General features: G+C 66.5%; 54 protein-coding genes (1 of these 54 running past the window's edge). 24 read left to right on the forward strand and 30 right to left on the reverse strand.

The window, feature by feature from the left end:
- The 4 genes from VL15_RS27230 to VL15_RS27245 all read right to left on the reverse strand — a co-directional run.
- The coding region (locus VL15_RS27230) for an ABC transporter ATP-binding protein (RefSeq protein ID WP_048249764.1) at positions 1-556 on the reverse strand (556 nt) is incomplete at its 3' end.
- Positions 557-1082: 526 nt separating this feature from the next.
- Positions 1083-1550: a nucleoside deaminase gene (locus VL15_RS27235; protein WP_048249765.1), complete on the reverse strand. Its 468-nt coding sequence runs from the start codon at positions 1548-1550 to the stop codon at positions 1083-1085.
- Positions 1551-1660: 110 nt separating this feature from the next.
- Complete coding sequence (gene cynS / locus VL15_RS27240; protein ID WP_047901820.1) at positions 1661-2131, reverse strand: cyanase; 471 nt, start codon at positions 2129-2131, stop codon at positions 1661-1663.
- Between the two features lie 34 nt (positions 2132-2165).
- Positions 2166-2825, reverse strand: a complete 660-nt coding sequence (locus VL15_RS27245) for a carbonic anhydrase (RefSeq protein ID WP_048249766.1) — start codon at positions 2823-2825, stop codon at positions 2166-2168.
- Between the two features lie 113 nt (positions 2826-2938).
- Here VL15_RS27245 and cynR point away from each other — a divergent pair, with 113 nt between their 5' ends.
- The 6 genes from cynR (at position 2939) to VL15_RS27275 (ending at position 10630) form a co-directional block, all read left to right on the forward strand.
- The gene (cynR, locus tag VL15_RS27250) at positions 2939-3835 is read left to right on the forward strand and encodes a transcriptional regulator CynR (protein WP_048249768.1); all 897 of its coding nucleotides are present in this window, start codon (positions 2939-2941) and stop codon (positions 3833-3835) included.
- Positions 3836-4034: 199 nt separating this feature from the next.
- Complete coding sequence (locus tag VL15_RS27255) at positions 4035-6587, forward strand: type VI secretion system Vgr family protein (protein ID WP_048249769.1); 2553 nt, start codon at positions 4035-4037, stop codon at positions 6585-6587.
- Between the two features lie 14 nt (positions 6588-6601).
- On the forward strand, positions 6602-7633 hold the full coding sequence (locus VL15_RS27260) for a DUF4123 domain-containing protein (RefSeq protein WP_230684527.1): 1032 nt from the start codon (positions 6602-6604) through the stop codon (positions 7631-7633).
- Between the two features lie 10 nt (positions 7634-7643).
- Entirely contained in the window at positions 7644-8129 is a 486-nt protein-coding gene (locus VL15_RS27265; protein ID WP_196319628.1) for a DUF3304 domain-containing protein, read from the forward strand.
- A 17-nt stretch (positions 8130-8146) separates the two neighbouring features.
- Positions 8147-8602, forward strand: coding sequence for a DUF3304 domain-containing protein (locus VL15_RS27270; protein ID WP_048249771.1), 456 nt, complete (start codon positions 8147-8149; stop codon positions 8600-8602).
- 15 nt (positions 8603-8617) lie between these two features.
- Entirely contained in the window at positions 8618-10630 is a 2013-nt protein-coding gene (locus VL15_RS27275; protein WP_048249772.1) for a phospholipase effector Tle1 domain-containing protein, read from the forward strand.
- 76 nt (positions 10631-10706) lie between these two features.
- On the opposite strand, the gene VL15_RS27280 is transcribed toward VL15_RS27275, so the two are convergent.
- On the reverse strand, positions 10707-10910 hold the full coding sequence (locus VL15_RS27280) for a hypothetical protein (protein ID WP_048249773.1): 204 nt from the start codon (positions 10908-10910) through the stop codon (positions 10707-10709).
- Positions 10911-10944: 34 nt separating this feature from the next.
- On the reverse strand, positions 10945-12264 hold the full coding sequence (locus VL15_RS27285; RefSeq protein WP_048249775.1) for a DUF3422 family protein: 1320 nt from the start codon (positions 12262-12264) through the stop codon (positions 10945-10947).
- Positions 12265-12393: 129 nt separating this feature from the next.
- Here VL15_RS27285 and VL15_RS27290 point away from each other — a divergent pair, with 129 nt between their 5' ends.
- Positions 12394-13269, forward strand: a complete 876-nt coding sequence (locus VL15_RS27290) for a LysR family transcriptional regulator (RefSeq protein WP_048249776.1) — start codon at positions 12394-12396, stop codon at positions 13267-13269.
- On the opposite strand, the gene VL15_RS27295 is transcribed toward VL15_RS27290, so the two are convergent.
- The 3 genes from VL15_RS27295 to VL15_RS27305 all read right to left on the reverse strand — a co-directional run bounded on the left by VL15_RS27295 (position 13270) and on the right by VL15_RS27305 (position 15343).
- Complete coding sequence (locus VL15_RS27295; protein ID WP_048249777.1) at positions 13270-13830, reverse strand: hypothetical protein; 561 nt, start codon at positions 13828-13830, stop codon at positions 13270-13272. It lies immediately after the preceding gene.
- A 62-nt stretch (positions 13831-13892) separates the two neighbouring features.
- Positions 13893-14243 carry a hypothetical protein gene (locus tag VL15_RS27300; protein ID WP_048249778.1) on the reverse strand — a complete coding sequence of 117 codons (351 nt, stop codon included), beginning with the start codon at positions 14241-14243 and terminating at the stop codon, positions 13893-13895.
- 182 nt (positions 14244-14425) lie between these two features.
- Positions 14426-15343, reverse strand: a complete 918-nt coding sequence (locus VL15_RS27305) for a LysR family transcriptional regulator (protein WP_048249779.1) — start codon at positions 15341-15343, stop codon at positions 14426-14428.
- A 325-nt stretch (positions 15344-15668) separates the two neighbouring features.
- Between VL15_RS27305 and fae the strand changes: the two genes are divergently transcribed.
- The 4 genes from fae (at position 15669) to VL15_RS27325 (ending at position 20225) form a co-directional block, all read left to right on the forward strand.
- On the forward strand, positions 15669-16193 hold the full coding sequence (gene fae / locus VL15_RS27310; protein ID WP_011356415.1) for a formaldehyde-activating enzyme: 525 nt from the start codon (positions 15669-15671) through the stop codon (positions 16191-16193).
- 40 nt (positions 16194-16233) lie between these two features.
- A complete protein-coding gene (locus VL15_RS27315; RefSeq protein ID WP_048249780.1) occupies positions 16234-17256 on the forward strand; it encodes an aldo/keto reductase in 1023 nt (340 codons plus the stop codon).
- A gap of 22 nt (positions 17257-17278) precedes the next feature.
- The gene (locus VL15_RS27320; RefSeq protein WP_048249781.1) at positions 17279-18730 is read left to right on the forward strand and encodes an NAD-dependent succinate-semialdehyde dehydrogenase; all 1452 of its coding nucleotides are present in this window, start codon (positions 17279-17281) and stop codon (positions 18728-18730) included.
- A 121-nt stretch (positions 18731-18851) separates the two neighbouring features.
- Positions 18852-20225: an MFS transporter gene (locus VL15_RS27325; RefSeq protein ID WP_048249782.1), complete on the forward strand. Its 1374-nt coding sequence runs from the start codon at positions 18852-18854 to the stop codon at positions 20223-20225.
- 186 nt (positions 20226-20411) lie between these two features.
- Here VL15_RS27325 and VL15_RS27330 read toward each other — a convergent pair whose 3' ends face one another.
- Positions 20412-20711, reverse strand: coding sequence for a type II toxin-antitoxin system RelE/ParE family toxin (locus VL15_RS27330; protein WP_048249783.1), 300 nt, complete (start codon positions 20709-20711; stop codon positions 20412-20414).
- Positions 20708-20965, reverse strand: coding sequence for a type II toxin-antitoxin system ParD family antitoxin (locus VL15_RS27335; protein ID WP_048249785.1), 258 nt, complete (start codon positions 20963-20965; stop codon positions 20708-20710). The genes VL15_RS27330 and VL15_RS27335 overlap by 4 nt, the downstream gene beginning before the upstream one ends.
- A 394-nt stretch (positions 20966-21359) precedes the next feature.
- Here VL15_RS27335 and VL15_RS27340 point away from each other — a divergent pair, with 394 nt between their 5' ends.
- Complete coding sequence (locus VL15_RS27340; RefSeq protein ID WP_048249787.1) at positions 21360-22085, forward strand: hypothetical protein; 726 nt, start codon at positions 21360-21362, stop codon at positions 22083-22085.
- Positions 22082-22447, forward strand: coding sequence for a hypothetical protein (locus VL15_RS27345; RefSeq protein ID WP_048249788.1), 366 nt, complete (start codon positions 22082-22084; stop codon positions 22445-22447). Before VL15_RS27340 ends, VL15_RS27345 begins: the two co-directional genes overlap by 4 nt.
- Before the next feature lie 99 nt (positions 22448-22546).
- Here VL15_RS27345 and VL15_RS27350 read toward each other — a convergent pair whose 3' ends face one another.
- On the reverse strand, positions 22547-23422 hold the full coding sequence (locus VL15_RS27350; protein WP_048249790.1) for a LysR substrate-binding domain-containing protein: 876 nt from the start codon (positions 23420-23422) through the stop codon (positions 22547-22549).
- A gap of 198 nt (positions 23423-23620) precedes the next feature.
- Between VL15_RS27350 and VL15_RS27355 the strand changes: the two genes are divergently transcribed.
- From VL15_RS27355 to VL15_RS27380, 6 genes are all read left to right on the forward strand, one after another.
- Positions 23621-24559 (forward strand): LysR substrate-binding domain-containing protein, encoded by a 939-nt coding sequence (locus tag VL15_RS27355; protein WP_047901832.1) that lies wholly within the window; start codon positions 23621-23623, stop codon positions 24557-24559.
- A 304-nt stretch (positions 24560-24863) separates the two neighbouring features.
- Positions 24864-26288, forward strand: a complete 1425-nt coding sequence (gene aldA / locus VL15_RS27360) for an aldehyde dehydrogenase (protein ID WP_048249791.1) — start codon at positions 24864-24866, stop codon at positions 26286-26288.
- A gap of 129 nt (positions 26289-26417) precedes the next feature.
- The gene (locus VL15_RS27365) at positions 26418-27740 is read left to right on the forward strand and encodes an MFS transporter (RefSeq protein WP_230684528.1); all 1323 of its coding nucleotides are present in this window, start codon (positions 26418-26420) and stop codon (positions 27738-27740) included.
- Entirely contained in the window at positions 27737-28954 is a 1218-nt protein-coding gene (locus VL15_RS27370; RefSeq protein WP_048249792.1) for a mandelate racemase/muconate lactonizing enzyme family protein, read from the forward strand. Before VL15_RS27365 ends, VL15_RS27370 begins: the two co-directional genes overlap by 4 nt.
- Before the next feature lie 17 nt (positions 28955-28971).
- Positions 28972-30639, forward strand: coding sequence for a GMC family oxidoreductase (locus VL15_RS27375; protein WP_048249793.1), 1668 nt, complete (start codon positions 28972-28974; stop codon positions 30637-30639).
- 520 nt (positions 30640-31159) lie between these two features.
- On the forward strand, positions 31160-32527 hold the full coding sequence (locus VL15_RS27380) for an acetate kinase (RefSeq protein WP_048249794.1): 1368 nt from the start codon (positions 31160-31162) through the stop codon (positions 32525-32527).
- 74 nt (positions 32528-32601) lie between these two features.
- On the opposite strand, the gene VL15_RS27385 is transcribed toward VL15_RS27380, so the two are convergent.
- The 7 genes from VL15_RS27385 to VL15_RS27415 form a co-directional block, all read right to left on the reverse strand.
- The gene (locus tag VL15_RS27385) at positions 32602-33312 is read right to left on the reverse strand and encodes a hypothetical protein (RefSeq protein WP_053077707.1); all 711 of its coding nucleotides are present in this window, start codon (positions 33310-33312) and stop codon (positions 32602-32604) included.
- Between the two features lie 8 nt (positions 33313-33320).
- The gene (locus VL15_RS27390; RefSeq protein WP_048249795.1) at positions 33321-34013 is read right to left on the reverse strand and encodes a C39 family peptidase; all 693 of its coding nucleotides are present in this window, start codon (positions 34011-34013) and stop codon (positions 33321-33323) included.
- 3 nt (positions 34014-34016) lie between these two features.
- Positions 34017-34607: a hypothetical protein gene (locus VL15_RS43260; protein WP_230684529.1), complete on the reverse strand. Its 591-nt coding sequence runs from the start codon at positions 34605-34607 to the stop codon at positions 34017-34019.
- Positions 34608-34717: 110 nt separating this feature from the next.
- On the reverse strand, positions 34718-35962 hold the full coding sequence (locus VL15_RS27400) for a hypothetical protein (RefSeq protein WP_048249797.1): 1245 nt from the start codon (positions 35960-35962) through the stop codon (positions 34718-34720).
- A 688-nt stretch (positions 35963-36650) separates the two neighbouring features.
- Positions 36651-37472 carry a quaternary amine ABC transporter ATP-binding protein gene (locus tag VL15_RS27405; RefSeq protein WP_053077708.1) on the reverse strand — a complete coding sequence of 274 codons (822 nt, stop codon included), beginning with the start codon at positions 37470-37472 and terminating at the stop codon, positions 36651-36653.
- 14 nt (positions 37473-37486) lie between these two features.
- Positions 37487-38452: an ABC transporter permease gene (locus tag VL15_RS27410; protein WP_048249798.1), complete on the reverse strand. Its 966-nt coding sequence runs from the start codon at positions 38450-38452 to the stop codon at positions 37487-37489.
- Positions 38453-38522: 70 nt separating this feature from the next.
- The gene (locus tag VL15_RS27415; protein WP_048249799.1) at positions 38523-39560 is read right to left on the reverse strand and encodes an ABC transporter substrate-binding protein; all 1038 of its coding nucleotides are present in this window, start codon (positions 39558-39560) and stop codon (positions 38523-38525) included.
- Positions 39561-40131: 571 nt separating this feature from the next.
- Between VL15_RS27415 and VL15_RS27420 the strand changes: the two genes are divergently transcribed.
- The 3 genes from VL15_RS27420 (at position 40132) to VL15_RS27430 (ending at position 43464) form a co-directional block, all read left to right on the forward strand.
- Positions 40132-41283, forward strand: a complete 1152-nt coding sequence (locus VL15_RS27420; protein WP_048249800.1) for a porin — start codon at positions 40132-40134, stop codon at positions 41281-41283.
- 235 nt (positions 41284-41518) lie between these two features.
- Positions 41519-42328, forward strand: a complete 810-nt coding sequence (gene blaOXA / locus VL15_RS27425) for an OXA-1043 family class D beta-lactamase (RefSeq protein ID WP_048249801.1) — start codon at positions 41519-41521, stop codon at positions 42326-42328.
- Positions 42325-43464 (forward strand): acyltransferase family protein, encoded by a 1140-nt coding sequence (locus VL15_RS27430; protein ID WP_048249802.1) that lies wholly within the window; start codon positions 42325-42327, stop codon positions 43462-43464. Before blaOXA ends, VL15_RS27430 begins: the two co-directional genes overlap by 4 nt.
- Positions 43465-43614: 150 nt before the next feature.
- Here VL15_RS27430 and VL15_RS27435 read toward each other — a convergent pair whose 3' ends face one another.
- The 5 genes from VL15_RS27435 to VL15_RS27455 all read right to left on the reverse strand — a co-directional run bounded on the left by VL15_RS27435 (position 43615) and on the right by VL15_RS27455 (position 49192).
- Entirely contained in the window at positions 43615-44370 is a 756-nt protein-coding gene (locus tag VL15_RS27435; protein WP_048249803.1) for a hypothetical protein, read from the reverse strand.
- Between the two features lie 37 nt (positions 44371-44407).
- Positions 44408-45799, reverse strand: a complete 1392-nt coding sequence (locus VL15_RS27440) for an alkaline phosphatase (protein WP_048249804.1) — start codon at positions 45797-45799, stop codon at positions 44408-44410.
- A gap of 32 nt (positions 45800-45831) precedes the next feature.
- Positions 45832-47265 carry an alkaline phosphatase gene (locus VL15_RS27445; protein ID WP_048249805.1) on the reverse strand — a complete coding sequence of 478 codons (1434 nt, stop codon included), beginning with the start codon at positions 47263-47265 and terminating at the stop codon, positions 45832-45834.
- Between the two features lie 154 nt (positions 47266-47419).
- Positions 47420-48010: a class I SAM-dependent methyltransferase gene (locus VL15_RS27450; RefSeq protein WP_048249806.1), complete on the reverse strand. Its 591-nt coding sequence runs from the start codon at positions 48008-48010 to the stop codon at positions 47420-47422.
- Between the two features lie 198 nt (positions 48011-48208).
- Positions 48209-49192: an aldo/keto reductase gene (locus tag VL15_RS27455; protein WP_048249807.1), complete on the reverse strand. Its 984-nt coding sequence runs from the start codon at positions 49190-49192 to the stop codon at positions 48209-48211.
- 119 nt (positions 49193-49311) lie between these two features.
- On the opposite strand from VL15_RS27455, the gene VL15_RS27460 reads away from it, so the two are divergent.
- Positions 49312-50229, forward strand: coding sequence for a LysR family transcriptional regulator (locus tag VL15_RS27460; RefSeq protein ID WP_048249809.1), 918 nt, complete (start codon positions 49312-49314; stop codon positions 50227-50229).
- 67 nt (positions 50230-50296) lie between these two features.
- Here the strand turns inward: VL15_RS27460 and VL15_RS27465 are convergent, their stop codons facing one another.
- The 3 genes from VL15_RS27465 to VL15_RS27475 form a co-directional block, all read right to left on the reverse strand.
- On the reverse strand, positions 50297-50737 hold the full coding sequence (locus VL15_RS27465; protein ID WP_048249810.1) for a GNAT family N-acetyltransferase: 441 nt from the start codon (positions 50735-50737) through the stop codon (positions 50297-50299).
- A 66-nt stretch (positions 50738-50803) separates the two neighbouring features.
- Positions 50804-52525, reverse strand: a complete 1722-nt coding sequence (poxB, locus tag VL15_RS27470) for a ubiquinone-dependent pyruvate dehydrogenase (RefSeq protein WP_048249811.1) — start codon at positions 52523-52525, stop codon at positions 50804-50806.
- A 226-nt stretch (positions 52526-52751) separates the two neighbouring features.
- Positions 52752-53279: an Lrp/AsnC family transcriptional regulator gene (locus VL15_RS27475; RefSeq protein WP_047901851.1), complete on the reverse strand. Its 528-nt coding sequence runs from the start codon at positions 53277-53279 to the stop codon at positions 52752-52754.
- Positions 53280-53429: 150 nt separating this feature from the next.
- Between VL15_RS27475 and mdeB the strand changes: the two genes are divergently transcribed.
- On the forward strand, positions 53430-56150 hold the full coding sequence (mdeB, locus tag VL15_RS27480) for an alpha-ketoglutarate dehydrogenase (protein WP_048249813.1): 2721 nt from the start codon (positions 53430-53432) through the stop codon (positions 56148-56150).
- 60 nt (positions 56151-56210) lie between these two features.
- Here the strand turns inward: mdeB and VL15_RS27485 are convergent, their stop codons facing one another.
- The 3 genes from VL15_RS27485 to VL15_RS27495 all read right to left on the reverse strand — a co-directional run.
- Positions 56211-56684 carry an RES family NAD+ phosphorylase gene (locus VL15_RS27485; protein ID WP_048249815.1) on the reverse strand — a complete coding sequence of 158 codons (474 nt, stop codon included), beginning with the start codon at positions 56682-56684 and terminating at the stop codon, positions 56211-56213.
- Complete coding sequence (locus tag VL15_RS27490; protein WP_048249816.1) at positions 56681-57184, reverse strand: antitoxin Xre/MbcA/ParS toxin-binding domain-containing protein; 504 nt, start codon at positions 57182-57184, stop codon at positions 56681-56683. The genes VL15_RS27485 and VL15_RS27490 overlap by 4 nt, the downstream gene beginning before the upstream one ends.
- A 110-nt stretch (positions 57185-57294) precedes the next feature.
- Positions 57295-57671 carry the 3' portion of an Lrp/AsnC family transcriptional regulator gene (locus tag VL15_RS27495; protein ID WP_048249817.1) on the reverse strand. It continues 124 nt past the right edge of the window, so the window shows 377 of its 501 coding nt (coding positions 125-501); the start codon falls outside the window, past its right edge; its stop codon occupies positions 57295-57297.

The raw sequence follows: 57671 nt of genomic DNA on the forward strand, positions 1-57671 counted from the left end.
CGATGATGTTCACGAGTTCGAGCTGGGTCTTCTGGCGGATCTTCTTGTCGAGCGCGGACATCGGCTCGTCGAGCAGCAGCAGCTTCGGGCGCTTGACCAGCGAGCGGGCCAGCGCGACGCGCTGCTGCTGGCCGCCGGAGAGCTGATGCGGCTTGCGTTGCGCGTACTTGCTCATCTGCACGAGTGCGAGCGCGTCGGCCACGCGTTCCTTGATCTCGTTTTTCGGCGTGCCTTCCTGCTTCAGGCCGAACGCGACGTTCGATTCGACCGACATGTGCGGGAACAGCGCGTACGACTGGAACATCATGTTCACGGGGCGACGGTACGGCGGCAGCGATGCGAGGTCTTCGCCGTCGACGAAGATCTTGCCGGAGGTGGCCGTTTCCAGCCCGGCGAGCATGCGCAGCAGCGTGGACTTGCCGCAGCCCGAGCTGCCGAGCAGCGCGAACAGTTCGTTCTTCGCGATCGTCAGGTTTACGTTGTCGACGGCCGTGCTGTCGCCGAATTTCTTCACGACGTTTTCGATGCGCACGAAGGTGTCGTTCGGCTTGAGCATTTCCGTCGTCGTGCGACGCACCGCATCAGGTGTACTGAATGAATCCCGTTTCATGATGGTCCGTGTTAAGCAGGTAAGCGAATCTCAGGCGTCAGGCGCGACCGGTCGCAAGGTCGCGCGGCACAGGCGGAGAGGGATCGAGCGATTCCTCATCCGGAACGAATGGCGCAACGAGGCAGGTGTGAGGGCAACGCACGGCGATCGGCGGCAATCAGCCACGACCGGCATCGGTCGTCGCGCCGGCTGTCATGAACATTTCATTGGTTTTCATCGGGCTTTCCGCACGTTTCTGTCGTCTCCAGTGCGAATTTTTAAACCCGTCAAAAACTTTATGGATCGCGGATTTCCGTTCCGGACATTGAACGGGATCGATGTTTGGGGAGGCGGGAAAACGGGGGGCACGACACAAACCCGCGCGGCAGCACGGGCGCCCGGCGGTACGTCAGCCGTCGGGCGGAGCGGAGGGTGGGGAAAACGAGCAGCCGGGGCGGCTGCGCCGCGCGACAGGTGCGCCGCGCGGGTCACGTCACTTCGCGTTCAGTTCCTTCCAGCGCCGGTAGACGCCGATAGCGTCACCGTGTTTCTGCTGCACCATCGGCAGCCTTCGTTCACCGATCGGCTTCGCGAACTCGGCATAGAACGTGTCGAGCTCGAAGTACTTGCGGTCGTCGCGGTAGAACGGCGCGTAGTCCTCGCGCGTCGTGATGTAGATCACGCGCTTCGGGCTGCAGTAGTACAGCGAGCCGAGGCACATCGGGCACGGGCTCGCGAGGATGTAGATCTCGCAGTCGGTCAGGTGCTCGGTGCCGAGCTTGCGGCACGCGTCGCGCACCGCGAGGATCTCAGCGTGTGCCGTCGGGTCGCTGGTCTGCGCGACGAGGTTCGGGCTCTCCGCGACGATCTCGCCGTCGCGGACGATCACCGTCGCGAACGGGCGGCCGCCCTCTTCCACGTTCTTCATCGCAAGATCGATCGTGTGCTTCACAAAATCCATGGCTGCGTCCTCGTTGAAACGGGATGACGGAAACGCGCGCCGGCCCGTGGCCGACGCACGTCGAGCGAACCCGCGCGGCTCCGTCGTCGCGGCGCCGCGCAGCACCGGCGTCAGAACGGCTTGGTCGGCAGGTACTTGCCGTCGAGCGTGATCACCGCGCGCGAACCGCCTTCGGGATCGTCGACCTTCTTCACGTCGAGCCGGAAATTGATCGCGCTGATGATGCCGTCGCCGAACTTCTCGTGGACGAGCGCCTTCAGCGTCGTGCCGTACACCTGCAGCATTTCGTAGAAGCGGTAAATGGTCGGGTCGGTCGGCACGCGATCGTCGATGCTGCCGCGCAGCGGGATCGTCTGCAGCAGCAGCACCGCGTCGTCGTCGAGGCCGAGCTTGTCGGCGACGACACGCGCCGCGTCCGCCGGCAGCGCATGCTGGCCGAGCAGCGCGGCCGTGACGAACGCTTCGCTCAGGCCCGTGCCTTCGGTGAGCTGCGCGAACGACAGGTTCTTGCGTGCCTTCGCGAGGACGACGGTCTCCGCAAGCGCGTGGCGGGCGGTCTGGCTGTGTTGGGACTGGATCATGGCAATACCTCGTGGGTGGGTAGGTGGAAAGGCTTCAGGCCGCGACGGAAAGCGTCGCGGGCGTGGCGCGGACGCCTGGATGGTCCGCCAGGGAGACGAACCGGCCGGTCGCGCCGTCACAGGCGTCGATGCAGCCCGATTCGATGTCGTAGACCCAGCCGTGCAACGCGAGACGCCCTTCTTCAAGCGCGAGCCGCACGGCAGGGTGCGTCTTCAGGTTCGCGAGTTGCGCGACGACGTTCTCGCGCACCATCGAGTCGATCCGCTCGCGTTCGCTGCGATGCGTGCGCGCCTCGTTCACGACGCGCGCCGAATCGGCGTAGCGCAGCCAGTGGCCGACGGCCGGCATGTGGTCCATGCACTGGCAGGTCGCGATCGCCGTCATCGCGCCGCAATCGGAATGCCCGCAGATCACGACGTCGGTCACGCGCAGCGCGGCCACCGCGTATTCGACCGACGCCGACACGCCGCCCGGCTCCGGGCCGTACGACGGCACGATGTTGCCGGCATTGCGGATCACGAACAGATCGCCCGGTTCGCGCTGCGTGACGAGTTCCGGCACGAGCCGGCTGTCCGAGCACGAGATGAACAGCGCACGCGGGTTCTGGCTGCGCGCGAGATCGCGAAACAGCGCGGCGCGCGCCGGATAGGCGTCGCGCTGGAACTTCAGGAAGCCTTCAATGATGTCCTTCATCGCCTGTTCTCCGGTTCGGGTGAAATCGATGAAGGGCAGGTTACGCCGCGCTTCCAATAAGGTAAAAGACTGATTTATGATCAGGCCGATAAGCAAGACTTATAGGAATCGCCATGCTGCTGCGCCATATCCATTACTTCCTGGCCGTTGCCGAACACCGCAGCTTCACGCGTGCGGCCGCCGCGCTGCACGTGTCGCAGCCCGCGCTGTCGCAGCAGATCCGCCAGCTCGAGGAGACGCTCGGCGCGCAGTTGTTCGATCGCAGCGGGCGCGTCACGCGGCTGACGGATTCAGGCGAGGTGTATTTCCGCTATGCGCGACAGGCACTGCACGATCTCGCGGAAGGCCGGCGCGCGATTCACGACGTGCAGGATCTCAGCCGCGGCTCGCTGCGGCTCGCGGTCACGCCGACCTTCACGAGCTATCTCGTCGGGCCGCTCGTCGAGGCATTTCACGGTCGTTATCCGGACGTGTCGCTGTCGGTACGCGAGATGTCGCAGGAGCGCATCGAGGCGCTGCTCGTCGACGACGAGCTCGATGTCGGCATCGCGTTCGAGGACGTGCAGACGGCGGATATCGAAGTGGAAACGCTGCTGGTCGAGACGCTCGCGCTCGTCGTGAACCGTCGGCACGCGCTCGCCGGGAAACGCAAGGCCGGCCTGCGCGCGCTGCACGACGCACCGCTCGTGCTGCTGACCGCCGAATTCGCGACGCGCACGCAGATCGACCGTTATTTCCGCGAGCACGACGTGCAGCCGCGCGTGCAGATGGAGGCGAATTCGCTGGGTGCGGTGATCGAGATCGTGCGCCGCACGAATCTCGCGACGCTGCTGCCCGCGACGATCGCGACCGGGCACGACGATCTCGTTGCCGTCGCGCTCGACCCGGCCGTGCTGCGGCGCACCGCCGTGCTGCTGCAGCGCAAGGGCGCGTACCGGAGCGCGGCCGCGCGTGCGTTCGTCGAGCTGGCGCTCGCGCACGGGGCGGGACCGGCCACCCGCACGCGGTAGCACGGCCGCCATACGCGGTCGCCGGCGGCCGTCGGGCCGGTCGCGCATGACGCGCCGGGGCAGCGCTACCCGCCGGCGCCGCAACGCCGGAGTCCCGCGATTTATCCTGTAAAATCGCCGATCGAGAGAATTTGTACGATAAAACCGGCGGTCGAATCGCCTCCCTGCTCATCGTTCTCGATTCAAGAGGGCCACGACGATGAATTCCCAAGAACTGGTTCGCGCGATCGGCGGCGGCCTGTTTCAGCAAGCTCGCCTGCTCAAGCTCGATACGCCGCTGGGCCAGAATGTCCTGCTGCCCCAGACCGTTCACGGCGTATCGCGGCTGGGCCGCGATTTCACGTTGACCGTCGACGCCGTCTCGACCCGCGACAATATCGAGCTGAAGAAGCTGATCGCGCAGCCCGTCACGCTGTGGATCGAACAGCAAGGCAACACCTATCTGCCGTGGCACGGCTACGTGCAGACCGCGCGCCGGCTCGGCTTCGACGGCGGCATCACCGCGTACCAGCTCCGTTTCATGTCGTGGCTCGGCTTCCTCCGGTACCGCCGCGACCAGCGCATCTGGCAGGATCGCACTGCCGACGAAATCCTGACCGACGTCTTCAACCAGCATCCGCAAGCCGCCGGCATGTTCCGGTTCGCGCTCTCGGCACCGCTGCGGAACCGCTCGTTCTGCATGCAGTTCGAGCATGACTGGCATTTCGTCCATCGCCTGCTCGAGGACGAAGGCCTGTTCGGCTATTTCGAGCAGGCCGGGGACGGCTCGCACCACACGCTGGTGATTACCGATTCGCTCCATTCGCTGCCCGCCGCCGCGCCGGCCCGCGTGCCGTTCCAGCGCACGGCCTCGGGCGACGAAACCCAGGCGCTCGTCCAATGGTCGGGCACGCGCACCCTGCAGAGCAGTCATTACACGACGCGCACGTTCGACTACAAGTCGCCCGGCACCGCGCTCAACCCGAAGGGCACCGATGTCCCGACCCGGCCGGATCAGGGCGACCTGCCGAACCAGGCCGAGGTCTATACGTACACGGGCCCCTATACGTACGGCGCCCAGGGCGACGGCAATCGCCAGTCGACCATCCGGATGGAAGAATGGGAATCGCGCGCGAAGCGGTTCCACGGATTCGGCGGCATGCGCGGCATCGACGCGGGCCGGGTGTTCGAGCTGACCGACCATGCGGCCCATCCGCCGTCCGAACAGGACGGCAACCGGTTCGCCGTCGTCGAGACGGTCTGGTGGATCAAGAACAACATTCCGGCCGTGCCGTCGCATTTTCCGCACGGCCTGGCCGCGCAGTTCGACGCGATGCAGGCGCAGCTCGGCGACGCGGCCGGCGCGATGACCGTGCGCCACGCCGACGGCAGCGAGGGCTTTTATTTCGTCGAGATCGAAGCGCAGCGCCAGACGGTGCCGTTCCGCAGCCCGTTCGAGCATCCGAAGCCCGAGATGCACCTGCAGACCGCGACCGTCGCGGGGCCGAAAGGCGAGGAAGTGCATACCGACGAACTGAACCGGATCAAGGTCCGGTTCCACTGGGATCGCCTGAACGAAGGCGACGAGCGCGCGTCGTGCTGGCTGCGCGTCGCGTCGTCGGACACGGGCGGCGGATACGGCAGCGTGCACGTGCCGCGCATCGGCGAGGAAGTGGTCGTCGACTGGATGTCCGGCGACTGTGACCGGCCGATCGTCACGGCGCGGCTCTACAACGGCGCGACCCAACCGCAGTGGCACACGGACGGGCTGCTGTCCGGCTTCCGCTCGAAGGAATACGCGGGCAGCGGCTACAACCAGCTCGTGATGGACGACGCGACCGGGCAGAACCGCTCGCAGCTCTTTAGCAGCACCGCGAACAGCCTGCTGCATGTCGGTTATCTGATCGAGCAGTCCGGCAACACGCGCGGCGCGTACGTCGGCAGCGGCTTCGACCTTCGGACCGATGCATACGGCGCCGTGCGTGCGAACCAGGGCCTGTACGTCACGACGCATCCGAAGGCCGTGTCGAGCCAGCCGCTCGACGTGCGCGAGGCGCAGCAACAGCTCGTCGGTGCCGAAAGCCTGCTCGAATCGCTGTCCGACGTGAGCGAGACACACCAGGCAGACACGCTGAAACCCGGTCGCGACGCGCTGAAGACGTTCACCGACGCAACCCAGCAGAGCGTGCCCGGTACCGCATCGGGCGGCCGCACGGCGGGCGGCGGCACGGGCAACGCGAACGCGTTCACGCAGCCCGTGATGCTGTTCGGCAGCCCGGCCGGCATCGGGATGGCCAGCCAGCAATCGCTGCAGATCGTTGCCGACCGGCATGTCAACGTCGTCAGCGGCCAGAACACCCACATCGCGGCGGGTAAATCGCTGGTCGCGAGCGTGATCTCGTCGGTCAGCCTGTTCGCGCAGAACGCCGGGATGAAGCTGTTCGCCGGCAAAGGCAAGATCGAGATCCGCGCGCACGACGACGATGTCGAACTCACCGCGCAGAAGACCGTGAAGATCGTCGCCGCCACCGCGCAGATCGACCTCGCGTCGAAGCAGCCGATCCTGTTGACGTCCGGCGGCGCGTATATCCGCATCGGCAACGGCAACATCGAGATTCACGCGCCCGGCAAGGTGGATTTCAAGGGCGGCAACCACAGCTTCTCGGGCCCGGCCAGCACCGACTACCCGCTGCCGCGCCTGCCCGAAGGCGTGTGTTCGGAATGCCGGCGCAGCGCCGCGAAAATGAAGTCCGCATTGACGCCCCGCACATGAAATCCGCCGCCTCCATGAAACCGTTTCACGATCTGACGCGCGCGTTGCCGCTGCCGGCGCAATGGCCGCGCACGACCGCCGTGCAGCGGCACGACGGTTTGCGCGACTGGCATCGCACGCAGCAAGCCGCTCACACGCGCCCGCTGCGCCTGCTGGCGCTCGTCGACGGCGCGCTGGACGACACGATGCTCGGTGCAGCCCGCGCGCAAGGCATCGCGTGGCAATCGCTGTATCCCGCCGCGATGCTCGAGGCGTCGCGGCCTGAAATCGGCCCGTTCCTGCTCGACCTGAGCGCAGACGACGACGCATCGCGCGCGACGATGCTCGACCTGCTGAATGCCGGCGGCGAGTCGGATCTCGTCGTCTGGCTCGCGACCGGCCATGCGTTACCCGAGTTCGCCGCTTATCTGCACCCGCTTGCCGAGGCGACGTTGCCCGACACGCGCCAGGCGCTGCTGCGTTATTACGATCCGTCGATCCTCGAAATCCTCGTGCCGGTCCTGACGCCCGTGCAACGGCGCGAACTGCTGGCCGCATTCGTCGAGTTGCGTTACCGGTTCGACCCGTGGGAGGCCGTGGCGGGCGAGGAACATGGGCCGCTGCCCGCACCCGCCGCGACACCGATCGTGTTCACGGACGCGCAATACGACGCGCTTGCGCGCGAAGGGTTTGCGGAAACGCTCTATTTCCAGTTGCGCGACGAATTCCTGCCGCCCATGTCGGCTGTGCCGGACCGCTGGGGCATTCGCTATGTGAAGGATCTGGTCGCGCGGGCGCGGGAGCGGTACGGGTTCGCGAACGAGAACGATCTCGCGTATTTCGTGCTGGTCGGGATGAACGTGCATCCGGCGTTCGACCTGCATCCGGCGATCGCCGACAAGATTGCGGCGCGCGGGGACGATCCGCCGCCGTTGTCGGACACGCTCGCGGCGGTCGATGAAGCGGTATGGACGGAACTGCTGGATGGGCACCCGCTGGCGGGTTATGCCGCCGAGCGGCAGCAGGCGATCGCGGCGATGATCGATACGCAGCCCGAAGCCGGTTGAGTGGCGGGAGATGGGAATGTCGAGCGGAATGCGTCGGGTGGTGGGCCGGGTGGCTGCGGCAGGGATCGCGATCACTGGGGGCTTGTCGGGTATGCAGGCACACGCCGAGAGCGACGGGCCGTATCGCGTCATCGGATACAACTTCACGGATCGTAGTATCTACAGTTTCACTATCGACGGGTTTGGGGCGGGAGGCTCTGCCACCCATAAACGCGGCGGCGGCGGCAAGTCCGTATGCTGCATGGACGTACCCCGCGGCCAAAAGACCTGGCATATCAAGATCAAGTACGAGTTGACTCAGGACCAGTACAAGAAAAACTTACCGTTCGACGTTTATGAAACGGATATTCCGGTTCCGGCGTTGCCGGACAAATCCCAGGGATATATTGAATTCCATTTCCTTCCTGATCGAAAAATCGAAGCCAAATGGGTCGGATATCCGACAGTTCCGCACAACCCGAATACAACGAGCAACGCCTCGTCCACGACGAACTGAATGCCAGGAACACCGACATGCTGAATCTACTTCGCCGCCTCATTCGCAACCCGATCGTCGTCGCCGTACTACTGCTGAGCGGCGCGTGGTGGGTACATGCGCAGACTGCGAGCTACGGGCCCTATCGCGTCGTGGGTTTCAACTACACCGACCGCGGGGTATATAACTTCGTCGTCGAGGGCTTCGGCGCAGGCAGCGTGCACGCCCGTCAATTCGGCGGCGGCGGCGGCACCGTCTGTTGCATGGAGGTACCGCGCAGCAAAAAGACCTGGCATCTGAAAGTCACGTACGACCTGACGCCTGAAGAAGATGCCAAGAACCTGTCGCCGGAAATCTACGAGACGGACATCGCCGTCCCGAAGTTGCCCAACAAGCGCGACGGCTATATCGAATTCCATTTTCTGCCTGACCGCAAGATCGAAGCCGAATGGGTCGAATATCCGACGATGCCGCGCATGCGCGCCACCAACTAGTCGAGCGAGGAAAGCATGCCGAATGAAGCCGCCGCCGCACAAGGCGCCACGCAAAGCCAATCCGAATCGGGCGCCGCGGCATCGCGAGCTGCACGCGCCGCGAGTGTCAGCGCGCAACTTCCGGCCGAACCGCCGAGCCCGTGCTTCCGTTGCAATCAGGAGATCTATCAGAGCTTCTTCTTCGACGGCTTCGCGCAAGGAATGGCCGACACCGATCGCCTGTCGAATATCGCACGTCTCTTCAACGCGCACACGGACAGCAGCGACGAGTTCGGCATCTACAAGATGTATTACGAGGGCATGGGCCGGGACCTGTCGGTGCAAACCGTCGGCACGGCCAAGAAGATCGTGACCGACTCCAGCGCCGCGCTGCTCAAGGAAGCCGACGGCAAGCTGATCAAGGATCCCGGCAAGAAGATCGCTACCGACATCGGCAAGCGGTTTCTCGACACCCCTGCGGACAAAGGGCTGCTGACCCGAGGCAAATCGTCGATCCTCGACGGACTGGAGCACGCCGGGGAAACCGCGAGAGGTCAGATCAAGGAATCATTGACCGCCAAGAAGGTGACCGCCGACTTGCTGCCGGCCGCCGTGACGATAGTGGCGGATTCCGTTCCGGCTGTCCGCGACAGTGAATTCTCTGCCGGCTATATGGGTACGGGTTTCGATGCACGCGTCAACAAGGCGGTCGACGATTTCAAGAACAACGTCGCGCATGCAAAGGCAGCCGATCCGCGTGAAATCAAGCGCATCCGCGTCTCGCTTTTCGGATATGACCGTGGCGGCGTGATTGCGCGCAAGTTCGCGAACGAACTGATCGGAAAGACGTGCAAGCAGAAAGACGGAAAAATCACTTACGACGGCATCGAAGTCCAGTTCGATTTCATGGGACTCTTCGATTGCGTATCGACTTCCTACGCGGATTCGATTTTCACCAAGGTCGTCGCGCCGGCACTGGGTATCGTTCCCGGAGAGGGAAAGGTCGCCAGCCTGAGCATCAAGGCATTGAGCCTGTTCGTCGCGCTGTCCAAACAAACGCTCGGGCAATTCGATATCCAGAAGGAATTCAAGTCGATCGTCCACCACGTCGCCGCGACCGAACTGCGCTTTTACAAAAACCTGGATTCGCCGCGAAAGTCGTCGGATCACGCGAATCTTCAGGAAATCGTCTATCCGGGCAGCCAGTCGGACGTCGGCGGCGGATTCGTCGAAGGAGAAGATCAGAAATCGGCCGAGCTGGCTCGCATATCCGCACGCAACATGCTGGACCGTGCGTGGTCGGCCGGCGTACCGATGCTGCCGCTCGCAAAATTGCGGGCGATATCGCCGATGGCTGCACGCGAATTCGACTACCGGAAGACCGTCAACGTCAACGGCAAAGATCTCAACGTCAACGATCTGTTCGGCGCGTACAACGCCATGCTGCCGAAATCGAACGGCCCGCTCGAAAACCACTTCCTCGAACACCAGAAGCTGTTCGTGTCATGGGCGCGCTTCGTTCACGATCGCACGGCTCACTCGAGCACCGGCAGCAACCTGTTCATCAATACCGTCGACTCCGACGTCTACAAGTCGATCTTCACGAGTGGCGGGGGCTTGCCCGACTACGAAGGCCGGGACTGGTACTACAAGGGCCAGGATCCGAATTCCAAGGTCCCGCAGTTCACCTTCGGCGAACGCCGGACGGTCGACGACATCTCGGACAAGACCGTGCGCGCATTGGCCACCGCATGGGTGCACCCGCCGAAGCTGTCGCCGGAAGTGATCGCGTTCTTCGACAACTTCGTGCACAACACGATTACGCGGCTCAACAACGTGTCGCTCGGCGACGGCGTGTTCATGACGCTTCGCGAAATCGAAGAGAAAGGCTGGGTCGCACGCCAGACCGACGTTGCGAAGGACTACGTGAAGAAAGTCCTCGGCAACGTGTCGAAAAACCTCAAGGACGCGCAGGACGAGTACGTCCGGCAGGTCACGTCCGGCCAGATTCCGCACGGCGCGTCGATCGGCGATCTCTCCGGCGACTGAGCAGTACACCCCGCACCAATCAGCCAACCCGCCCGGCCGCACACGCGACCGGGCGCCAACCGCATCCGGTCCCGCGTCAGTTGTACCCGAGAATCGCCACCGCCGCGACATCCGGCCGATCGAGCGTATTCCCGACGAGCGACGTCATCGGCTCCTGCAGCACGGCCTGATACGACGTCACGCGCGTTTCTTCCGGCACGCCCACGTCATCCGCCAACGGTTCGTCGAACGCATCGAAACCGCTGAAGAGCGCCGCCGGTTGTTTCTGCGAAAAAGTCATCTCCACTCCTTAGCTTGATTATGTTGTCGATGTTTTAACCAGCCTGCTTCAACGTCGCCGCATGCACGGTCGTGCCGTCATGCGCGGCCTCCGATCGTGCAAGCTGCGCACGCGTGCGCCGCGTGATGTGAATCACCGCGAACACGACCGGCGCGATCAGCAGGCCTTCCGCCAGTTCGGGATCGACCGGCAGGTTCATCACGTGCAGCGCCTTGAACGCCGCCGTCGCGAGCGACAGCACGTAGTACGAAATGGCGGCCACCGACAGCCCTTCGACCGCGTGCTGCAGATGAAGCTGATTGCGCGCGGTACGCTCCATGCCCGCCAGCAGGCGCGTCACGTCCTTTTCCTGCGCAAGATTGACGCGCGTGCGCAGCAGGTCGACCGCGCGCGCGATCCGCGCGGCGATCTGCTCATGGCGCGCCCACACGCTGCGGCACGTTTCCATCGCCGGTGCGAAGCGCCGCTCCATGAACTCGGCGATCGTCGGCATCCCTTCGATGCGCTCCTCGCGCAATTCCTGGATGCGCGCCAGCACGAGCTTCTCGTACGCCCGCGACGCGCTGAAGCGCGCGCCCGATCCCGCCAACGATTCGACCCGCACCGCGAGATGCGTGAGCTTGACGAGCAGCGCCGCGTCGTCGCCGTCGGCGCCGCTCGCGTCCATCCGCTGCATCAGCGCATGCAGCGCCGCGTGGACCTCGTCGAGCTCGCGGCTCATCCGGCGCGCGACGGGCAGCGCGAGCAGCGCCATCATCCGGTACGTTTCGATTTCGTAGAGACGCTGCAGCAGGCGGCCGCCCTGCTCCTCGCGGAAATCCTCGTCGACGACGAGAAAGCGCATGAAGCCGTCGTCGCGCACATGCCAGTCGCAGAACACCTTGCCGCCGCCGAGGACGTTGCTGCCGACGAGCGCGGGCCCGTCGATCCAGCGGCGCAGGTCGCCGCAGACGAGCCGCGCGGCGTCGCCCGACAGCAGTTCCATCCGCACCGCGACGAAGCGGATGCCGGCGAGCCGCGCGAACCACGCGGAAGGAATGCCTTCGATCGCCAGATCGTCGAAATAGCCGGTGTCGCGGCGCGGCGCGACGAACGTGAAGGTCGAGAATTCGGTGTGGCGTTCCCACTTCAGGTGCCAGCCGCATGGCGACTGCACCGCGTAATGCGTCGCGCCTTCGTGCGGCGCGGTTATGCCCGTGTCGCGGCACAGCGCGTGCAGCAGCGTTTCGTGGATGTCGGGCTGGCCGTCCGCATAGATCGCGTAATGCGTGAGCGACACGGCTTCGGCGAGCCGCAGGAACGGCCGGGCATGCAATTCCGCGGCCAGTGCGGCGCGCAACGGATGGTCGATCATCGAGACACCACTTTTCCCTGTTCAAGCCTGCGTGCCGGGCGGAGCGCCAGCGTGATCGCACTATGGCAGACACACAGCAACAATAAAAACGCATAATGCTGATCGTTACATTCAGTTTTCCTGATACCGATGAAGATGCTTGATCACGACGTGCTCGCCACCGTCGTCGCCGTCGCGGAGACGGGCAACATGACCCGCGCCGCCGAGGCCGTGAACCGCTCGCAGTCGGCCGTGAGCATGCAGATCAAGAGCCTCGAGGACGCGATCGGGCGGCCGCTGTTCGTGCGCAAGCCGCGCAGCATCGTGCTGACGCGCGAGGGCGAAGTGCTGCTGGGATTCGCCAGACGAATGCTGGCGCTGCGCGACGAGGCGTGGGCGGCCGTGGTACGACCGGAAGTGACCGGCAAGGTCGTGATCGGCGTGCCGGACGACTATGCGTCGTCGTTGCTGCCGTCGGTCCTGAAGAAATTCTCCGGCACCTACCCGAAGGTCGAGATCCAGGTGATGGGGCTACCGAGCAGCGCGCTCGCGCCGCTGATCAAGGACGGCACCGTCGATCTCGTGTGCGGCACGCGCATCAAGGGGTTGTCCGGCGACTTCATCCGCCACGAGCCGATGGCGTGGGCCGCGATGACGAACGGGCCGCGCGTGTGGGAAGAGCGGCCGCTGCCGATCGCGGTGTTCATGCCGGGCAGCGTCGCGCGCGAGAACGCGATCCGCAGCCTCGAACGCGCGAAGGTGCCGTACCGCACATCGTATGAAAGCCCGAGCCTGCTCGGGCTGCTCAGCATGGTCGAGGCCGGCCTCGCGGTCGCGCCGCTCGCGCGCTGCGCGATTCCCGCGCAACTGTCGATGCTCGGCCGCTCGCACGGGCTGCCCGACCTGCCGCCGCTCGAACTGATCCTGGCGCGCAGCACGAAATCGAAGCGGCCGCCGTGCGACTTTCTCGCGGAACAGCTGATGGAAGACCTGCAGCGGCAGACCGGGCAAACCGGCGACGCGTGATCAGCGCGTCGCGCCGAAACCCGCCGCGTCCAGCGCCGCATTGACGTTCGCGGCAACCGCATCGACGAGTGCCTCGAGCGTATCGCCGCGCACGTGCAGGTGTTCCGGTGCGACGTGCTCCACACGTTGCCAGCCCCACTGCGCGCCGGACGCGACCGACAGCGTCGCGCCGAACCGGTTGCCGTGGCGGCGGCCGAAGATGCTCACGCGCCGTTCGGCCAGATACTCCTGCTCAGGCAGACAGAGACGGATCTCGACTGCGACCTGGCCGGGATCGTTGACGCGTGCGGCCGGGCTGACCGCCGGCGCGAACACCTTGCCGATCCGCAACGTCACGCAGGTCTCCCAGGCCGCGAGCGGCCCGCCGTCCGCGTCGACCCGCTCGGTGTCGACCGACCACTGATGCCCGTCGGGCACGACGATCGCCTGATGCAGCAGCACTTCGGCGACGCGAACCGTCGTCACGAGCTGACGCGCGAGCTGCTGGCTCGACGGCAGCGACGCCGTCCGCACGCGGCGGCTTGCCGGCCGCGCGGTACGCACTTCTTCCGTGAGGTACATAGGCACTCCGTATTCAGGAACCGCGCCGCGCACGACGCGGCGCGCAACCGGCATGTCCCGGCTCACCGGGCCTTCGACCCGATCCGCAACCGGCGCGCGACCGGCCCGATCACCGCGTCGGCCTGCTGTGCGATCAGCATGTGCAGCGTGAAATCGAGGTCTTCCGGCGCGATGTCGAAGTGCACGTGAATCACGTCGCGCACGGCGCGTGCGCTGACGACGTACACGCCGAGCGGGGAATTCAGCAGCGCGGCGAGCCGGGTGCGCGCACGCTCGCCGGAGTCGGCCGTCAGCGTGACGGGCAACTGCAGGCGCGGGCGCGGCGGCGGGAAGGGAATGACGTTGTTGTGTGCACCGGCGCGCAACTGGCGGCCGGCAGCATCGAAGGCGGGAACGGGATGGATGAAGGTCATGGAGCGGACGGAAGCCGTCTCGGCTGTTCGACACATCCCCAGCTTAGAAGAGACCGCATAAACGTCGTGCAAAAAAACGGGGCGGCAGTGCAAAAAACGGCATGCGGGACGCGGCGCGCCGAATCGATCCGGCCCCGTGCCGCGTGGCCCGCCCCGCCCGCTCCCGCTACGCGGTTGCCCGGCTACGCGAACGCCTCGAGCGATGCGCGCCGCCGCTCGTCGACCATCGATTCGATCAGCGACACCAGATCGTCGGTCAGCGGGTCGCAGATGCCGGGCGAGCGATGCAGTTCGAGATCGGCCGCCGGCAGCGGCGGCAGCCCGTCCGTTTCGTCGAGCACGCGCCAGTTCTCGGGCAGCGTGCAGCGATCGATCATCGTCACGGCCGCGCCGTGGTTCACCGCGATCTTGATGCCAGTCGGGCTCTGGCTCGTATAGACGACGTGATACGGCCGCTCGGCCGTCGCGAGCGCCTGCAGCCCGCGCTGCCGGTAGCAGCACGTCTCGGGAAACAGCGCGAGCGGCACCGACGCCTGCGCGCCGAGCGCGAAATCCCGGTGCGCGGCCCACACGACGTCGTGACGGCCGAGCAGCCGCCCGCCCGCGTTCGGCCCGTGCCGCACGACGAGCGCGACGTCGAGTTCGCCGGCCTGCAGCCGTTCGAGCAGTTCGAGCGACGTCCGGCAATGCACGTGCAGGCGCGCACCAGGCCGCATCGCATAAAACGACTTCAGCAGGTCGGGCAGCCACAGCTCCGCATAGTCCTCGGGCAGCCCGAAGCGCACGATGCCGCGGTCGCTGCTCGTCTGCTTCAACGCGATGATCGCGTCGTTCTGTACCTGGATGATCCGCCGCGCGTGGATCAGGAAATTCTCGCCGTCGCGCGACAGTTCGAGCCGCCGGCTGTTGCGCATGAACAGGTGCGTATCGAGCCGCTCCTCGAGCGTGCGGATGCGCAGGCTGATCGTCGACTGCGTGCGATGCAGTTGCCGGGCCGCCGCGGTGAAGCCGCCGCTTTCGACGACGGCGACGAATGCCCGGATCAGCTCCGGGTCGAGCGAACTCAGCTTCGACCAATCGGGCTTCTGAATGGCAGCCATCGGAATTACTCGCTTTCGAAAAGAAAAGGGAAGACGAAAGATAGGGCTCGGAGTACGCCGATTGTTGTCCAGATGCGCTCGGCCCTCCAACCCCTGCCCGGGTATGACAAACCCGGAGCCGGGACGCGAACGTCCACCCGCCGATGCCGTTCCGCCGGCCGTCACGACGGCGGCCGCGGCCCGCCCGGCGGGCGTTTGCGCGCTGGGCCAAGGGCTTTCACGGAGACGACGAAAACTCATACCTCGATCAGAAAACATCGATTCACCGGCCGCGCCGCGGCCCACCACAATCGCCTCACACCAACCTTATCGACGAGACACCGCAATGACCGCATCCCAACCCAGGCAGCTCTACATCGGCGAAGGCTTCGAAGGCCCCGGCGTCAACCTCGCGCACATCAACGTGCTGGTCGGCCCGCGCAACGGCCCGGCCGGGCAGGCATTCGCGACCGCGCTCGCAACGCCGTCGGCCGGCCATGCGCCGTTCGTCGTGATCGCGCAGCCGGGCGTGCCGACCAAGCCGCTCACGCTGTACGTGAACAAGGCGCAGATCGCCAGCGACTTCCACGGCAACGCCACGTGGGGCGCGTCGCAGGCCGGCATCGCGAAGGCCGTGGCCGAAGCGCTCGAGAACGGCACGCTGCCGCCCGAAGCGGAGAACGACTGGGTCGTCGTGTCGGCGAACTGGGTGAACCCGCAGACCGACGATCTCGACGCCGTGTTCGAGAACAACTACCGCGCGTGCCGCAACGCGATCGTCGCCGCGATGGAAGGGCTGCCGCATCGCGACGCCGTGTTCGCCGCCGCGCGCGACGTGTCGAACCCGTTCTACACGCCGAAAAAGAACTGACAGACAACGCGCGGCCGGCCAGGCCGCACCAGGAGGAAGCATGGAATACGTCCGCCTTGGCCAGTCCGGCCTGAAGGTGTCCCGCCTGTGTCTCGGCACGATGAACATGGGCACGCCCGAGTGGAAGCCGTGGATCTTCGACGAAGCGCAGAGCGAGCCGATCGTGCGCCGCGCGCTCGATGCCGGCGTCAACTTCATCGATCTCGCGGATTTCTATTCGACCGGCGTCGGCGAGGAAGTGGTCGGCCGCATCCTGAAGCGCAACGCGCGCCGCGAGGAGCTCGTCGTGACGACCAAGGTCGGCTACGACATGGGCAGCTACCCGAATGCGGGCGGCCATTCGCGCAAGCACGTGCTCGACGGCATCGACGGGTCGCTGAAGCGCCTCGGGATGGATTACGTCGACATCTTCATGCTGCACTTCTTCGACGTGAACACGCCCGTCGAGGAAACCATGAGCGCGCTGCACGACATCGTGCGCGCGGGCAAGGCGCGCTACATCGGCGTATCGACGATGTACACGTGGCAGTTCGCGAAGATCATGCAGGCGTGCGAGCGCAACGGCTGGGACAAGCCGATCAACATGCAGCTGCAGCTCAACCTCGCGTATCGCGAGGAAGAACGCGAGATGGTGCCGTACTGCATCGACCAGGGCGTCGGCGTGTCGGTGTTCAGCCCGCTCGCGCGCGGCCTGCTGACCTGCGAGCCGCAATCGACGCGCAACCAGACCGACTTCTTCACCGCGCAGATGTACGGCGACGCGTCGTCGCTCGCGATCGCCGAATCGGTCGCGAAGGTCGCGAAGCGGCGCGGCGTGCCGCCCGCGCAGATCGCGCAGGCGTGGGTGCTGAGCCGGCCCGGCATCGCGAGCATGCTGGTCGGCGCGGATTCCGTCGAGCAGTTCGACAGCGCACTCGGCGCGCTCGAAACGCGGCTGACCGATGAAGAGCTGCACGAACTGGAACGCAACTACACGCCGTGCGACCTGATCAACGACTACACGGCCGGCAAGCGCATCGCGCGCGAGTCGCGTCCGGCGCAGGGCAGTTTCGCGGCAGACTGAAGCACTGAAGGAACGACACACGATGAGCGAATTTCTGAGAACCGGCCATTACATCGGCGGTGAATGGCACGAATCGCATGGCGCGAGCGACGCGACCTATCCGGTGCTGAATCCCGCGACCGGCGAGACGATCGCGAAGGTCGCGAAAGGCGGCGCCGACGACACGCAGCGCGCAATCGATGCGGCCGCCCACGCGTTTCCCGCGTGGCGCGCGCTGACTGCGAAGGAGCGCGGCGCACGCGTGAAACGCTGGGGCGAGCTGATGCTCGAACACCGCGACGCGCTCGCCGAGCTGCTGACGCGCGAACAGGGCAAGCCGCTTGCGGAAGCGCGCGGCGAAGTCGCCTACGCGGCGAGCTTTCTCGAATGGTTCGCGGAAGAAGCGAAGCGCATGTACGGCGACGTGATCCCGAGCCCGAAGCCGAACGCGCAGATCGTCGTCACGCGCGAGCCGGTCGGCGTCGTCGCGGCGATCACGCCGTGGAACTTCCCGCTCGCGATGATCACGCGCAAGGCCGGCCCCGCGCTCGCGGCCGGCTGCACGATGGTGCTGAAGCCGTCCGAGGAAACGCCGCTGTCGGCGTTCGCGCTCGCGGTGCTCGCCGAACGTGCGGGCGTGCCGGCCGGCGTGTTCAACGTGGTGTCGGGCGACGCGGTCGCGATCGGCGAGACGCTGACGAGCTCGACCGTCGTGCGCAAGCTGTCGTTCACGGGCTCGACGCGGGTCGGCAAGCTGCTCGCGAAGCAGTCGGCCGACACGCTGAAGAAGCTCTCGCTCGAACTCGGCGGCAACGCGCCGTTCATCGTGTTCGACGATGCCGATCTCGATGCGGCGGTCGAAGGTGCGATCGCGTCGAAGTTCCGCAACACGGGCCAGACCTGCGTGTGCGTGAACCGCTTCCTCGTGCAGGACGGCGTGTACGACGCCTTCACGCGCAAGCTCGCGGACGCCGTGCGCAAGCTGCGCGTCGGCAACGCGCTCGCGGGCGACGTCGACCAGGGGCCGCTGATCAACGAAGCGGCACTCGGCAAGGTCGAGCGACACGTCGCCGATGCCACCGCGAAGGGCGCGAACGTGCTCACCGGCGGCAAGCGCCACGCGCTCGGCGGCACGTTCTACGAGCCGACCGTGCTGACCGGCATGACGCCCGGCATGCTGATCGCCGAAGAGGAAACCTTCGGCCCGGTCGCCGGCTGCTTCCGCTTCACGACCGAGGACGAGGCCGTCGCCGCGGCCAACGACACGCCGTTCGGGCTGTCCGCGTATTTCTACACGCGCGACCTCGGCCGCGCGTGGCGCGTGTCGGGTGCGCTGGAAAGCGGGATGGTCGGCGTCAACGACGGGATCATCTCGACCGAAGTCGCGCCGTTCGGCGGCGTCAAGCAATCGGGGCTCGGCCGCGAAGGCTCGAAGTACGGCCTCGACGAATACGTGGAACTCAAGTACACGCTGATGGCCGGCCTCGGCCGCTGACCCCCGACCGCTCTCCGCGGTCGATCCGCGCCGCGCGCCGCCCGGCCGCGCGGCGCCTCGCACGGTTTCGCGGCGTCGTCCGACGCCCGCGCGCCGCATGCATGACAAATCCGGAGGCAGCTTGACCCAAGCCAACGTTCAATCCGGCACCGCCCGCGCGCTGCCGCTGTCGCGCGGCGTCGATGCGCCGCACCGCCCCATCGCGCTCGACGACGTGCCGCTCAACCGTTTTCACGTGAAGATCGCCGGCCTGACGTTCGGCGCGCACTTCACCGAGGGCTACACGCTCGGCACGATCGGCTACGCGCTCGCCGCGCTCGGCAAGCAGATGCCGATCGACGCGTTCTGGATGGGGATGATCGGCAGCTCGGCGCTGATCGGCATCTTCTTCGGCAGCCTCGTGTTCGGCTGGCTGTCCGACCGGATGGGCCGGCAGAAGATCTTCCTGACGAGCTTCGTGATCATCACGGCGGCCGCGTTCGCGCAGTTCTTCGTGAGCTCGCCGCTCGAACTGTGCTTGCTGCGCGTGCTAATCGGCTTCGGGATGGGCGGCGACTTCACGGTCGGCCACGCGATCCTCGCCGAGTTCTCGCCGCGCAAGCATCGCGGCGCGCTGCTCGGTTCGTTCAGCGTGATCTGGACGATCGGTTATGTCGCCGCGAACGTGCTCGGCCTCGCGTACAGCGACGCCGCGCCCGACGCATGGCGCTGGCTGCTCGCGTCGGCCGCGTTGCCCGCGCTGATCGTGCTGGTGCTGCGGATCGGCACGCCCGAATCGCCGCGCTGGCTGCTCGGCAAGGGCCGCGTGAAGGAGGCGCGTGCGATCGTCGCGAAACATTTCGGGCCGCACGTGATGCTCGACGGCTCGGCCGAGCCGCACGCGAATGCGGGCTTTGGCCGGCTGTTCCAGCGCGACCTGATCCGCCGGACGATCTTCAACTGCGCGTTCTTCGTGTGCCTCGTGATTCCGTATTTCGCGATCTACACGTTCCTGCCGACGATCCTGAAGACCATCGGCCTCGCCGAAGGCTTCGGCGCGGACCTGCTGCTGAACGGCTTCCTCGTGCTGGGCGCGCTGATCGGCATCTGGCTGACGATCCGGCTGTCGCGGCGCGGCTTTTTGATCGGTTCGTTCGCGGTGACGTGTGCGTCGCTCGTCGCGCTGGCGGTGCTGCCGTCGTCGGCGGCCATCGCGATGATCGTCGCGTTCGCGATCTTCACGTTGACGATGTCGGCGTTCAGCAACCTCGTCGGCGTGTTTCCGCCCGAATGCTTCCCGACCGAAGTGCGCGCATGCGGCGTCGGCCTGGCGATCGCGTGCAGCCGGCTCGGTTCGGCGATCGGCACGTTTCTGCTGCCGGTCGGCATCGCGACGCTCGGCTTTCACACGACGATGTTCGCGCTGGCGGGCGTACTGCTGGTCGGGATGATCGTGTCGATCGCGTGGGCGCCGGAGACGAAGCATCTGACGCTCGAGGAGGCGTCGGCGCATTGACGATGGAGGCAGGCTTCGTGCCTGCCTGCGGCGGTGCGCTCGCCGCTTTCGCATCGGCACGCTGCTAATGCGCGGCGGCAATGCAGAGTGCAGATTGTGATTCGAACGAACCCGGCCGAGGCCGGGTTCGTGCATTCCAGCCGGCGGTTTTCTACCTTCCCGACAATACGCGATTCGTAAAATCGCTCAGAAGAGAAGCGACGCGTAGTCCCGCGCGCCATGCAGGATGTGAAGAATATCGATCCGCGTCGGCGGATCGCCGACGACCCGATAGAAGATCTGATAGTTGCCGTACACGCGGTGTCGGACGCCGTGGCGCTCGAAGCGCGGCACCAGCGGAAACGCCAGCGGCATCCCGGCAAGACCCAGACACTTGTCGCGAATCTCCCGCACGAAGGTCACGGCTCGTTGCGGATTGTCACGTGCGATGTAATCGGCAATCGCTTCGAGTTCGGCGATCGCGAAGTCCGACAGGCGGACGGTCATGCCTGACGATTCGCCTGTGCCCGATACTTCGCTTCGAGGCGATCGAATACTTCCTGAGCATCGGCGCCGCGTCCTGCTTCCGCATCGGCCAGGCTGCGCGCGATCACCGCGTCCAGCGCATTCAGTTGCGCCTCGCGATCCTGAATCAGGCGCACGCCTTCGCGAAGCACTTCGCTCTTGGATCCGTAGCGCCCCGATTCGACCAGCTTCGCGACATAAGCCTCCAGTTGCTGGCCCAGTTCCGCACTGATCATGTCGACCTCCCGACCGCATTGAATTCGATGCATGAAGGGTAACTCCCTTATCAACTATTATCAAGAAGATGATCTCCAGATGGATCGGCGCGCATGCCGGCGCTGCCGATCGGGCGGGTGGACGAAGCGGGACGCGCTTCGGCGTGGCGGCGGCGGTGCCCCGGGCGTTCATCCGGTTATCTCCTTCGCTCGTGTAGCCTTGCCGGACCCTCACCGTGCGAACACCGATCATGATTGAAGGCATCGTCACGCCACAACCCGGCCTGAAGGTCTACCCACCCGATGCCGAACTCGCGCATCACCTGCATCCGCGCGGTCGAACTGGCCGTTCGGCGGACTCGGCCGGCCGGATTCGCGGCGATATGCTGGGGTTTTCCGCTGTTCGCCCGCCACCATGTCCGCTCGCTTTGTCGATCTCAGTCATGTCCTGCCGTACGAGACGACGTACTTCGACGATCGGCTGACGATCGATCGAAGCGACCTGGATATCTCCGCACTGCTGGGCGTTGACCGTCACGTTTCCGACGAATTGCTGGTCTCGTTATGCGGCGCGCCGGCCGGATCGGACGTTCAGACCTATCTCGACAGTGCCGGCAAATTGACATTCGCCGTCACCCACTCCACGTTGATCCGATCGGAAAACCGGATATCAGTATTCCGAACTGCTGATACGCAGGTGCTCGAACTCCGTGCAATCGATCTGGCCGACGGCGCGGTCGCCGGACTCGGCGCGGCAATGCTCTGGAGAATCGTTCGGGCGTGTGATACGTTGGGCATCACCCGGATCAGCGCTTTGGCGATGGGTGGCCGAAAAGCACCGCCGGAACCCGGCGGGCCCCGGCTCCATGGATATTACGCGTGGCCGAGGTTCGGTTTCGATGCGCCCATTCCCGGCGCGCATGCAGACGAAGCAGCCCTGTTCCAGTATTTCCAGGGATATCCGGTCGGGTTGGCCGATGGCTCGCTTCGATCCCTGCGCACACTCTATGCGACCCGGGTCGGGCGAGACTTCTGGCGAGTCGCCGGGTCACATCGGTGGGTGACATTCAACGTTGCGCCGCATGGTGCATCCGTGCTGACACTGCGGGATTACTTGATCGAGAAGGGGATTTACGAATGACAGAAAAGCACCGCCCAATCGCCGGATTCCGGATCGTGCGACCGTCGGTGGCGCGCAGCCGTATGAGCGGAAATCGTCTCGTCTGGCCCGCGGAAATGCGGCGACTCCTCGAAGCATTCCTCACGAACGAACTCCGTCGCAGTCTCGCGCGCACGTCCGCCGCCGAGCCGGCCGCACAATCGACCCGCGAGCCGACGCCCCCGCTGCCGAGAAAAGTCTTCAACGTGGGACGCATCGATCCGTCGAAGTGCACGTTGCCCATCATCTCGGAAGCCGAAGCCAAAGCCATCGGGGGCCGGGAAACGTTCATGCATTTCGGCCTGGATCCCGATCTGTACTCCGCAACTTGTGACACTCTCTGACAGATCGAGATGGGAGGATCGCCGTGCGAACGATCGACGAACATCGTCGTCGTGATCGATACCGCATTGCGATCCGGAGGCCCTCTCCTCGCCTCTCCCCTACCCCCGCCTCACCGCCTGCTCCCGCAACCACGCGGCAAACGCGATCACATGCTCGACCGCGACGCTCTCCGGCTCGACATCGAGCCAATAGCCGAACGGCCCGATCGGCTGCACCGGCGACAGCCGCACGAGGCTGCCTTCGCCGATCTCCTCCTCGATCATGTTCAGGTCGACGACCGCGAGCCCCGCCCCCTTGCGCGCCGCGCGGATCGCCTGTTCGAGCGTCGAGAACTCGATGCCGTCACCGATCCGCGCGACCGGCACGCCCGCCTGCTCGCACCAGTCGGCCCACAGCATCAGGCGCTTGCCTTCGTGCAACACATGCAGCGACGGCAGCCGGCCGAGCAGCACGTCGAGCGCGTCGCCGCGATAGCGCGGCGCACCGACGAGCGCATGCCGCTCCATCATCAGCAGTTCCGATTGCATCCCGGGCCGCGCCGCGCGCCCGAAGCGGATGTGGCAATGACAATCGTCGGCCGGCTCCGTGCGGATCGACAGCTCGACGTCGGGCAGCGCCTCCGCGAGCGTGCCGAGCCGCGGCGAAAACCACTGCGTGGCAAACGTCGGCGGCAGCGACACCGTCAGGCGCCGCTTCGCGCCCGGCCGCGCGGCGGCGACTTCGCCGACGCCGCGCTCGATCGTGTCGAACGCCTGCCCGATGAACGGCAGCAACCGCTGGCCGGCATCGGTCAGGCGCACGCCCTTGTGATCGCGCTCGAACAGGCGCGCGCCGAGCGCTTCCTCGAGCAGCCGGATCTGCCGGCTCACCGCGCCCTGCGTCACGCACAGCGAGACCGCCGCGCGATTGAAGCTCAGGTGACGCGCGGTCTCCTCGAAAAATCGCAGCGCGATCAACGATGGCAGGCGTCGCATGATGTGTATTCCTCTCGTTCGTTCTGTTGCCGGCCGGCACCGCCGGCCATCGTGCGGGCAGCTTTATCGCAGAAAAGCGCGCCGGCCGTCACACCGTGAAAACCCCAAGGCCCGGCCCGCCACTGCATCACGCGTCGCCCCGTCCCGCCTACAATAACCATCCCGCACCCGACACGACACCGCCCCGTGAGACGCAAGATGCCGGCGCTGAATGCGCTGAAAGCCTTCGAGATGGCCGGCCGCACCGGCAGCTTCACGCGCGCGGCCGAACTGCTCAACGTCACGCAGAGCGCGGTGAGCCGCCAGGTCCGCCAACTCGAAGGCCAGCTCGGCGAAACCCTGCTCGAGCGCCGCCATCACCAGCTCGAACTCACGGCGGCCGGTCGCGTGCTGCTGCGCGCACTGCAGCAGTCGTTCGACAAGATCGAGCTGACCGTGCGCAGCCTGCAGGAAAAAACCCACCTGAACCGCCTGCGCGCGAACGTGCCGCCGACCTTCGCCGCGCGCTGGCTGATGCCGCGTCTCGGCCGGCTGCGCGATGCGCATCCCGAATTCGAACTGAGCCTCACGACCCGCATCCACGACAGCCTCGGCGAATCGCGCGTGCTCGACTGCGCGATCCGGTTCGGCGACGGCGAATGGGACGGCTTCGACAACGCGCTGCTGATGCAGGAGCAGCATATCGCCGTCTGCGCGCCCGCGCTGTATGCGCGGCTGCGCCAGGAGGGCGCGCCGATCGACCTGAACCGCTTCACGCTGCTGCACGTGCTCGCGACCGACGACCAGCGCTACCTGACCTGGCAACACTGGCTGAAGGCAGCCGGCATCGCCGACGTCGACACGCGCGGCGGCTACGAATTCGACCTGCTCGACCATGCGATCCGCGCGGCGATCGACGGCCTCGGGATCACGATCGCCGACCGCCACATGGTCGCGCGCGAACTCGCGACCGGGCAACTGATGCAGGTGCTCAACGTCCACGTCGACGGCCACCAGTCGTACTGGTTCGTCACGCGACCCGAGCAGACGAACCTGCCCCACATCGTGCAGTTTCGCGACTGGCTGCAGCAGGAAGTGTGGCTCGCGAAGCGCCACCTCGAACCGTCGTCGCCGCTTCCGCAGGTGCCTCTGGCGTAGCGCGCGCTCCGCCCCGGCCGGCACCCGCGGGCGACACCTTGGCGCCTTCCGCGCCCGCCCGCATTCGGACCAGTCGGAAAACGCGGCCTGACCACCGCCCGCGCCGCGTCCCGCCACCGCCGCACCCGCCTTGCCGGACGGGCGATTCCGGTCGATTCGCCGAGTAACGTGCGTTTTTCTCATGCTCGGCGCGAAAATAAGTCGTTTGTCGTGCGCTAAACGCATGAAGAGAATGGCCTCTATCCCGTTACGCGCGTGTCGCCACTCGAAGCGATCCGCCCGCATCCATCGGAGGAGTCACTTCATGCGCACCGAACGCAACTATGTGAACGGCCGTTTCGCCGTCCCGGAAAACGACGCGTTCATCGTCGTCCACAATCCCGCCACCGAAGCGCCGTTCGCGCGCGTACCGGCCGCGACGCCGGCCGACGCGCTCGCCGCCGTCGATGCCGCGGCGGCCGCGCAGAAGGCGTGGCGCAAGCTGCCGAGCGCCGAGCGCGCCACCTACCTGCACCGCTTCGCCGACGCGCTGACCGCGCGCGCGCCGGAGATCGGCGCGGCGCTCGCGCAGGAATCCGGCAAGAGCGTCGAGGATGCGTCGAACGAAGCCGTCTACGCCGGCCAGATCACGCGCTACCACGCCGAGTGGGCACGCCGGATCGAGGGCGAGATCATCCCGAGCGACACGCCCGACGAGAACCTGTTCCTGCAGCGCGAGCCGATCGGCGTCGTCGCGTGCCTGATCCCGTTCAACTATCCCGTCTACACGCTGCTGCGCAAGGTCGCGCCCGCGCTGATCGCCGGCAACACCGTGGTCGTGCGCCCGAGCAACCACACGCCGGTGTCCGCGTTCGAGATCGCGAAGGCCGCCGACGATGCGGGTTTCCCGCCCGGCGTCGTCAATATCCTGACGATGGACCACGCGACGGCCGAGGCGCTGTGCACGCATCCGGCGGTCGGGATGATCACGCTGACGGGCAGCGTGAACGCCGGCCGCAAGGTGCTCGACTACTGCAAGGCGAACATCGCGAAACCGTCGCTCGAACTCGGCGGCAAGACGCCCGCGATCATCGAGCCCGACGCCGACCTCGAACGCGCGGCCGCCGCGCTCGTCGCATCGAAGACGACCCATTGCGGCCAGCTGTGCACGGCCATCGAACGCGTGTACGTGCACGACAGCGTGCACGACCGCTTCGTCGCGCTGCTCAAGGAAAAGATGGGCGCCGTCCGCAGCGGCAACCGCGCGGCCGATCCGTCGAACATGGGCCCGCTCGTCAGCGCGTCGGCCCGCGCGCACATCCACGGGATGGTCGAACGCGCGATCGCGGCAGGCGCGACGCTCGAAACCGGCGGCGCGATCCCCGACGGCCCCGGCTTCTTCTACCCGGCCACGCTGCTGACGAACTGCCGGCAGGACATGGAGATCGTGCAGGAGGAAACCTTCGGCCCGATCATGCCCGTGCTGCGCTACTCGACGATCGACGAGGCCATCGGCTTCGCGAACGACCATCAGTTCGGGCTGTCGTCGGTGCTCTACACCGAGCACTACCGCACCGCGATGACCGTCGCGAACGCGATCGAGGCGGGCGAGCTGTACGTGAACCGCACGCCGGCCGATCCGTACCAGGGCTTCCACGCCGGCTGGAAGCGCTCGGGCCTCGGCGGCGACGACGGCAAGCACGGAATGCTCGAATTCACGCAGACGCGCCTCGTCGTCATGAAGTACTGACGCCGCGCCGACGCTCCGTTTCCGGCGCGCGCATCCCGACACCACGCCGCGCGCGCCGCCCCTGATCCGATCGAACACAAAACAAATCTGCAGACTCCGCCTGAAGGAAGTCTGATGGAGGAAGACATCATGCCGACCCAACCGTCGACGCCCGCCGCGTCGCTCGCGTTGCACGACAAAACGCACGCGTCGTCCGACTCGCGCGCGCAACGCTACCTGCAACTGCTGCTGCTCGTGATCGCCGCGGGCGCGATCTACCCGATGCTGTACCTGCGGCAGGTGTACCAGCCGACGATGCTGCAGTTCTTCCGTATCGACGACGTGCAGCTCGGCTACCTGTATTCGTCGCTCGGCACGATCTTTCTCATCAGTTACCTGCCGAGCGGCTGGCTCGCCGACCGCCTGTCGCCGCGCTGGCTGATCTGCTTCTCGCTGCTGGCGACGGGCGCGCTCGGGCTCGTCTATGCGACCGGGCCGTCGTTCAACCTGCTCGTGCTGATCTTCGGCGGCTGGGGGCTGACCACCGGCCTCACGTTCTGGGCGGCCGTGATCAAGCGCGTGAACATGATCGCGGGCCCCGACGAACAGGGCCGCTTCTTCGGGCTGCTCGACGGCGGCCGCGGGCTCGTCGAGGCGCTGCTCGCGACGATCGCGATCACGCTGTTCGCGTACGTGACGCAAGCGCGCGGCGGCACCGATGCGGCCGGCTTCAAGCTCGTCGTGCACCTGTATGCGTTCTTCTGCATCGCGCTCGGCGTGCTGCTTGCGCTGGTGAAGGATCCGTCCCGCGCGAACGATCGCGCGGCGGCCACGCAGCGCCGCAAAGGCAGCGTGCTGACCGACCTGAAGACGCTCGCGTCGATTCCCGAGCTGTGGCTCGTCGCGGCGATCGTGTTCTGCGGCTACCAGGTGTTCTGGGCGACCTACAGCTTCTCCGCATACCTGCACGAAGGCAATTTCGGGCTCAGCGCGACGGCGGCCGGCTTCATCACGACGCTCAAGCTGTGGATGCGTCCCGTCGGCGGCATCGGCGGCGGCTTCCTCGGCGACCGCGTGTCGAAGGTATCCGTGCTGTTCTGGGCACTCGTGCTCGCCGCGCTGTCGCTCGTCGGGCTGATCGCCGCGCCGCCGCACAGCCCGCAGGCGATGCTCGTCGTGCTCGTGCTGTTCATCGGCATCCTCACCTATGCGATCCGCGGCCTGTACTGGTCGCTGCTCGACGACTGCAAGGTGCCCACGCATTGCGCGGGCCTCGCGATCGGCCTGATCTCGGTGCTCGGTTATTCGCCCGACGTGTTCGTGCCGCTGATCAACGGCTACGTGACGCAGACCTACCCGGGCGCGCACGGCTACCAGCTCTATTTCGGCTATATCGCGGCCATCGCGCTCTGCGGCGCGGGCGCCGCCGCGTTCCTCAAAGTCCGCCTCAACCGCCTCAAGGAGTCCGCATGAAGATCGTTTCGCTCGAAACCCACATCGTCGCCGTGCCGCCGCCGCATATCGGCGGGATGTACTGGATCTTCGTGAAGCTGAAGACCGACGACGGCATCGAAGGCGTCGGCGAGATCTACTCGGCGACGTTCCATCCGAAGGCGATGGGCCCGATCATCGACGACGTGTTCGACCGCTACCTGTTGAACCACGACCCGCACCACGTCGAGCGGCTGTTCCGCCAGACCTATTCGAGCGGCTTCACGCAGCGGCCCGACCTCACGATGATGGGCGTCGTCAGCGGCCTCGAAATGGCGTGCTGGGACATCATCGGCAAGGCCGCCGGCAAGCCCGTGTACGAACTGCTCGGCGGCAGGATCCACGAGCGGCTGCGCTCGTACACGTATCTGTACCCGAAGAACGCGAAGGGCGAATACGACTACGACGATCCCGACCTCGCGGCCGAATGCGCGGCGGAGAACGTGAAGCTCGGCTTCACGGCCGTCAAGTTCGATCCGGCCGGCCCGTACACGGCGTACTCGGGCCACCAGCTGTCGCTCGAAGTGCTCGACCGTTGCGAGCTGTTCTGCCGCCGCGTGCGCGAGGCCGTCGGCAGCAAGGCCGACCTGCTGTTCGGCACGCACGGGCAGATGGTGCCGTCGTCGGCGATCCGGCTCGCGAAGCGGCTCGAAAAATACGATCCGCTGTGGTTCGAGGAACCCGTGCCGCCGGGCCAGGAAGAAGCGATCGCCGCAGTCGCGAAGCACACGTCGATTCCGATCGCGACCGGCGAGCGCCTGACGACCAAGTATGAATTCCACAAGCTGTTGCAGGCAGGCGGCGCGTCGATCCTGCAGTTGAACGTCGCGCGCGTGGGCGGCCTGCTCGAAGCGAAGAAGATCGCGACGCTCGCGGAAGTGCACTACGCGCAGATCGCGCCGCACCTGTACAACGGGCCGGTGGGCGCGGCCGCGAGCATCCAGCTCGCGACCTGCACGCCGAACTTCCTGATCCAGGAAAGCATCATGACGTGGGGCGGGTTCCATTCGGAGGTCGTGAAGACGCCGATTCGCTGGGAAGACGGCTACATCATCCCGTCGAACGAGCCGGGCCTCGGCATCGAGCTCGACATGGACGTCGTGAAGCGGCACACGCCCTATACCGGCGAACGGCTGCACCTGCAGATGGGCGAGAAGCCCGTCGACGTGAAGGATCTCGCCCCCGCGAAGGGCTGACCAGGAACAACGCGACCATGACTTACGACTACATCATCGTCGGCGCGGGCTCGGCCGGCTGCATCCTCGCGAACCGCCTCAGCGAATCGGGCCGGCATTCGGTGCTGCTGCTCGAAGCGGGCGAGCGCGACGCGTCGTTCTGGTTCAAGGTGCCGGTCGGTTTCACGAAGACCTACTACAACCGCCGCTACAACTGGATGTATTACAGCGAGCCCGAAGCACAGCTCGCCGATCGCAAGCTGTACTGCCCGCGCGGCAAGGTGGTCGGCGGGTCGGGCTCGATCAACGCGATGGTCTACGTACGCGGCCAGCGCAGCGACTACGACGACTGGGCCCATGCCGGCAATCCGGGCTGGGCGTACGACGACGTGCTGCCGTACTTCCGCAAGCTCGAAACCCACGCGGCCGGCGCGACCGATCCGCAGCATCACGGCGCGACGGGGCCGATCCACATCACGTCGATGAAGGCCGACGTGCATCCGATCGTCCACGAATTCCTGAAAGGCTGCGCGCAGCTGAACCTACCGCGCACCGACGATTTCAACGGCGCGCAGTTCGAAGGCGCGGGCATCTACGACCTGAACACGAAGAACGGCGAACGCTGTTCGAGCAGCTTCGCGTACCTGCGGCCCGCACTGGGCCGTGCGAACCTCACGCTGCGCTCGGGCGTGCTCGTGCGGCGCGTGACGTTCGACGGCACGCGCGCGACCGGCGTGGTCGTTGCGGGCGAGCACGGCGACGAAACGCTCGTCGCCGCGCGCGAGGTGATCCTCGCGGCCGGCGCGGTCGATACGCCGAAGCTGCTGCAATTGTCGGGCGTCGGCGATCCGGCACTGCTCGCGCGCGAGCGCGTGCCGCTCGTGCATGCGTTGCCGGCGGTCGGCCGCAACCTGCAGGACCACCTGTGCGTGAGCTTCTACTTCAAGGCGAACCGGCCGACGCTGAACGACGAGATGGGCACGCTGCTCGGCAAGATGAAGATCGGGCTGCGCTACCTGCTGACGAAGCGCGGCCCGCTCGCGATGAGCGTGAACCAGGCCGGCGGCTTCTTCCGCGGCGCGGCCGACACGCAGGAGCCGAACCTCCAGCTCTACTTCAACCCGCTGTCGTACCGGATTCCGAAGAGCGACCGCGCGAGCATCAAGCCCGAGCCGTATTCGGGTTTCCTGATCGCGTTCAACCCGTGCCGGCCGACGAGTCGCGGCACGATCGAGATCGCGTCGAACCGCGCGGAAGACGCCGCGAAGATCCGCATCAACGCGCTCACCACGCAGAAGGATCTCGACGAAGCCGTGCAGGGCAGCAAGGTGATCCGTGCGCTGATGCGCGCGCCGGCGCTGAAGTCGATGACCGTCGAGGAAATCTCGCCGGGGCCGCAGGTCGACTCGGACGAAGCGATGCTGCAGTATTTCCGCGAACAATCGGGTTCGATCTACCACCTGTGCGGATCGTGCGCGATGGGGCCCGATGCGGCGACGTCGGTCGTCGATGCATCGCTGCGCGTGCACGGGCTGCAGGCGCTGCGGATCGTCGATGCGTCGGTGTTCCCGAACATCACGTCGGGCAACATCAACGCGCCGACGATGATGGTCGCGGAGAAAGGCGCGGATCTGATCCTGGCGGATGCACAACGCGCAGAAACCGCCGGCGCGCGAATGCCCACCCGCGAATCCGTCCCGCACTGACGCGACGGCCCGACGCTCGCGCGAACCGCTTCCCGCGGAATCGACGCGCGTCGCGGCGGGAAGGGAACGCAAGATTTCCACGCGATCGCGTCTCCGGCGACGGCGGCCGGCCCCGTGCATCGTCTGGTCGGAACCATGCCCGCCGGTACACGGGAAAACACCCCCATGAACATGCCGCTCGGCCCGTGCGCACAGGCTCGAAACGTGCATTCGGTTTGACGGAAGTCCCCGCGAAACAGGTGTCGCCGTGTCGTTCGGCCGGCGGGACGCGACGTCGCGGGGACGTTGTGCACACGACAAACCAGTGTCGGCGCGCGGCCTCGCTGCCGAAGTTTCATTGCGTTCGATCACGCACATCGATGCCGCCAGAGAGACATCCTCTGGCTTGCGGGCGATGTGACGCGCGTTCAGCGCACGCGTGACGTGACGCGAAGCGAAGCGATCCGGGGCAACGCGCGCGCCGGCCGGCCGTCGGCGTGCATCGGGGAGAGAACCGCGGGCCCGATCGTGGAGGCGCACCGTGAAGCGCATGCCATTTCGCTGCATCCATGCCATCAGCTATGCAAGCGTGCTGCTCTTTCAGGCCGAAACGCAGGCCCAGTCGCTGGACGCCCAGTCGACGCAGGAGAACATTTCCGCACTGCGCCAGGAAGTCGATCACCATCAGCAGGAGCTGAACGTGCTCAAGCGCAGGCTGGCCGACGAAGAAGCCAGTCTCTCGCGCCTGAGCCGGGCGCTGGACAACCGGGAGCTCGCGGCCCGGCGCGGCGCGGGCCCCGGCGATGCCAGCGGCCCCGGCGACGCAGCGCCGCAGGCCGATACCGGCGCCCCGGGCGGCACGGCAGGCAATGCCCCCGGCAACGTGCAGTCCGCGGCCGGGCCCGCGGCGCCGCCGAGCCAGCCGGTCGGCCAGGCGCCGGTGCCGGACACCGCGCCGCCGCCCGTCGCGCCGATCTTCGATCAGCCCGGCGTGCTGACGCCGAAGCACAAGTTCGTCGTCGAGCCGTCGCTCCAGTTCAGCTATTCGTCGTCGGACCGCGTCGCACTCGTCGGCTACACGATCATCCCGGCGCTGCTGATCGGCCTGGTCGACGTGCGGGAAGTCAAGACCACCACGCTGACGGGCGCGGTCGCGGTGCGCTACGGGATCACCAACCGGATGGAAGTCGAAGTCCGTGTCCCCTATGTGTACTCGACGAACGACACGATCAGCCGCGAGATCTTCACCGGTACCGCCCAGGACAACGCGTTCAACAGCCACGGCAAGGGCCTCGGCGACGTCGAAATGACGCTGCGCTACCAGTTCAATACCGGCGGCCCCGACAAGTTCTATTACATCGGCTGGCTGCGCTTCAAGACCGCCACCGGCAAGAGCCCGTTCGACGTCGTCACCGACTGCGTCACGCGCTGCGTCGGCAATGCCACCGGCACCGGCCTGCCGCTCGAGCAGCCGACGGGCTCCGGCTTCTACGCGATCCAGCCGGGCCTCACGTGGCTCTTTCCGTCCGACCCGGTGGTGTTCTTCGGCAACTTCAGCTATCTGCACAGCTTCAGCCGCGACAATCTCAGCCTCACGATTCTCGATGGGCAAAAGGACTTCGTCGGCAAAGTGCAGCCCGGCGACATCTGGGGGTTCAATATCGGCATGGGCCTCGCGCTGAACGAGAAAGCGTCGGTGAGCCTCGGCTACGACCAGAGCATCGTGCTGCCCACGAAACAGAACGGCCAGACGGTGCCCAGCTCGGTGCGCGTGATCCTCGGCACGCTGCTCGTCGGTTACTCGTACCGGCTGTCGCCGAAGACCACGCTGAATCTTTCGATCGGCGCCGGCCTCACGCGCGACACGCCGGACGTGACCATGACCCTGCGCGTGCCGTTTGCGTTCTGATCGCCGGACGGCACCGACGGCGGGCCGCGCGACGCACACCGGCCCCGGCGTGCCGCTGCCCGCTCATCAGCCATTCATCGTCCCGGCAACACGCCGAGCAACGCATTGTTCAGCGTCGACATCACGTTCAGGTTCTTGAACATCGACAGTGTGTTGACTGTCGTGTTGATCGTCGTCATCGCCTGGATTTGCTGGTTGTTCAACGTGTTCTGGATCACCGCGCCGGTCAGCGCCGGCAGCGCGGCGGGCTGCGCGGTGTTGCCGGCGCCGACCTGGATCAGTCCGCCCGCATTTGCGGCCGCCAGCGCCTGCGCCTGTTGCGCCGTGATATGACTGATGTCCGGGATGTTGAAGCTGGTCGACGCGACCAGATTGCCGTTCACGAACGCGACACGCGACACGCCGAACGAAACCTTCAGGCCGCTCGGCATATCGAAGCCGCCGCGCATCGCATCGAGGCGCGCGTCGCTGAGCGCGATCGCACCGGTTGCCGGCCAGTTCCGTTCTTGCACGCCGCCCGGTTCCGAGGCCGGCGGCCCGGCCGCGCACGCCGTCATCGCGAGCGGCGCGGCACACAGGCCCGGCGCCCCCCCGGCCCGCGACTCCGCGGGCGCCGTATCGGCGCCCGCGTTCGTGCCGGATGCCGGCACGACACCGCTCGTCTGCGCGACAGGCTCGACGGTCGCGGACGGCACGCCGTCCTGCATCGCTGCCGCACTCACGGACGTCACCCCGCCGCACACCATCGCGGCGATGCCGGCGATCTTCCTGGTCTCGGATCTCATGACGGTCCTCAAAAGTCGCTCGGGCCATGCTTCGGCATCACGACGTTGTACAGGCCGTCGCGGGCGATGCCGGTGTAGAGCGGCGCGCTTGGCGCGACGCGCCAGTCACGCGGGTCGTTGAACACCGCCAGCTCGGGCCGGTTGTGAATCACGAAAATCACATGGTCTTCCCACTTCTGCTCGAAACTCGCCAGCGACATCGGCCGCGTGCCGGTGGCCGGATCGCCGACGAGCACACGCCCGTCACGCAGCCCCTTCACGACCACGAAATGGTGATAACCGTGCTCGGTGATCAACACGATCGCCGGCGTGTGCGTCTTGGCGAGCGTCTGCAACGGCAGTTCGTAGCCATCCGCGACGAAGCCGTGCGCGTCGAGAAAACGCCGGATGTCGAGCAGCGAGAAGCCCTGCCGGCGGATCTTCTCCTGATTGCCGTTCTCCCACATCTGGGCGAAGGCGGTCTGCTCGGTCACCGGGTAGTCGTACTGATAAGTCAGCAGCGTCGCGACGGCAGCCGACCCGCAGCTGAAATCGAACTGCTGCTTGACGGTGCGCTTGAAGCGCGCTTCCTTGAGACTCGTGACGTGCATCGCATAGCCGGCGCCCGCCGGATCGACGACCGTCATCTCGTCCGCCCGTGCAACCGGGCCGGATAGCATGTACGCGAGCGCCGCGATGCACGCTGCGGCAACCTGTCTCATCGCTCAGTTCCCGAAGCGCACGTTGAGCACCGTCGCGTTCTGAATCAGCACGTTGGCGCCGGTATTCTGGATGACCGTCGGCAGACCGCTCGAGTTGGCGAACGAGCCGTCGGCGATCGAATTCGAGCCGGTCGACACCCGGTTCGCCACGTTGTCGGTCACCGCGCCAGTCAGATAGTTCTGGCCGATCAGCGCATCGCCTCCCCGATGCTCGTCGAGCTGGTCGGGCGTCATCGCGACGCCGAAGCTGCCCGCTTGCGCGGTCGCGGCGCCGGTCGCAGGGGGTGCGACGGCCTCGGCCGGAGCGGCCTGATCCGCGCGCGCGGTGGGTGGGGAAGGTGCGGCTGCCGGCGCCACGCCGGCGGCTGCCTCCACCGCGACGGTTCGTGCCCCGTCATCCGCGGCATGGGCCGTCAGGCCCGGCAGCAGCGCCGCAGGCAATATCACCAGCGAAAGTGCCGTTCGGATTCGCATGGCTGTCTCCTTGGTCCCTGCACGAGTCGGCTCGAACCCGGCGCACAGGGAGCGGAATCCGCGTGACCGTCGATCGACGGAAATCAGCCCGGCCTGCGCCAACGGGAGCGAGACGGCCATTCAGCCATCCCGCCCTCGCCGGCAGTCCTTCCGTCCGGCGATGGAACGCAAGCCGCGGGATCGCATGCGCCCGCGTCCATGCATTCGACTCGCCAGGACCAACCGGCCTTCTAACGTCCTACGGTCAGGTTCGCCTGCACGGTCACGGCCTGCTGAATGAGCGACGCCATGCCGCTGTTCTGGTTGGCGACCATGATGCCCGCCGCGGTCTGGCCGACGCTCGTCATCGCGTTGGACATGTTGAACGTCCCCGCGTCGACCGTATTGACTCCGCCTGCGCCACCCGCGCCGCCGACCGCACCGTTACCGGTGCCGCCTGCGCCGATGCCGCCTGCGCCGCCCGCGCCGCCCATCGCGCCCACCGCGCCGCTACCCGCGGTTGCGCTGCCGTTGCTGGCCGTCGTCGTCGCGCCGCCGTTCGTCGCGCTGCCGCCCGTGCCTGCGCCGCCTGCAGCGCCGTTGCCCGCAACGGCCGCGCCCGAGCCGCCTGCTCCGCCCGAAGACGTGCCTGCGCCACCCATGCCCGAGCCCGATCCGCCCGAAGCGGTCGACGTACCCGCCGACCCTGCGCCGCCTGAGCCGCTACCCGTACCACTGCCGGTCCCCGTGCCGGTGCCGGTGCCGCTGCCGGCCGATGCCGACGCGCTTCCGCTGCCATGATTCCTGGCCCACGCGGAACCAGGATTGGCGGTGCCGGTACCGCCGCCCCAGCCTGTGCCGCTGCCCGTGCCGTCGCCGCCTACGCCGACCGAAGCCGCGACTGCGCCGCCGCCCTTGCCGGACCCGTAGCCGCCGCTCGCCGTGGCGGAGCCGCCTGTCCCGCCATTGGCCACGGATGAACCGCCGTTGCCGCCCTTGCCGGCATTTCCGGTGCCGGCCGTTGCGCTGCCATTGCTGGCGTTGCCCGCCGTGGCGCTGCCGTTATGCGCGCTGCCGCCCTTGCCACCGTCGCCGCCCGCGCCGCCGCCGCCGCCGTTACCGCCCGTGCCACCATAGCCATACCCGTTGCCGCCCTTGCCGCCGCCTCCGCCGGCCGCGCTGCCCGAGTTCGACGCATGGTTGCCGATGCCCCAGACCTGGACGTTGCTGACGTAGCCGTCGAGCTTGCTGAGCGCGACGACCTTGGTGCTGTTGTACGAGTCCTGATAGACACTCGCACCGGGCGAAACTTCATTCGCATTGGACCCGGTGGTGCTGGTCTGGCTTGAGTTGACGGTGTTGGTGAGAGTGTTCGATCCGTCATCGGCTTTCTGGCTGCATGTCGAACTGGTATCGCTGCTGCATGGATTCGCTATCGCGTAGCCGCTGCATCCCAAGGCGAGAAACGCAGCGGACGCCAATAAAGTTTTACGCATGAAATCCTCCTGAAGTAACGAGGAACGGTTGGCCGACCGCACCAATCCGGACGACACCACGCATCGGCGATGCCAATCCTGCATGCGGCATGAACACAAAGCGACCGTTGGATTCTTCACGCGACGTGGCCTGACTGCCCGATCCCGGCACGCGGTTTATGTTTCAAGCCTGAAACGCGTGGATCGGCATGGCGCCGGGACATCCGCGATATGCGGATGGATTTCCCCTTTGCATTCATACACTTGCCTGACATTCCGAACGCAGGCCCTGCAAGTGCGGAATGTTTCACTTTTGAGCCTGTCGCGTCTGGCGCATCCGGGTATGCCCATAGCGCCGAGTATTCGATCCCGATCGCAAACGCAAGCCCGGCAAGGACGCTCGCCGAATTCGTTCCGCCAAGGCGTCAAAAGTCCGCATGGAACGCCATTCAGAAATGTTTCGACTGTGATAGGTCGCTTTTTCTTCGAATTCTGTCCGCGCCGAGCGTCGGCGCGCGCGGGCCGGGTTATCGGCCGGAACGAGGATTCCAGCCGGCAGGCGCGCTGGAATGGCGACGCAAATCCCGCTGCGGTGCACCGCACGGAACCCGCGGGCTGCCCGAGGCTCAATCATGTGCGGGTGCCCGCCGGCTGCCGCTCAAAACGCAGGCGGGACACCCCGTGCTTCGCTGGCCGTTCTCGCGCCGGCTCAGTTCACGCTCGACCGCTTCTCCACGAACCTGCGCACGTAATCGTCGGCGGGACGCGACAGGATGTCGTCCGGCGTCCCGACCTGCACGAGCGTGCCGTCGCGCAGGATCGCGATCCGGTCGCCGATGCGCAATGCCTCGTCGAGATCGTGCGTGATGAACACGATCGTCTTGGAAAGCGTCGCCTGCAGTTCGAGCAGCTGATCCTGCATCTCGGTGCGGATCAGCGGATCGAGCGCCGAAAACGCCTCGTCCATCAGCAGTACGTCGGTATCCGCGGCCAGCGCCCGCGCGAGGCCGACGCGCTGCCGCATCCCGCCCGACAGCTCGTCCGGGTAATGATCGCCGTAGCCGTCGAGCCCGACCTTCGTCAGCCAGTTGCGCGCCGCTTCGGCCGCGTCGTGCCGCTTCTCGCCGCGCGTGCGCAGCGCATACGCCGCGTTGTCGAGCACGGTCTGGTGCGGCAGCAGCCCGAAGTTCTGGAACACCATGCTGACCTTGAAGCGGCGCAGCTCGCGCAGCCCGTGCGCATCGAGCTTGATCACGTCGCTGCCGTCGATCACGATCTCGCCGGCCGTCGGCTCGATCAGCCGGTTGAAGTGCCGCACGAGCGTCGATTTCCCGGAACCTGACAGCCCCATGATCACGAAGATCTCGCCCGACTCGATGCCGAGGCTCACGTCGTTGAGCCCGACGTTGCAGCCCGTTTCGGCCAGCACGTCGGCCTTGCGCTTGCCGGAGCGCAGCAGGTCGAGCACGCGCGCATGCGCGGCCTGCGGCCCGAACAGCTTGTACACGTGTTTGACGTCGATGGTCGCCATGTCTGTCTCCGTTCCTATGCGCGCGACGATTGCGTCGCCTGATTCGAATCGACGCCCGCCGACTGCGCCTTGCGCGGCAGCCGGTACGGCACGCGCGACGCGCCCTTCTGCCGGCGCTGCTGCGCAAGCCGCCGCCGTGCGCGCCGTTCCTGGCCGAAGCCCTGGCTGATCCGGTCGATCACGATCGCGAGGATCACGATCGCGAGGCCGGCCTGCGTGCCCTTGCCGACGTCGAGCGTCTGGATGCCCGCGAGCACGTCCTCGCCGAGCCCGCGCGAGCCGATCATCGACGCGATCACGACCATCGACAGCGCCATCATCGTCGTCTGGTTGATGCCGGCCATGATGCTCGGCCGCGCGAGCGGCAACTGCACGTTGACGAGCAATTGCCAGCGCGTCGTGCCGAACGCGCGCGCGGCTTCCGTCACGTCCGGATCGACCTGGCGGATGCCGAGATCGGTCAGGCGGATCAGCGGCGGCAGCGCATAGATGATCGTCGCGAGGATCGCGGGCACCTTGCCGAGGCCGAACAGCATCAGCACCGGGATCAGGTACACGAAACTCGGCAGCGTCTGCATCACGTCGAGCACGGGCAGCAGCATCCGCCGCAGCCACGCGCTACGCGAGGCAAGGATGCCGACCGGCACGCCGATCGCGACCGACAGCACCGTCGAGACGAGCATCAGCGCGAGCGTCTGCATCAGCTTGTCCCACAGGCCGAAGCAGCCGATCGCGTAAAGCAGCAGCATGAAGAGCGCGCCGAGGCCGATGCGGCGCGTCGCATTCCACGCGATCGCGCCGACGACCAGCAGCACGAGCCACGGCGGCGCGACACGCAGCGCGCCTTCGAGCGGCACGAGCAGGTAGCGCAACACGAGCACGCTGAAGTGATGGAAGCTGTCGCCGTATTGCGCGACGAAAGTCTCGAGCGCGCTGTTCACCCAGTCGGCGATCGACAGGTGCAGAAAGAAGCCGTTCATGTTGATTCTCCGTCGCGCCGCGAAGGCGCGTGACGGCGACGGCGGGCACGAACCCGCCGCCGCGCGCAGGTTACGCGCCCTTCAGGCTGCCGGCGATCTTCTGCGCGACGTCGGCCGGCACCCACTGCTTCCACATGTCCTGGCGGGTCTTCAGGAACTGCGTGGCCATGGCCGCGCCGTCGATCTTCTTGGTCGTCATCTCGAGGATCGTCTGGTTCAGGAAGTCCATCGGAAAACGCACCTTGCCGAACACGCCGACGAGATCGGGGTTCGCATCGGCGAACGGCTTCGACACGCCGACCGTCAGCCGCGACACCATGTACGACGACGCGCACTGGTGCGTGCTGCTCTCGTCGCGCAGCGTCTTCCAGCATGCTTCGTTATAGGCCGGCATCTTCAGCGCCGCGAACTTGTATTTCGCCATCAGCGCGGCCGGGCCCCAGTAATAGAACACGATCGGCGCGCCGCGCTGGTACGCGGACGCGATCGCCGCGTCGAGCGCCGCACCCGTGCCCGGATGAAAGTTCGTGTACGACTGGTCGAGCTTCAGCACCTTCAGCAGGCGCGTGTTCACACGCTCGCAGTCCCAGCCGGTCGGGCAGTTCAGGAAGCGGCCCTTGTCCGGTTCCTCCTCGTCGGCGAACACCTGCTTGTACTTCGGCAGATCGTCGACCGACACGAGCCCCGGCGCGACCGGCTTGATGTTGCGCGCCGGATCGCCCTTCACCACGTATTCGGGCACGAACCAGCCTTCCGTCGTGCCGCCCGGCAGCGTGTCGCCGATCAGCTTCACGGCGCCCGACGCGACGGCCTTCGCGGTGATCTCGCTGCGGCCCGTCCATTGCTCGGCCCAGATCTGCAGGTCGTTGCGCGCGAGCGCCGTTTCCGTCGCGGCCGTGCTGCCCGGCACGACGTCCGTCTTGCAGCCGTAGCCCTTCTCCATGATCTGCCGCAGCACCTCGGTCGCGAACGACCCGCTCTCCCACGTGATGCCCGCGAAATGGACCGTCTTGCCGTCGGCACACGCGCCGCCGGCCGCATGGGCGGCGGGCGCGGACAGGATCGCCGCGGCGGCGAGAAGGACCGTTTTCAGTCGTCGAATCTGCATGGTGGGTCGTCTCCAAATCGAATCTGTAGTTTGTGCGTCGCGGCATGCGCGGCGACCGGCGAATCGCGAATCCATCCACGTCCGGTCAGTCTGCATGTTTGAGCCGCCAATTTGTTTAGGGAAACGAGTAATTCCGATCATTGCAATCGGCAGCGCCAATCGATCGCCGGATGCCCCGTCAGGCCCGCCGGACGGGCGTTTCGGCCGATTTTACGAGGCCGCGCACGGCTCGGAGCGAGCTGTGCCGCGACCCCGCCCGGCAATTTGTTAGGCCAACTTGGAACCGCCGCGCCACACGCGCCGTTTCGACTGTCGAAACCGCCCGTCGCGCCCCCATCGGCGAACCCGATCCCATCCATCGAAATTACTCGCTTTCGATTCCTTTCCGGGTTGGGAAGAATGCGCGGAGTCATCGGAGGAGACACGACCCGACGCTGCCGGTCGCCGCGCCGCCGCGCATTGCGCGTTTCCGGCGCCGCGCGCGCTGCGTCGGATCGCCCCGGATGACGGGGCGCGCCTCGCCGGACGCGCTCACGACAACCGATACAAGCTGGATATCCCGGAGATCTCAATGAAAAAGACCCTGACGGCGCTGGCCGTAACGACCGCCTTCGCGTCCCCCGCGTTCGCGCAAAGCAGCGTCACGCTGTACGGCGTGATCGACGAAGGCCTGAACTACACGAACAACGTCGGCACCGGCCACGTCTACGAGATGGCAAGCGGCTACGCGCAAGGCAGCCGCTGGGGCCTGAAGGGCAGCGAGGATCTCGGCGGCGGCATGAAGGCGATTTTCCAGCTCGAGAACGGCTTCGACGTGAACACCGGCCGGCTCAACCAGGGCGGCCGCATGTTCGGCCGCCAGGCCTACGTCGGCCTGAGCCAGGCGCAGTACGGCACGCTGACGTTCGGCCGCCAGTACGACTCGGTCGTCGACTATCTCGCGCCGACCACCGCCAACGGCAACTGGGGCGGCTACCTGCTCGCGCACCCGTTCGACAACGACAACACCGACAACTCGTTCCGCCTCGACAACACCGTCAAGTACGCGAGCCCGAACTTCGGCGGCTTCCAGTTCGGCGGCGCCTACAGCTTCAGCAACAGCACGAACTTCTCGGACAACCGCGCGTACAGCTTCGGCGCGCAGTACCAGAACAACGGGCTGCTGATCGGCGCCGCATACCTGCAGGCAAACCATCCGGGCGATGGCTCGGCCGGCGCGATCACCGCGAACGACGCGAGCTTCATCGCCGAGCGTATGCGCGTGTTCGGCGCGGGCATCAACTACACGTTCGGGCCCGCGACGGTCGGCTTCGCGTACACGAACTCGAACTACAAGAACCCGACCGGCAACGGCTACCTCGGCACGCCGGGCGCGATCATCGCGCCGGGAGCGACGGTCAGCGCGATCAAGTATCAGAACTTCGAACTGAACGGTTCGTACCAGATCACCCCGGCGTTCATGGTCGGCGCGCAGTACGTGCTGTCGCTCGAGAAGTACGACGCATCGACCGGCGACGCGAAGCCGAAGATCCATTCGGTCGGGCTGATGGCCGACTACAACCTGTCGAAGCGCACCGACGTGTACGTGCAGGCTGCGTATCAGCACATCGCCGGCGACAAGACGAACTCGATCCTCGACCAGGCGTTCATCCCCGGCACCGACGCGCCGTCGTCGACGTCGAATCAGGTGGCCGTGCGTCTCGCGCTGCGCCACAAGTTCTGACGCCACGCGGTTCTCCAGACTTCACGCGACACCCGCGCGACTCCGCCGAGGTGTCTTTGCCCGCCCGCAAGCGCAAGCCTGCCGGCGGGTTTTTTCATGGGGCGCGGCCCCGCAACCGTGACAGGTCAATCGGCATCGATCCGCCGATACACTGTGCGATTCCTGCGCGCGCCATCCATGGCATCGGTCCTGCGTAACCGGCGCGTGTTCACACCCTGTCCCGTAGGAGCCTCGCTTGAATCCCTGGCGCCGCACGCTGTTCGCCTTCGCCGTCGGCCTGCTGGCCGCCGCTTCCATTCAGGCCCGCCCCGTCTGTACCGTGGTCGCCGATGCGACCACCGGCCAGATACTCGTGCGGCAAGGCGATTGTGCGACCCGCGTCACGCCTGCGTCGACGTTCAAGGTCGCGATCAGCCTGATGGGCTTCGATGCGGGCATCCTGAAAGATGACCACACGCCGACGCTCGACTTCCACGCCGGCTACCCCGACTGGGGCGGTGCGCCCTGGCGCGAACCGACCGACCCGGCGCGCTGGATGAAGCTGTCGATCTTCTGGTATTCGCAGCAGATCACGCAGGCGCTCGGGCAAACGCGTTTCCAGCAGTACACGAGCGCATTCGGCTACGGCAACGCGGACGTCACCCGCCAACAGGGTGAATCGAGCGGTGTGATGGGCGCCTGGGTCAATTCGTCGTTGCAGATCTCGCCGCTCGAACAGGTCGGCTTCATGCGCGGGATCGCGAACCGGACGCTGCCGGTCAGCGCGCACGCGTATGACATGACCGAGCGGATCACGCTGATCGACAGGCAGCCGGACGGCTGGATCGTGCACGGCAAGACCGGCACGGGATCGCCGGGGCTCAAGTACGACGCGTCGCACGCATACGGCTGGTTCGTCGGTTGGGCGGCGAAGGGGCCGCGCAAGCTCGCGTTCGCGTACCTGATCCAGGACGACAAGCGGCAGGCGCCGAACGCCGGGCTGCGTGCGCGCGACACGTTCCTCGACGCGCTGCCGGCGCTCGCCGAACCGGAGCAGCCACAGTGAGCACCATTCCGCGCAACGCGCGAATCGACCTGCTGCGCGGCATATCGATCCTGCTCGTCCTGCTGCATCACTTCAACATCGCGTATCCGCTGCGCGACACGGCGCTTACGCGCGTGCTCGGCTGGGACACGATCCATGCGGTCGTGCGCAACGGCAACTATGGTGTGACGATGTTCTTCGCGATCTCGGGCTACCTGATCACGTCGAATGCGCGCCGCCGCTGGGGCAGCCTCGGCACGCTCGACGTGCGCGCGTTCTATGTGTCGCGCGTCGCGCGCATCGTCCCGTGCCTGCTCCTGCTGCTCGCGCTCGTCAACGGCCTTGCGGCGGCCGGCGTGCCGATCTTTACCAACCACGCGCCGCAGGGCATCGCCGTGTCGTTCTGGCTCGTGAATCTCGCGTCGCTGACGTTCTGGATGAACGTGCTGATCGGCGCATACGGATGGGTCAACTATGCGCTCGGCGTGCTGTGGTCGCTGTCGGTCGAAGAGGTGTTCTATCTGTCGTTTCCGCTGCTGTGCATCGTGCTGCGCCGCGACACGCGGCTGTTCGCGTTCTGGCTGCTGATAACCGCGATCGGCCCCGTGTACCGCGCCACGCATTCGGGCGACGAAGGCGGTTTCCTGTACGCGTACTTCGCGTGCTTCGACGGCATCGCGATCGGCTGCTGTACCGCGTTGCTGGCCGAACGCGCGCGCTGGCAGGTGCTCGCGGCAGCGCCCGTGCAGTGGCTCGCGGCAGCGGCGATGACGGTGCTGTATCTCGCGTGGCCGATCGCGGCAAGCCATGTCGTCGGCGTCTCCGCGATGGCGCTCGGCACGGCCGTGCTGCTGATCGGCGCGCATGCCGAACGCGAACGCACGCCCGGCCGCGTGCTCGCGCCGCTGCGCTGGAGCGGCCGGCTCAGCTACGAGCTATACCTGTTTCACCTGATCGTGCTCGGCGCGCTGCGCACGTTCTGGCTGCCGTCGGGTATGCACGGCGACGGCAAGCTGGGGTTGCTGGTCACGTATCTGGCACTGTCGGCCGGCTTGAGCGCGGTCATCGCGCGAGGCTATGCAACACCGCTCGACCGCTTGATCAAACGGGTCGCGTCGCGGCCCGCGGCGCGCGTGCCGGACGGTGCGCCCTACTAGCGATTCGTCGGCAATCCCTGCCGCGCGGCGGGACAGAAAAAAACGGCCAGGGCCCGGCCGTATCGCACGACGATACCGGCCGACCTGACCGCAAGCCCCGCTTACCCAATGTCGATCGACCGCGCGACCGCGTCATCGGTCGCGCGTCGGTCAATCCAGGTAATCCGCGTATTCCTTGTGCGTGTAACCAGCGAGCGTTTGCCACGGCAACGGCGCCCGTCGCGCAGCCGGCTCCGGGGTCAGTGTCAGCTTGCGCACGACGTGGCCGTCGGCACTGCGGTATTCGACCGACAGCGGCGCCTGCAGCCGTTCGCTCCACAGGATCCGGTTCACGCCGCGCGCGCCGGGCGACTCGACCGCCTGCTCGTACCAGCGGGTGCCGGGCGCATCGCCGCGCTTCGCGACCGCGAGCCGCTTAAGCTGCGACGGCGGCGTCACGTAGTACGCGTTGTCCCACGAACCGTCGAAACCCGTGGTTTCGTACTCGGCCGGCGGCACGCCGACGACCGTCCGGTTCGCCGCATCCACGTACTCGATGCGCGCCGTCTTCCCGTCGTAGGTGACGTGCCGTGCGGCCGCCTGGAAGTTGAAGTGCTTGTGGCCGGCGTGCGCGGCAGCCGGCTGCACGCCGGCGCGCGGCGGATCCTGGCGCGCGCCGCCAGCGTCGTGATCATGGTCGTGATCGTCGCCATGACCGCCGCCCGCCGCCGCGACGAGAAGGATGCGCTCGACCCACACGTGGCCATCGCGCCGGACCATCCGTTCCCGGTACATCGTGGTGCGCGTCACGCCGTCGGCCGTCACCGTGCGGCTTTCGTGCAGCAGCACGGCGTCGAGATCCGCCGCCGCGAAGGCAGGCAACGCGATCAACCCGCAAGCGAGCGCAGCGAGTAGCTGGCGTTTCATCGAGGATTCCCGTTCGTCATGAAGGAAGCCACCGGCGTCAGAAACCGAACGCCGAGCGCACGAGACCGAACACCTTCGTGTTGTCGATCGTGCCCTTGAACGCCTTCGCGTCCGCACCGTCGGCAAACAGCATCACGTCGCCGCCGCCGTGCGTCTCGGAGCCCGCGCTGCCCATCCGCACGCCGACTTCCTGCAGATACGCCTCGTTCATCGCCGTGGCCGAATCGACCGATGCGCGCACGTTCGGACGGTTCGCGCCGTTGCCGAACACCAGCGTCGTGTAGGTATTTCCGTCGGCATCCTTGCTCGGCTGGCCGTCGCGATAGTTGCGGCTGATGTCGAGAATCGGATTGCCGCGCTTCGAATAACCGTTGATCGTCATCGTGTGGTCGTGATCGGCCGTCACGACGATCAGCGTATTCGACAGGTCGACCTTCGACAGCGCGACGCGGATCGCTTCGTCGAATGCCGCCGTGTCTTCGAGCGCGCGCTTCGCGTTGGTGCCGTGCAGCGCGTGATCGATCCGGCCGCCTTCGACCATCAGGAAATAGCCGTTCGAATTCTTCGACAGCACGTCGATCGCCTTCGACGTCATGTCGGCAAGGCTCGGCTGCGACGGCCCTTCGCCCTTGCCCGCCACACGGTCCAGCTCGTACTCGAGATGGCTCGTCGAACTGAACAGGCCCACCAGCTTGCCGTTGCCCGCCTGCGCGAGCTGATCCTTGCTCGCCACGACCGTGTAGCCCTTCGCCTTCATCTCGTCGAGCAGGTTGCGCCCGTCCGCGCGCCCGCGCTTGTTGGCCACCGGATCGAACGGCGTCCAGTGGTTGCGGCCGCCGCCCATCAGCACGTCGACGCCGTCGCCGAGCGCCGCGTTGTAGCCGGCACCGCCCGGCGCTGCCTGCGCGGCGATGTCGTACTGCGCATCGCGATGGCAGATGTGCGAGTAGGTCGCGGCGGGCGTCGCATGCGTGAGCTCGGTCGTCGTGATCGCGCCGACCGCCTTGCCGCGCGCCTTCGCCAGTTCCAGCAGCGTCGCGACCGGCTGGCCGTTGCCCGGCGCGCAGTTGTTGACGGTCTTGTTGCCGTTGGCGTCGTTGCCCGGCGCGACCGCGCGCGTGTCGGACGACATCGACAGCACTTCGTTGTTCATCTTCACGCCGGTCATGTACGCGGCCATCGACGGTGCGCTGTCGGTGGTCTGCGCGTCATTCGAGAAGGTCTTGACGCGCGCGGTGCGGGCCAGTTTCTCCATCGTCAGTTGTCCCGACTCGCCGACCTTGTAGATCCGGCTCGCCGTCACGGTCGTCGGCCCCATGCCGTCGCCGAGAAAGAAAATCACGTTCTTCGCCTGGCCGGCGGCCTGCGCCGGGCCGCATGCGAAACCCACGACGGCCAGCGCCGCCGCGATGCACTTGATGGTCGACATCCTGTATTCCCCTGTACCCGTGTTGTCGGCGCTCAAAGCTGCACCGCGTTGCGCACCAGCTCGAAGACCTTGTTGTTCTCGATCACGCCGTGGAACGCATCCGCGCCGCGGCCGATCGCACCGAGGAACACATCCGTGCCGCCGTGCGTCTCGTTGCCCTTGTCCATCCGAACGACCGCCTCCTGGCGATAATCGTCGGCGCCCGTCACCGCGTCGGTGAGCGCGGTGCCCGAACGGCTGCCCTGCACGCGGTTCTCGCCGTTGCCGAAGCCGATGATCGTGTACGGCGCGCCGTCCGCGTCCTTCGCGACCGCGCCCGTCTGGTAGCTGCGTAGCACGCCCAGCACGCCGGGCTTGCCCGCTTCGGTCTTGCCGGTGCGCGCCGCATAGCCGTTCAGCACCAGCGTGTGATCGTGATCGGCCGTGACGACGATCAGCGTGTTCTTCAGGTCGGGATCGGTCTTGCGCACCTTGTCGAGCGTCGCCTTGATCGCGTTGTCGAACGCGACCGTGTCCTGCAATGCGCGCTTTGCGTTGGTGTCGTGCAGCGCGTGATCGATCCGGCCGCCCTCGACCATCAGGAAATAGCCCTTCGGGTTGTTCTGCAGCACGTCGAGCGCACGCGTCGCCATGTCGGACAGGCTCGGCTCCCGGGTCGCGCCGCGATCGAGGTCGTAGCTCATGTGGCTCGACGAGAACAAGCCCACCAGCTTCCCGCTCTTCGTCGCATCCGCGGCCAGCAGGTCGTCGCGGTTCTGCGCGAACGCGTAGCCCTTGGCTTTCAGTTCGTTGACCAGGTTGCGTCCGTCGGTGCGCTTGCCGCCGCCGTCCTTCGGTACGAAGAATTGCGTGCCGCCGCCGAGCACGACGTCGACGCCGTCACCCAGCGCGCCGTTGTAGCCCGCGCCGCCCGGCACGAGCTGGGCCGCGATGTCGTTCTCGGCGTCGCGATGACACACGTGCGCATACGTCACGGCGGGCGTCGCGTGCGTGACGCGCGTGGTCGTCACGACACCCGTCGCCATCCCCTTTGCCTTCGCGATCTCCAGCAGCGTCGTCGCCGATTTGCCGTTGTTCGCGCCGCAGTTGCCGGTAAGGCCGGCGGTCGGCTCGATCGCCTTCGTGTCGGGCGACATCGAAATCACTTCGTTGTTGGTCTTGATGCCGGTCATGTACGCCGACATCGACGGCGCACTGTCCGTCACCTGCGCATCGTTCGAATAGGTCTTCACGAACGCGGATTCGGGCAGCGTGTCGATCGTGAGCGCGCCGTCCTCACCGACCGCATAGATGCGCGCGGCGGTCAGCGTCGTCATCCCCATGCCGTCGCCGAGGAAAAAGATCACGTTGCGCGCCGCCGCCTGCACGGGCGCCGGCGTCGAGCTGGTCGGGCCGTCGTCGCTGTTGCATCCGGCAAGCGCAAAGGCGCCGGCACACAACAGCGCCGCCATTTTGATTCGATTCATGTTGCCGGTTCCCCCCGGTGCTGATGCTTTCGAAATGAAAGGCGATGTTAGGAACCTGATGTGACGGCAATATGAATGGTATTTGGAAGGATTGGTATGGATTATGAAAGACATCGCCGCGACGCCGCGTTGCGGCGCCACGCGTGCGGCGGCGTCAACGCTCGACTTCGGCCGTGGCGTTGCGCACGGTCACGACCCGCGCGGGCGGAATATTTGCCCAGACGATGCGGCTGCCGCACGCAACAAATGCCGGATCGCTCAACGGATGACGGCCAGGCGCTCGCAAATCGTAGGTGAATTGAATCATCACGCCGTCGGCCGACAGCACGCGTCGACATTGATCGACGATGGCCGTGACGTCCTGGCGCGGCAGCGTGCGCAACGGCAGGCACGATACGATCGCATCGACCCGCGCGGCGGGCGGCAGCAGCCGTTCGAGCTGGCGCGCGTCACCCCACACGACCGACACCTCCGGAAAACGCCGCCGCAGGTGCTGCACGAACGCCGGCGAACGCTCGACCACGACGAGGCGCCGTGGCGCGACCCCGCGTTCGAGCAGCGCCGCGGTGATCGCGCCGGTGCCGCCGCCGAGTTCGACGACCAGCCCGTCGCCGTCCGGCACCGCATCGGCCATCTCGCGTGCCAGATGCCGAGAACTCGGACACAACGCGCCCACCGCGGCCGGACGGCCGACCCACTCGCGCACGAACAGTGCCGAGACACGCCACGCGTTCGGCCAGATCATCGGCACGCCCCGATCGGTTGCGCGTTCAGCCTCGATGTGCCGCTGACTTCGCGGGGCAGGGCAACGGCAATGCGGGATTCTTTCACGTGCATCCTCCTGTACGAATCGCTCCGTCGCAGGAAGCGCGACGATCAAATGGATTCTAGGAAACGCAAACTTAAGGCGACGTGAAGATTGTCCCTAATACCCCGCGACGGATCAGCGATCGACGCGCTGCTGGAAGCTCGCCGGATAACGCTCGCCGACGATCCTGACCTGTTGCAGCGCCGCCTCGATCGCGGCGAGATCGTCGGCCGTCAGCACGACGGCGGCCGCGCCCACGTTCTCGTCGAGCCGATGCAGCTTCGTCGTGCCCGGAATCGGCACGATCCACGGCTTGCGCGCGAGCAGCCATGCCAGCGCGATCTGTGCGCGCGTCACGCCCTTGTCGGTCGCGATGCGGCCGAGCAGATCGACGAGGCCCGCGTTCGCCTTGCGGTTTTCCTCCGAGAAGCGCGGCACGATATTGCGGAAGTCGTTCGCGGCGAACGTCGTGTTCGCGTCGATCGCGCCGGTCAGGAAGCCCTTCCCGAGCGGGCTGAACGGCACGAAGCCGATGCCGAGCTCCTCGAGCGTCGGCAGAATGTGCTCCTCCGGCTCGCGCCACCACAGCGAATACTCGCTTTGCAGTGCGGCGACCGGTTGCACCGCGTGCGCGCGGCGAATCGTCTGCTCACCGGCTTCCGACAGCCCGAAATGCGCGACCTTGCCCTCGCGGATCAGGTCCTTGACCGTGCCCGCGACATCCTCGATCGGCACGTTCGGATCGACGCGATGCTGGTAGAACAGGTCGATGCGGTCGATCTTGAGCCGCTTCAGCGCCGCGTCGGCCACTTCGCGGATATGCGACGGCCGGCTGTCGACGCCCTTCATCGGCTCGGCGTTCTCGAAACCGAACTTGGTGGCGATCACGACCTGATCGCGAAACGGCGCGACCGCCTCTCCGACCAGTTCCTCGTTGACGAACGGGCCATACGCTTCCGCGGTATCGAAGAACGTCACGCCGCGTTCGAACGCCGCGCGAATCAGCGCGATGCCGCTCGCCCTGTCGACGGCGGGGCCGAGGCCGAAACTCAATCCCATGCAGCCGAGCCCGACTGCCGAGACTTCGAGGCCGCTCTTTCCAAGTACGCGTGTCTGCATGAATTTCTCCTGCGGAAAGTGATGACGATCGACGGGATGCCGAGGAAGCCAGTGTAGGTTGATGGATACTGCTCAACAATCGGCGTATCGTTTCATGCGTTATTGAGGAATTTTCACAAATGCAGCGCACCGACATCGGCGAACTGACGACCTTCATCACGATCGCGGAGCAGCGCAGCTTCAGTGGCGCCGCCCGCATCCTGGGCGTGTCGCCGTCGGCGCTGAGCCACGCGATCCGCCACCTCGAAGCGCGGCTCGGCGTGCGGCTGTTCAACCGCACGACGCGCTCGGTCGCGCTGACGGAGGCCGGCGAACAGTTGCTGCTGCGCGTGCGGCCCGCGGTGGCCGATCTCGAGGACGCGCTGAACGATGCCGCGACCGCCCGCAACCGGCCGTCCGGCCAGATCCGGATCAGCGCGTCGGAGGCCGGGTCGCGTCCGTTGATCCGGCATGTGCTGCCGGCCTTCGTCGCCCGTTACCCGGACATCCACGTCGAATTCGTCGTCGATTCGCGGCTGATCGACATCGTCGAGCACGGTTTCGACGCCGGCGTCCGCGTTCACGAAGACGTGCCGCGCGACATGATCGCCGTGCGCTTCGGCGGCCCGATGCACTTCGTCGCGGTGGCATCGCCCGACTACCTGACGCGGCACGCGCCGCCGGAAAGCCCGCACGACCTCACGCGCTGCCCGTGCATCCGCTTCCGCTTCGAAAGCGGCGCGCTCTATCGCTGGGACCTGATGCGCGACGGCAAGCGCGTGAGCGTCGACGTCGACGGGCCGTTGACGCTCGGCAACCAGACCCTGATGGTCGACGCGGCACTGACCGGTATCGGGATCGCGTGGGTCGCGGAAGCGCACGTCGCCGGCCATCTGGCATCCGGACGACTGGTGCGTGTGCTGCCCGAGTGGGGCCAGACCTTCGACAGCCTGTGCCTCTACTATCCGGCGAACCGGCATCCGCCGGCCGCGTTGCGGCTTTTCGTCGAGGCCGTGCGCGAGTGGGCTGCCGGCGCGCGTGAAGCAGCGCCCGATTGAGCACACGCGGAATCCTGCCAGCCCATCGCGGTGGGCGCCGCGCAACGCACGGATCTTGCCTGCGCGCTCAGCGCGTCGAGCGCATCCGGATATTCGCAAACGGCAAGCCATCGTCGTCCTCGTCGCGCCGCGAGACTTCCTCGAAGCCGAGCCGTTCGTAGAACGCACAGGCGGCACGATTGTCCGCATACACCTCCAGATCGAGCGCGCCCTTGAGCGCCAGCGCATGCGCGACCAGCGCGCGGCCGATGCCGTGGCCGTGCATCGCCGGCGCGACGAACAGCCCGCCGATCGACGCGTCGAGCAGGCCGATGAAGCCGACCGGCTCGTCCGCGCGACACGCAACCCAGGTTTCCGAACCGGGCAGATAGATGTCCTCGACGAGCGTGCGCTGCTGGCGCAGGCGCGCATCGCCGAGGAACGGATGCGCGAGCATCGATGCGTCGAACCAGATGGCCGACAGTTTGCTCAGGTCGGATTCCCTGTATGCGCGAATCTGGATTTCCATGCTTTCGTGTTGTTCGGCGGTACGACAGACCGCGCGCGACGCACGATGCGTCACGCGCGGCACGCGTTACCGCAGGTTGGTTCTCGCCAGTTCGACGATCTCGTCGCCGCGACCGCTGAGGATCGCGCGCAGCATGAACAGGCTGAAACCCTTCGCATGCGCGAGCTCGATCTTCGGCGGCATCGCAAGCTCGTACTTCGACGTGACGACGTCGACCACCGCCGGCCCGTCATGCTCGAACGCCATGCGCAATGCCTGCTCGACGTTCTCCGAATGCTCGACGCGCACGCTGAAGATGCCCGCACCTTTCGCGATCGCCGCGAAGTCGGTCGGGCTCAGGTCGACGTTGGTATCGAGATAACCGGCCGCCTTCAGCTCCATCGACACGAAGCCGAGCAGGCTGTTGTTGTACACGACGATCTTGATCGGAAGGTTGAGCTGGCGCGCGCTCAGCAGGTCGCCGAGCAGCATCGACAGCCCACCGTCGCCGGACAGCGACACCACCTGCCGCCCCGGATGCGCGCCCTGAGCGCCGAGCGCCTGCGGCATCGCGTTCGCCATCGAACCGTGATTGAACGAGCCGTGCAGTTGCCGCTTGCCGTTCATCGTCAGGTAGCGCGCGGCCCACAGCGTCGGCGTGCCGACGTCGGCCGTGAAGATCGCGTCTTCCGCCGCGACTTCGTCGACGATCTTCGTCAGGTATTGCGGATGGATCGCGCGGCCCGGCGGCTCGGCCACCGCGAGATCGTCGAGCCCCTTGCGCGCGGCCGCGTAGTGCTTCAGCGCATTCTCGAGGAAGCGCCGCTGCGTCTTGCGCGTGAGGCGCGGCAACAGCGCCGCGATCGTTTCCTTCACGGTGCCGACCAGGCCGAGCGCGAGCGGCGCGCGATGCCCGAGCTGCGAACCCTTCCAGTCGATCTGCGCAACCTTCGCGTTCGACGGATAAAACGGCCGGTATGGGAAATCCGTGCCGAGCATCAGCAGCGTGTCGCACGATTCCATCGCGTGATAACCCGAGCTGAAGCCGATCAGCCCCGTCATCCCGACGTCGAACGGATTGTCCCATTCGACGAACTGCTTGCCTCGCAGCGCATGCACGACCGGCGCGCCGAGCGTATCGGCCAGCGCGACCACTTCGTCGTGCGCGCCCTGCGTGCCGCTGCCGCACAGCAGCGTGACCGCGTCGGATGCATTGAGCAGCGCCGCGAGCCGGTCGAGATCGGCGTCGGCCGGCAGGATCGACGGCGGCGCCGATGCGCTCCACGCCGGCGTTTCTTCCGGGCCGTCGCCGAGCGCGATGTCGCCCGGCAGCACGATCACCGCGACGCCGCGCTCCTCGATCGCGGTGCGCATCGCGCGCGCGAGCACGCGCGGGAACTGCGACGCGTTGGTCACGAGTTCCGCGAAATGGCTGCACTCGCGGAACAGTTCTTGCGGATGAGTTTCCTGGAAATAGCCGAGACCGATCTCGGTCGACGGGATGTGCGCGGCGATCGCGAGCACCGGCTGGTGATTGCGGTGACAGTCGTACAGCCCGTTGATCAGGTGCAGGTTGCCGGGGCCGCAACTGCCCGCGCACACCGCGAGCCGCCCGGTCGATGCGGCATCCGCGCCGGCCGCGAACGCGGCGCTTTCCTCGTGCCGCGTGTGCATCCAGCGGATCGAGCCGATCTGGGCCAGGCTGAACGACAGGCCGTTCAGGCTGTCGCCCGTCACGCCCCAGATGCGCTCGACGCCCGCCGCCGCGAGCGTCTTCGCCAGGTATTCCGCCATCGTTGGTCTTGCCATGATGTCCTCACTGTTGATGGTTCGAGACACGCAAGAACCGGCCGTGCATGCGCAGCCGGCACCGACCGGACGAGCATACGCGTTTGGTCCGCGCCGCGTCGCGACGGTGCAAGCGAGCCGACTGGCGTAGGACGTGCAGGCGCGCAACGGGTTCGATCCGGTGCGGCGAGCGTCATCGTTCCGTCACCGTGCCGTCAGCGAACGGACAGGCGGACAGATCGTGCGCTCAGCTCCAGTCGGACGCCGACTCGTCCGGATCGACGAGCGTGAGCCCCGCCGCCGGCAGCGGCAACGCGGTCTTGTAGCGCACCTGCTTCAGCGCGAAGCTCGACCGGATGTTCGATACGCCCGGAATCGTCGTGAGCCGCTCGATGATGAAGCGTTCGAGCGTGCGCATGTCGGGCATCACGACGCGCAGCAGATAGTCGGCGTCGCCCGACATCAGGTAGCACTCCATCACCTCGGGCCGCTGCGAGATTGCCTCCTCGAAACGCTGCAGCGCGTCCTCGACCTGCTTCTCGAGGCTGACCTGGATGAACACGTTGATCCGCAGGCCGAGCGGTTCGGGATCGAGCAGCGTCACCTGCTGCCGGAACAACCCGAGCTTCTCGAGCGCGCGCACGCGGTTGAAGCATGGCGTCGTCGACAGGTTCACCGCGCGCGCCAGTTCCGCGTTCGTGATCCGCGCGTTCTGCTGAAGCTGGTTCAGGATGCCGATGTCGATGCGGTCGAGCCGCTTCGGGGAGGTGCTCATGGTCTGAATATTCCTTTTCTCGCGACGATTCCAGAATATTTACACTATACAGCGACAAATTCTGAATGAAATCAGACGCATATTCTGCGGATCGACGCGTAGCATGAGTCCCATTGATGCGTGCCGCCGCCGGCGCGCGGGGAGACTGGCATGACGGATCTGTCGAACGGTATCGAACACGCGCAGCGCGCGGCCCTCGCGCGCGTCGATGCGGACCCGGAAGAAACCGCCGAATGGCTCGAGGCGCTCGACGCGGTGGTCGCGCACGTCGGCCGCGACCGCGCGCAATACCTGTTCGACCAGCTTGCCGAGCATGCGCGCGCGACCGGCCTCGCGTCGTCGCGCACGCCCGTCACGCGCTACCTGAACACGATTCCGCTCGCCGAGCAGCCGCCGTATCCGGGCGACCTCGACCTCGAGGATCGGCTGTCGGCCGCGCTGCGCTGGAACGCGCTTGCGATGGTCGTGCGCGCGAACCGCGCGTACGGCGAACTCGGCGGCCACATCGCGAGTTACGCATCGGCGTCCGACCTGTTCGAAACCGGCTTCAACCACTTCTTCCGCGCGGCGTCGCCCGCGAACGGCGATGCAGGCGGCGATCTCGTGTACTTCCAGCCGCACTCGTCGCCGGGCGTCTATGCGCGCGCGTATCTCGAAGGTTTCCTCAGCGAGGATCACCTGAAGCACTATCGCCGCGAAATCGCCGGCCCGGGCCTGTGCTCGTATCCGCACCCGTGGCTGATGCCCGATTTCTGGCAATTCCCGACCGGCTCGATGGGGATCGGCCCGATCAACGCGATCTACCAGGCGCGCTTCATGCGCTACCTGCAGCATCGCGGCCTCGCGAACACCGCGGGCCGCACCGTGTGGGGCTTCTTCGGCGACGGCGAGATGGACGAACCCGAGTCGCTCGGCGCGCTGTCGCTCGCCGCGCGCGAAGGGCTCGACAACCTCGTGTTCGTGATCAACTGCAACCTGCAGCGGCTCGACGGCCCGGTGCGCGGCAACGGCCGCGTGATCGACGAGCTCGAAGCGCAGTTCGCGGGCGCCGGCTGGAACGTCATCAAGGTGTTGTGGGGCTCCGACTGGGATCCGCTGTTCGCGCGCGATCACGCGGGCGCACTTGCGCGCGCATTCGCCGACACCGTCGACGGGCAGTTCCAGACCTTCTCCGCGAACGACGGCGCATACAACCGCGCGCGCTTTTTCAGCCAGGATCCCGCACTCGAAGCGCTCGCCGCGCAGCTCACCGATGCGGAGATCGACCGCCTGCGCCGCGGCGGCCACGACGCGCGCAAGCTGCACGCCGCGTATGCGCGCGCACTCGCGCACCGCGGTCAGCCGACCGTGATTCTCGCGAAGACGATGAAGGGTTACGGGATGGGCACGGCCGGCCAGGGCCGGATGACGACCCATCAGCAAAAGAAACTCGATGTCGACGATCTGAAGGCGTTCCGCGACCGCTTCCGGTTGCCGCTGTCGGATAGCGACGTCGAACAGCTGAAGTTTTACAAGCCAGCGGAAGACAGCCCGGAAATGCGTTACCTGCATGCCCGCCGAGCTGCCCTGGGAGGCTATCTGCCCAGAAGGCGGATAGCGGCATCGAAGGGGCTGACCGTCCCTTCGATGCCGGCCTGGGGAGCGTTCGCGCTGGACGCAGCCGGCCGCGAGATGTCGACGACGATGGCGCTCGTGCGCATGCTCGCCGCGTTGATCAAGGATCGCGAGATCGGCTCGCGCGTCGTGCCGATCGTGGCCGACGAAGCGCGCACCTTCGGCATGGCCAGCCTGTTCCGGCAAGTCGGCATCTACTCGCCGCTCGGCCAGCGTTACGAGCCGGAAGACCTCGGTTCGATGCTCTATTACCGCGAGGACACGCGCGGCCAGATTCTCGAGGAAGGCATCTCGGAGGCGGGCGCGATCTCGTCGTGGATCGCGGCCGCGACGTCGTACAGCGTGCACGACCTGCCGATGTTGCCGTTCTACATCTACTACTCGATGTTCGGCTTCCAGCGCGTCGGCGACCTGATCTGGGCCGCCGCCGACCAGCGCTCGCGCGGCTTCCTGATCGGTGCGACGTCCGGGCGCACCACGCTCGGCGGCGAAGGGCTGCAGCACCAGGACGGCAGCAGCCATCTCGCCGCGTCGACGATTCCGAACTGCCGCGCGTACGATCCGGCGTTCGCATACGAAGTCGCGGCGATCGTCGATGCCGGCATGCGCGAGATGGTCGAACAGCAGCGCGACGTGTTCTATTACGTGACGGTCACGAACGAGAACTACGCGCAGCCGTCCGCGCCGGACGGCGATCCGCACGCGCTGCGCGAAGGCATCCTGAAGGGCATTCATCTGCTGCCGGCCGAATCGAATACGCGCGCGCGCGTGCAGTTGCTCGGCGCGGGCGCGATCCTCGGCGAGGTGCTCGCCGCGCAACGGATGCTGAAGGACGACTGGGGGATCGACGCGGCTGTGTGGAGCGTCACGAGCTTCAGCGAACTGCAGCGCGACGGGATGGAAGCCGAGCGGCGCACACGGCTTGGTGAGGATACCGACACAATGCCGTACGTAACCGCCGCGCTCGCCGCAACGCGCGGGCCCGTGGTTGCTGCGACCGACTACGTGCGCGCGGTGCCGGAACTGATCCGCGCGTACCTGCCGCGCCGCTACGTGACGCTGGGCACCGACGGGTTCGGGCGCAGCGACACGCGCGACGCGCTGCGTGCGTTCTTCGAAGTCGATCGCGCGAGCATCGTGCTCGCCGCACTGAAGGCGCTGGCGGATGACGGGGAACTCGATGCGGCTGTCGTGCGCGACGCGCGAGCGCGTCTCGGCAAGTCCGCGCAGCCAGGCGTCGCGCCATGGCAGCGCTGATCGGGCGATGCGGCCGCTCGGCAGTCGACGCCTTTTCGTCGATCCAGGCAATACAACCGATCAGCCAAAGAGGCGAGGATCCAGCGCAAACGCTTCTTTGCTGATCATTTTCACACTCGAAGCAAAATCCGCATGCAGCGGGTTCAGCAACAAGTTGAAGTCGGTCGGGCAAACGACTGACGGTACGCGCATCGCCAACGGCTCGCCCGCTTCAAGCCAGACCTGCCCGATCCGGGCGGTCGACTCCGGATCCTGCGACAGGACCGCCCAATCGTCCGGCAGGTCCGGCTGGTACGCGTTGTCATGGACGGTGTCGGGCACCTCCAGCGTCACTAGAAAAAATCCGCCAGCGGGAAGCAAGCCGGACATATGGACGAGCGCCTCGAGCAACGAAGTCGACGCATGGCAGCAGGTGTACAGCACACGCATGCCGCGCGGATTCCAGCGGCCACCTGCGATTGCCGCGCCGTTCCCGCTCAGGTCGTCGGCCAGGTAGTGCCCCTTTCGTTCTTTCGCGAGACGATACAACCTCACGCGGCGACCCCGAACTGGGCACGGTTCAGAATGTCGCGCACCCGGTCGTAGCCGGGCTGTACGTCGAGCACTTCGAGCGGCTTCAACCCGTCGAGCTCCGCGTTCGCCCGGCTCATCCACACCGCTGCGCGCTCGCCGTCTTCAAACAGATCGGTCGCGAGATCCAGCACATAGAGCACGCGCGCAACGCGATCGGACTCGCCTTGCGACAACCGGTCGTGTTTGGCGATTTTCCGCAGAATGGTCGAGCTGGGAAGGCTCAGCGCGCTCAAGAGGGACTGAACCGGCACGCCGAGCAACTCGCGCGCGACGCGCTCGATGATGACCGCATCGAAACCCTCCGCGATCGTGCGCCGCTGCGACATCGGCGCCATCCGGCGAAAGGTGTCGAAATCACCCTTGTCGGCGCCCAGACCGTTCGAGCCGCCCGCCGGCGTCGCGGCGCGGGGCGCGGCAGCCCGCTTGGCAGGCTGACGGGCCGCAGGTGTGGTTGCTGCCATCGCGACTCCCAAATGGGTTAATTTGAATTCCCATTGTACACAACCAATCGAGAATTTTCAATCGACCAAATGGCATAGCCGTAACCACCGGGAACCGCCAGCGAGCCACGCTACACCGGCAGCGCGTGCGTCGACAGAATCTCCTTGAGCACCATGAACGATCGCACCTGCCGCACGCCGGGCAGGTAGATCAGTTGCTCCGCGTGCAGCCGGTTGAAGCTCTCGTTGTCGCGCGTGCGCACCAGCATGAAGTAGTCGAACTCGCCGGTCACGACGTGGCACTCCACACACCCCGACACCTTCTGCGCGGCCTTCTCGAACGCGGCGAACGCTTCCGGCGTCGAGCGGTCGAGCACGAAGCCGATCACGACGAGCATGCCGGCCCCGAGCGGTTTCGGGTCGAGCAGCGCGACGATCCCGCGAATCATCCCCATTTCCTTGAGCCGCTCGACGCGCCGCAGGCACGCCGGCGCGCTCAGCTTCACCT

Source organism: Burkholderia cepacia (assembly GCF_001039005.1).
Taxonomy (GTDB): Bacteria; Pseudomonadota; Gammaproteobacteria; order Burkholderiales; family Burkholderiaceae; genus Burkholderia; species Burkholderia theae.

Coding starts and splice junctions, on each gene's coding strand:
- VL15_RS27235 (WP_048249765.1), bottom strand. CDS start 1,550: ATGGATTTTGTGAAGCACACGATCGATCTTGCGATGAAGAACGTGGAA.
- cynS (WP_047901820.1), bottom strand. CDS start 2,131: ATGATCCAGTCCCAACACAGCCAGACCGCCCGCCACGCGCTTGCGGAG.
- VL15_RS27245 (WP_048249766.1), bottom strand. CDS start 2,825: ATGAAGGACATCATTGAAGGCTTCCTGAAGTTCCAGCGCGACGCCTAT.
- cynR (WP_048249768.1), top strand. CDS start 2,939: ATGCTGCTGCGCCATATCCATTACTTCCTGGCCGTTGCCGAACACCGC.
- VL15_RS27255 (WP_048249769.1), top strand. CDS start 4,035: ATGAATTCCCAAGAACTGGTTCGCGCGATCGGCGGCGGCCTGTTTCAG.
- VL15_RS27260 (WP_230684527.1), top strand. CDS start 6,602: ATGAAACCGTTTCACGATCTGACGCGCGCGTTGCCGCTGCCGGCGCAA.
- VL15_RS27265 (WP_196319628.1), top strand. CDS start 7,644: ATGGGAATGTCGAGCGGAATGCGTCGGGTGGTGGGCCGGGTGGCTGCG.
- VL15_RS27270 (WP_048249771.1), top strand. CDS start 8,147: ATGCTGAATCTACTTCGCCGCCTCATTCGCAACCCGATCGTCGTCGCC.
- VL15_RS27275 (WP_048249772.1), top strand. CDS start 8,618: ATGCCGAATGAAGCCGCCGCCGCACAAGGCGCCACGCAAAGCCAATCC.
- VL15_RS27280 (WP_048249773.1), bottom strand. CDS start 10,910: ATGACTTTTTCGCAGAAACAACCGGCGGCGCTCTTCAGCGGTTTCGAT.
- VL15_RS27285 (WP_048249775.1), bottom strand. CDS start 12,264: ATGATCGACCATCCGTTGCGCGCCGCACTGGCCGCGGAATTGCATGCC.
- VL15_RS27290 (WP_048249776.1), top strand. CDS start 12,394: ATGAAGATGCTTGATCACGACGTGCTCGCCACCGTCGTCGCCGTCGCG.
- VL15_RS27295 (WP_048249777.1), bottom strand. CDS start 13,830: ATGTACCTCACGGAAGAAGTGCGTACCGCGCGGCCGGCAAGCCGCCGC.
- VL15_RS27300 (WP_048249778.1), bottom strand. CDS start 14,243: ATGACCTTCATCCATCCCGTTCCCGCCTTCGATGCTGCCGGCCGCCAG.
- VL15_RS27305 (WP_048249779.1), bottom strand. CDS start 15,343: ATGGCTGCCATTCAGAAGCCCGATTGGTCGAAGCTGAGTTCGCTCGAC.
- fae (WP_011356415.1), top strand. CDS start 15,669: ATGACCGCATCCCAACCCAGGCAGCTCTACATCGGCGAAGGCTTCGAA.
- VL15_RS27315 (WP_048249780.1), top strand. CDS start 16,234: ATGGAATACGTCCGCCTTGGCCAGTCCGGCCTGAAGGTGTCCCGCCTG.
- VL15_RS27320 (WP_048249781.1), top strand. CDS start 17,279: ATGAGCGAATTTCTGAGAACCGGCCATTACATCGGCGGTGAATGGCAC.
- VL15_RS27330 (WP_048249783.1), bottom strand. CDS start 20,711: ATGACCGTCCGCCTGTCGGACTTCGCGATCGCCGAACTCGAAGCGATT.
- VL15_RS27335 (WP_048249785.1), bottom strand. CDS start 20,965: ATGATCAGTGCGGAACTGGGCCAGCAACTGGAGGCTTATGTCGCGAAG.
- VL15_RS27340 (WP_048249787.1), top strand. CDS start 21,360: ATGTCCGCTCGCTTTGTCGATCTCAGTCATGTCCTGCCGTACGAGACG.
- VL15_RS27345 (WP_048249788.1), top strand. CDS start 22,082: ATGACAGAAAAGCACCGCCCAATCGCCGGATTCCGGATCGTGCGACCG.
- VL15_RS27350 (WP_048249790.1), bottom strand. CDS start 23,422: ATGCGACGCCTGCCATCGTTGATCGCGCTGCGATTTTTCGAGGAGACC.
- VL15_RS27355 (WP_047901832.1), top strand. CDS start 23,621: ATGCCGGCGCTGAATGCGCTGAAAGCCTTCGAGATGGCCGGCCGCACC.
- aldA (WP_048249791.1), top strand. CDS start 24,864: ATGCGCACCGAACGCAACTATGTGAACGGCCGTTTCGCCGTCCCGGAA.
- VL15_RS27365 (WP_230684528.1), top strand. CDS start 26,418: ATGCCGACCCAACCGTCGACGCCCGCCGCGTCGCTCGCGTTGCACGAC.
- VL15_RS27370 (WP_048249792.1), top strand. CDS start 27,737: ATGAAGATCGTTTCGCTCGAAACCCACATCGTCGCCGTGCCGCCGCCG.
- VL15_RS27375 (WP_048249793.1), top strand. CDS start 28,972: ATGACTTACGACTACATCATCGTCGGCGCGGGCTCGGCCGGCTGCATC.
- VL15_RS27385 (WP_053077707.1), bottom strand. CDS start 33,312: ATGAGATCCGAGACCAGGAAGATCGCCGGCATCGCCGCGATGGTGTGC.
- VL15_RS27390 (WP_048249795.1), bottom strand. CDS start 34,013: ATGAGACAGGTTGCCGCAGCGTGCATCGCGGCGCTCGCGTACATGCTA.
- VL15_RS43260 (WP_230684529.1), bottom strand. CDS start 34,607: ATGGCCGTCTCGCTCCCGTTGGCGCAGGCCGGGCTGATTTCCGTCGAT.
- VL15_RS27400 (WP_048249797.1), bottom strand. CDS start 35,962: ATGCGTAAAACTTTATTGGCGTCCGCTGCGTTTCTCGCCTTGGGATGC.
- VL15_RS27405 (WP_053077708.1), bottom strand. CDS start 37,472: ATGGCGACCATCGACGTCAAACACGTGTACAAGCTGTTCGGGCCGCAG.
- VL15_RS27410 (WP_048249798.1), bottom strand. CDS start 38,452: ATGAACGGCTTCTTTCTGCACCTGTCGATCGCCGACTGGGTGAACAGC.
- VL15_RS27415 (WP_048249799.1), bottom strand. CDS start 39,560: ATGCAGATTCGACGACTGAAAACGGTCCTTCTCGCCGCCGCGGCGATC.
- VL15_RS27420 (WP_048249800.1), top strand. CDS start 40,132: ATGAAAAAGACCCTGACGGCGCTGGCCGTAACGACCGCCTTCGCGTCC.
- VL15_RS27435 (WP_048249803.1), bottom strand. CDS start 44,370: ATGAAACGCCAGCTACTCGCTGCGCTCGCTTGCGGGTTGATCGCGTTG.
- VL15_RS27440 (WP_048249804.1), bottom strand. CDS start 45,799: ATGTCGACCATCAAGTGCATCGCGGCGGCGCTGGCCGTCGTGGGTTTC.
- VL15_RS27445 (WP_048249805.1), bottom strand. CDS start 47,265: ATGAATCGAATCAAAATGGCGGCGCTGTTGTGTGCCGGCGCCTTTGCG.
- VL15_RS27450 (WP_048249806.1), bottom strand. CDS start 48,010: ATGATCTGGCCGAACGCGTGGCGTGTCTCGGCACTGTTCGTGCGCGAG.
- VL15_RS27455 (WP_048249807.1), bottom strand. CDS start 49,192: ATGCAGACACGCGTACTTGGAAAGAGCGGCCTCGAAGTCTCGGCAGTC.
- VL15_RS27460 (WP_048249809.1), top strand. CDS start 49,312: ATGCAGCGCACCGACATCGGCGAACTGACGACCTTCATCACGATCGCG.
- VL15_RS27465 (WP_048249810.1), bottom strand. CDS start 50,737: ATGGAAATCCAGATTCGCGCATACAGGGAATCCGACCTGAGCAAACTG.
- poxB (WP_048249811.1), bottom strand. CDS start 52,525: ATGGCAAGACCAACGATGGCGGAATACCTGGCGAAGACGCTCGCGGCG.
- VL15_RS27475 (WP_047901851.1), bottom strand. CDS start 53,279: ATGAGCACCTCCCCGAAGCGGCTCGACCGCATCGACATCGGCATCCTG.
- mdeB (WP_048249813.1), top strand. CDS start 53,430: ATGACGGATCTGTCGAACGGTATCGAACACGCGCAGCGCGCGGCCCTC.
- VL15_RS27490 (WP_048249816.1), bottom strand. CDS start 57,184: ATGGCAGCAACCACACCTGCGGCCCGTCAGCCTGCCAAGCGGGCTGCC.